The organism is Parachlamydiales bacterium (assembly GCA_041671045.1).
GTDB lineage: Bacteria > Chlamydiota > Chlamydiia > Chlamydiales > JABDDJ01 > JABDDJ01.
Genome location: JBAZCF010000003.1, coordinates 1 through 57,671, shown reverse-complemented (window position 1 = coordinate 57,671; position 57,671 = coordinate 1). Strand labels below are relative to the sequence as shown.

Below are 57,671 nucleotides of genomic sequence, written 5' to 3'. Positions count from 1 at the left end.
TGAAGTCCCTATCGTCAGAGGCAAGGTGTTAGATGGTTATATGCTTACAAACGAAACAGAAGAAAACCTCCGCCGCTACAACCTGCCTTATGTTAGCTACAAAAACTCCTTAGGGCTTCCCTCATTATGGGTGGAAAATAAAAATAAAGAGCTCTTAGACAAAGCCGGCATTAAATATTGGAATGCCCTTGAAGTAATGATCCTTCACCTCTCCTATTTCTTCCGCCATTATGCTAACGAATTCGTAGGTATCCAAGAAGTGAAGGCTATGTTGGAATTTATGGAGAAATCTTTCCCTGACTTGATCAAAGAAGTGACCCGTCTTATTCCGCTACAAAAGATGACAGATATTTTTAAACGATTGATCCAAGAGCAGATTTCCGTCAAAGACTTGCGCACAGTGATGGAATCGTTGGCAGAATGGGCGCAGACAGAAAAGGACACTGTATTACTAACAGAATATGTCCGTTCATCATTAAAACGTTATATTAGCTACAAGTACTCTCAAGGCCAGACAGTCCTATCCGTCTATATCCTTGATCCTGAAATTGAAGATATGGTCAGGGGCGCAATCAAACAAACATCCGCCGGTTCCTACCTAGCCCTAGATCCCGACTCTGTACAACTTATCCTGCAAGCCGTACGCAACACTGTAGCACCTCCTCCCCCAGGAGGCCAACCGCCCGTCATATTGACAGCAATTGACGTAAGGCGTTTTGTTCGTAAGCTTATTGAGATGGAGTTTACTGATATCTCTGTTGTTTCCTATCAAGAGATCATTCCGGAAATTCGCATACAGCCGCTAGGAAGGATACAAATCTCTTAGATAGTATACTAATTTTTGTTTAGGCAAGGAGGCTTTAACACTATGGGTATTACAGGTAATCTAACACAAGGTTTAAACCAAGGGATAATGGCGGATCAGAATATCTCCGCTACCCAGAAGATTCTAAAGCAAGATGCAAACGAAACGATAAAAGACGCGCAGATTGCTGATGTCAATGCAGATGACACTTTAAAAGATACTGAATTAGGGTCAGAAAGGAACGCATCGGTAGCGAAAGCTGCAACTAAAGGATCGGAAAAAGCAGCAAAAGATAAAGATATCAAAAAAGCCATGCAGTCGAGGGTAAACCAGGCTGCAGAAAAAGCTGAAAAAGGCGGAGACGTTAAGTCCAAACCGAGCGGACAACTTCAAGATAAAGCCAACGAATTTGCCGCCAAAACAGCCGGAGAACTTCCTTCCAGTACCTTACTTTCTCTTAACGATGGTATATCTGACAGAGAATCCCCCAAGCGCATTACGGATCTTGTAGAAAATAAAATTAGAAAAGACCGTAAAACGGATTTGCCCGAACACCATCTTGTAAGCGAAGCTCTTAAATTCCTTGTAGACAACGCTTCCGGAGAACGCAAGAAAAACCTACAGCAAGCATTTGATGACCACTATGCGGAACATAAGAAAGAAATTGATTACGGCCTTACCGTCGGTGTATATGCACGTGAGATCGCCATCGACAAAAACGGAAATGTCAGCTCTATTCGGCAGCAGATCAATAATATGATGAGGGAAGACGTTACGACCCACGAAATCTATGACGGATTCGATAAAGCATATGGCACAAGCACTAAAGTCTTTAGTAAAATGAAAGTTTATTTGAATTATCTTGGGGATGAGACTAAGAAAAAAGGAATAGAGCCTGCAAATTTATTGGCTGTGAATACTTGTGTACGTAAGCTGCAAGCTGTAAAAGGTGTATATGACCGCGAGATCACAAACTTTGACGGCGTCCTTAAACAGGCTGCAGCTTTAACCGCTTAATATTAGGAGAGAAGTTATGAAGCTCCCTCAGCAATTAACTCCGGAAAGTATGACAAAGGCTTTCATGGAACTGACTGGAGACCGCTATCCTACTGCGGATAAAGTGCTTAAGCTCGCAAAACAACTGGGTATAGAAAATAGCATTGAACTGCAGATCATCGTCTTTAGTAGATTCCGCGAAGACGTCAGGAAGGTTGCAAGGGACTATATTTTTCGCTCCGTACAGCATAGAGATGATGTATTCAATGCTATTATTGAAGCGTTAGAAGGTTTAGAAGATAGATTAGAGGCAATGGAAGACCAAGAAATGCGCGATGAGCTAGAAAGTGCAAAACGTAGTGATAATAGACCAGCCTCTGCACCTGAAGAAAAAAAAATAGTTAAATAGGAGTGTAGTATGTTAGGCGATGCATTCTCCCATCTTCTGAATGATCTTGGTAAATATATTAATATGAATAATTTACAGCCTAACGAGCGGAACACGTGCATGCTCTCCTTTCCTTCCAAAGATGTGAAGATTCTGCTTATGCCTGACAGCGCTTTACTTAACCTACGCATTATTTGCTACTTAGGTGAAATAGCTCAAGGCAGATATCAAGAAGAAGTCTTTCATGAAGCTCTGCGCGCAAACAGCATTCCCAATCCCCGCTACGGCAATCTAGGATATAATTCCGCAAATAACAATCTTGTCCTCTGGGAGGTCATCCCCTTTGCAGCTTGTAATGGCGCCGACTTAGCTGAATTCCTTCAGAAATATATTGATAAAGCGGCAGAAATCCACGATGCAATAAAAAATAATGCGATACCTAGCTTAGTAGCCCGCACTACCGTTCGCACTGGAGGTCTCTTCGGTCTGCGTTAATCTTCCATTGATTATAGATTTTTAGTGACATTCGTTATCCCTCGCTGCACAATGACAAAAAGTCAGAGCGAGAGGGAGGGATGGCTATGTCCACTTTAACATTGGCGCTTATTCCGGTAAATAATCCTATCCCTTCATCTTCTCCTCCGTCAAAAGACGTGAAGGTTAAAACCACTTCAGATTTTTCCTCCTCACCCCCTGTTGTAGTACCGCAATCTGCATTCTCAAACCTCCACTTTACTCCACGCGAAATCAGTGCTATCACCGCTTCATTTGAGCAATGTGCTGAGATTTCTACTTCACCTGTGGATGCAACAAGCCTTTCTCGTTCACGCAAAAGAGTTAAACGTATCTCGGACGCTAAAATTACCAATGCTACCCTAAGAGGAACACAATCTGAAACGTTCAGCTTTTACTTGTCTGATAAAATCTTATTTAAAACCGTTGCAGAACATCAAGCAGAAGCATTCGAAATGTCTGCTACAATTCATAGACAACCCTTGACGCCTACCTCAGCATACAATGTTGTTAAAAAAGAACAAAGTACGTCCAGCACATCCAGCAAATCCTATATTGTACCCCAAACAGCACGCACTTCCACACAACCCTGCCCGAAAGAGAGTGATAAAAATAGGCTATCGTTAGAAACCCCCTTCTTGAATGCTTGCCTTGTTCACAGTAAAGCCTTTGATAATCTCGACCCCCGCTTTAAGATCGCAGCAACACCCAGAAGAGTTGTGAAGCCAGCACAATATAATAGGCGTCTTCAAGCTTTAACAATGCTTCCATTCGAAATAAAAAAATTGCAGAATGAACTTTTGATACAAGAAGAAAATAAACCCCCCACAGACAACCCCTATCACTATGCATTAGTAAAACTTTATTATGGTCTTAAAGCTTCTGATCCGGTTTATCATTACACTTATACCGAGGAGGAGAAGAAAAAAGGTAATTTGCTCTTTCGGACTTTTAAAAACCTTCTCTCTTCAAAGAAAAAGAACACCGAAAATCTACAGTCTTTAGATCTAACTCACACAATAGCAAAAGAAGTTCCAAACAGTAAAAAATCAAAAATCCTCGTTCCTATAGATGGCAACATTATGACCTCGCAACCTTTGTCTTCAAAGAAAAAGAAGATAAAGAGAGCCACCAGAAATTCTAAGAAAGAACTATCCTCATCTGCTGAAAACAAGCCTGTCGAGAAAGCTTTTGATGTCCGTAGAAATCATGAACTAAGAAGAATTAGAGAGATAAAGGAAGTCAGTATGTTGAATCCTTTATTCAATCCAAAAGATGATATCATCGAGCTAGATGAAGCCCTAATCAAATTGTTTCATAACCAGCGTGCCGTTGTGGAAGACCATTTGAAAGTTGAATCACATCTCGTCATTAAATATCCCATTCCCACACAGTTTACCGCAGAAAAAGACCTCCAAACGATAGCCCAATTTCAAACCCTGCTCTTGCAAACCTACAAATCGCGAGAACATGTCCTTGCGGATTATTTTGAAAATTTTACTCCCGAAGAATCTCTCGAAGAAATAGTTAAGATTATCTGCGGCCAGTATCACACCTGCATTATAGATGTTAATCTGAAGCAATTTTCTGAATCTTCCTATTTTTCAAAAACATTAGAAAAACTCTTCTCCGTTAAAACAAGAAAACTTGTTTATGAAAAGCTTGAATCTATCAACCGCAATTCCCCACGTATAAAAATCACACTTCTCAACGAAACCTACGAAGTTTTTAAAATCGCCAGTGTTTATGCATGCGCATTACTTTTAAAAACCCTCATTTTCCAAAGTACTGAATCTATTTTAAATGCTGTTTCAGAAGGTGTGGAGTTAAATCATTCCAACATATCTATTACAGAGGGTGTGGAAACAGAAAAATTGATCGATTTTAGGGAAATATTAAATCTTTTTTTTGAAGTCCCCCTTCACTTTTATTGCCTTAAAATCAATCCTCAACGACTAAGTCAGTTTCGGTTGTTACACGTTGTTAAGCACTTCAAAAAACGAAAAGCTGAATTGAATAAACTTATCGACCCCGAACTAATCACTAAACTAACTAAAGGTAATCCTGCGGAAAATGAAAAAGCCGTCTTTTCTGTTTTTGGACAAGTGATTCAGTTACATCAGAAAAAATTGATCGAAGCGGCTTCGCCAGTATACTGTAAGCTTCGTCAACACAATGATTTAGAGAAAATCCACTTTCAAATACTTTCACTTTTTGCATTTGAAGAGCTGAAAGATCCAGAAAAGCTGCGAAGATATTCTACGAACTTTATCCAGGTCATTAGATCATTTTTTAATAAAGACGAAACAGCCGCACCACATCCCATTGCTCAAAAACTGATTACTTTCATAAAAGACGATAATAAAATCCTGCATAGGCTAAATGAAATCCGTAAACTCCATGAACAACTGCAAAAGTTTATCCCGCCCACCCCCGTTCCTATCTCTCCTACAGCAATGCATGACACTATGTCAATGGTACTTGCTAATCCGGAAGCATTATGCGTATTTGATGGTGAGGCCTATGTAGATGCTTTTAACCGCATCGCAAAATGTTACAATTTCTTTACTCTCTACAAAGATACGATTGCTCAGCTTGAAAACTGCCTTCAATGGGAAGGACTCATTAAAACCCTTCCTAAAGAAGAATACCGCCAAGCAAAGGTATTAATTAGAAATTTGGAATATGAAAAATTCTTTGCACTATTCATGAAAAACCTCGATAGCCATTATGACACTGAGCTTAAGGCTTTGATTGAATGTTACAAGGGTATTGCGATAAATATGTTGGATATCATTTCTACAAACGACGCGCTTAACGGCAAAGAATTGAATATAGATCTAGTCAAGATCCTCAAAACTAAGTTAAAAATAACCTTTAGTAAAACTGACCGCATCCTGTGGGATAAATATTTCGTAATATTGGAAACGATACAAATATACTTAAAGACATGACAGCAAGAAACCCTAATCCTCTAGAAAATCAGTTGATAGAAAATTCCCCTGCCGCAGCGCATTGGAATAGGATCGGCATACGCAACCATCACGGCATAGTCGTCCCATTATTCTCTTTGCATACAAGGCATAGCTGCGGTATTGGAGAGTATCTGGATTTAATACCTATCATAGAATGGTGCAGCAAAGTGGGTTTGGATGTTATTCAACTTCTGCCCCTAAATGATACCGGTACGGATACTAGTCCCTATAGCTCCGTTTCCGCAATGGCCTTAAACCCTATTCATATCAGTTTACAGGATCTTCCGAGAATTAATGATGATCCCCAGTTAAAAAAGATCCTACAAACACTCCAGCATCCTAAACGAGATGATAGAGTGGACTATCCGGTAGTGCAAAAACTTAAAGACGAATTCCTAAGATACTACGTGAGTCAAAATGAGAAATTTATCACCGCGGAACCGGGTTATAAAGATTTCATTGAAAGCAATTCCTGGCTCGATATCTATACTGTCTACAAGTTCTTCAAAGACAAGAATCATTTAAAATCCTGGGAAGAATGGCCCGCAGATCAACGCGAACCCGACTCGAAAAAATTGACTCGCTGGAAAAAGCAATTTGCCAAGGAAACTCTTTATTATTCCATTCTGCAGTATCTGTGCTTTGCACAGTTTGAAGAGGTGCGTGCACATGCCGAAAAAAATGATGTCTTTTTAAAAGGCGATATTCCCATTTTAATCAATCGCGACAGTGCCGATGTGTGGTTCCACCGTCATTTGTTCGACTTAAATTGGAGCGTAGGCGCTCCGCCTGACATGTACTCCACAGAAGGTCAAAATTGGGGCGTTCCCCTTTATTGTTGGGAAGCAGCTTCAACAGCACTTACCGAATGGTGGAAGCAGCGACTGGAAGTTGCTCAACGCCTCTACCACATATACCGCATCGACCACGTAGTAGGATTTTTTCGTGTGTGGGCGGTTTTACCCGGTCAGGCTGGGCGAGAAGGACATTTTGTACCTGCTGAATGGTACGCTTGGATTCCTGAGGGAGAAAAAAGGATGCGCATGATGCTAAAAGCTTCTCATATGCTGCCTATTGGAGAGGATTTAGGCGCCGTGCCCCCCAATATAAAAGCTTGTTTAGGCCGCTTAGGAATCTGTGGCACCAAGGTTATGCGCTGGGAAAGAGATTGGGATGGAGATAAGCATTATTTAAGCGGTAAAGAATACTCTCCTTTAAGCCTCAGTACTATTTCCACTCATGACTCCGAACCTCTGCGTCAATGGTGGAGAGATTTCCCTGAGGAAGCAAAAGCTTATTGCAAGATGAAAAGATGGGATTGGGGTATGAAAATCACACCTGAACAACAATGGCAATTACTTGCTGATAGCCATAAGTCCAATAGCTTATTCCATATAAATCTCTTGAGCGAATACCTGGAGGTATTTCCCGACATGGCATGGCAAGCGCCTGAACAAAGCAGGATTAATACACCGGGAATAGTATCGGAAAAAAATTGGTCTGTAAGGATCAAACCTTCCGTAGAGGAAATTGTGGAGCATCGGGGTTTGAAAGCGGCACTCAAAAAGCTATTGATAGAATAGTCATTAAAACACAACGTGCGCCCTAAGTCACTCCTGTACAGTACAGTGGGCGACTTTGCATATCTACTGTCTGATGAATCTGGAATAAAAATATAGGACTCTACGAAAGTACAGCCCTAAAAACCGTATTTGCTGCTAAGGTTCGACCAAAAGCGATGGAAGCCTTCCGTATGGCGGAGGCCTTCAAGCCACTCATCCGACAGAAGTTCTTCTGCTGAAGGGAGTGCCTGATTGTTTTCAGCACGTTCCAAATAAGCTAACGAAGCGTTAAAGTCACCCAATAATGAATAGACACACGAAAGATTATAATAAGCAGGTAAATGACCTAATGCAATTGCATGATGAAATTTACCTTCAGCATCTACAAGATATTGATGGGATTGTTTGGGCAAAGCAGGCTCATAAGTTAGTTGTGCCATGTTGATCAAGCTTATCCCCCACTCGCTCCACGCATTTTCGTCATCCTGGTCCGCAATCAAAAGCTGTTTGAAAAGCTCGCAAGATTTTAAAAGGGCTTCTAAATCTTCTGAAGCCTCGCCTAAGTGAGCGTAGGACATGGCCAAGTTATATTTTGCTTGTGCGTAGTCCGGGTCAATTTCAAGAACACGGGTCAACACTTGAATGGATTTCTCATAGTAGGTGGGGTCATCATTGGCATCGCCCAAATAGTCAAAAGCGCAGCCATAATTATATAACCATTCAGGATCGACATACTCGCTATTACTGATACTAAGATCCAAATCGATAGCTAATTCAAACTTCTCTATGGCAGCTTCTAGAAGATCTTTCTCGTTATTTAGGTCTGACATTTTCATCAAGGCAACACCCCAGTCATTCAAGAACTGCGGGGTGGGATGCTCGTTTGTTGCAGAGGCTTTCTTGAAGAATTCTAAAGCAGTTTTCAGGTGTTCTAAATCTCCTTCCAGCTCACCTATTGCAAGGTGGCAAGTCGCTAATCCATATAGAGCATTTAAGCTGGATGGAGAATATTCAAGTGCTTTGCGATAATTATCCATACCTAGATAGACTAGATGAAGATCATTGAAGTAATAGCCTAGTTCATAGCGGCAAAAGCCCAATGAGCACCAAGAATCGACATCTTCAGGATTGGCGTTGATCAGTTCTGTCAGTGTGGATTCTGCATGGCGCAGAAGAGTAAGGTCTTCTAGTATACCGCCGGCCCAGATAAAGGCTTCCGCCAAATGATGGGCAATCGTACTGTTGGAGTTTTGCAGCGTTGCAGCTGTTTCAAGGTGGTCGCAAGCCTGCACAAGGAGATCGGCCTCTCTTCTTAGTTTGCCTTGGTGAAGAAGAAGACGTCCCCATGCATATGTCAGAGTAGCATTGCGCGGTTCTAGAATTTTACAGTGGGAGTACTGCTCATGTGCTTGCCAAAATAATTGACTTTTCCAGGTTGCTTCATAGAGTCTGTGGTAACAGACCCCCAAATTAAATTGTGCGGGAAAAAAGCGTGGATCAAGCCGAATTGCTTTTTGGTACAGTTCTATGACATTGTCATAGACTTCCATTCTCTGGATAAGCTTACCGAATTCAAGTAAAGCGTTAGCGTAATCATTCCAAAAGAAAGGGGCTTTGATATCTTGAAGAGCAGCAGATTTGTATTGCTCGATAGCGCGCGCATAATCGTCTGCTTCACCGGAATGAAGAGCCAAGGCATGCCATATCTGTGCGCGCAGGCAGGCTAAAAGATGATCGCGATGCGTAGTGGCTTCTTTAGAAGAATCTGATGCGCGTGCAAGTAGCTGATCTGCTTCAAAAAGCATTTGAGAGTCATTTTCTAGACGTCCAAGATGGACCAAGGTGGTGCCCCAGATTGTCAATAGGTCGGGATCATTGGGCTGTTGAAGGTTTGCTTTAGAATACCAAGTAGCGGCAGCTCTTAAGGAGTCGGCATTTGTTGTTTTACTCGAGAGGATGTGGGCGGCTTGAGTCATGACTTTAATGCTGTCCGGAGCGATCAATAACGCGCGGTTAAGGAAATGAAGCCCTTGCATATCATCTTCTGCAGCGATTCTCTCGCCGTGACGCACCATTAAAAGTCCTAACAGCTCTTTCTCGTGAGAGGACAAAGAAGAGAGAACCTGCTCATTGTCATAGACTACGGAAGCTTCAAAGTCCTCGTTTTCAAGGAGCTGGGTAAATAACTGGTAATGTGTGTTATCTTTATGCATTTAATAATGCCAAGTGAATTAATTTTACTATTCTACGATATCTCAGTTAAAAAAGCCATAATATACAGAGGGAAAGCAAATTTTAGGCTCCTCCCTTCATTTTCAGATTATGTCAATGTTAAAATCACTTGCAACATTTCTGATAACTCCGTGATAGGTTTATCACATCTTCCCTCATAGCATATGTATAAGGTTGTCTTGTTTTGAATGGGTTTATACTGGGAGAATTCGGGCAATACGTGGTCAAACTGTTCATCTTTCGGATCCTTCCAATGAATTGCCTTGTGCGGCAAATAATGGCTGAATAGAACTTGTTTGATCTCATTAGTGAAATGACCGTCTGAGTTCAGAGCTATAATAAAAGTCGGAGCTTTTTTGTTATAGTAGCGGCAAAGGTTGATAAGATGGAAGCAGTAGCCGGGAGGATAGCCATCTAAATATTTTTTTACTGCTTTTAAGATATCTTCCGCTTGCTGCAGATAGGACGTTCTAAAAGTCATTTGATACAAACGCAGCAAGTTTTCGCAATGGACCGCATTACCCGATGGTTCTGCTCCGTCTGAAAAATGAGATTTACGCAAGATGAGATAAGGATCTTTGCCATCTGTCTGGAAGAAGGCTCCCCCTAAAGCTTTGAAATCGTTCTCCAAAACATCGCATAATTCCATAGCCCATGCCAACCATTGGGTGCCTTGCTCCCCTTCATAAAGGGAGAGAAGTCCACGTATGAGGAAGGCGTAGTCGTCCAAATTACCATAGAAATTCACATTTTCATCGCGATAACGCCGGAAGAGATGCCTCTCTTTCCATAGATTGTCTTTTATGAACTGCGCAGCAGCTACAGCAGCTCTCAGATAACGCTCGTCATGAAATGCAGCCCCGGCTAAAGCCATAGAGTGGATCATCAAACCGTTCCAACTGACAAGAATTTTGTCGTCTTTAAGGGGGCGAGGACGTTTTTGTCTTTCTTTCCATAGAATCTGTTTTTGTTCTTCTAGTAAAACGATAAATTCTTGAGGATCCAGATTTTTCGTGGCGGCAAACTCCTCAGGGCTTTGGTCGATATAGAGAATATTGCGCCGGTCGAAATTCCCTTCTTCCGACACATGGAAATATTCATTAAATAACTCAGGTTGCAGGTCTTTTAAGAAAACATCAATCTCTAGCTTGGTCCAAGTGTAGAACGCACCTTCATACCCTTCGCTGTCAGCATCTTCGGCAGAATAGTACCCGCCTTGAAAGTGTGTAAGAATATGCAGGACATACTGCATGATTTCTTCGGATATCGTACGGTAGAACTGCCTCTTAGTTGCTTTCCACATCACAGTATACGCTTCAATCAGCAATGCGTTATCATAGAGCATTTTCTCGAAGTGGGGTACCATCCATTTCTCATCCACACTATAGCGTGAGAAACCTCCGCCTAAATGGTCATAGAGGCCTCCCCTTTGCATCATTACTAGTGTACGCTCTGCTAAGAAAAGGGAGCGGCTATCCTTAAACTGGGAAGAATAATATAAAAAGAGGGAATTATGGTATCCGATGGGAAATTTGGGAGCGCCTTTTAATCCCCCATAAATCGGATCGGCAAGCTTATATAACATTTCCATAGAAGAAGAGATTATCTTTTTTTCGGGAATATCTACACCAATGACATGTACCGCCTCGCTAAAAATTTCGACGATTTTCTCTGCCTGGGCTTCTATTCTTTCTCTTTCATCGCTATTCCATACTTGTCTAATCCGCTCAATCAAATCTTTTAAGCCCATCATCCCGCGGGCATTGTCAGGAGGAAGATATGTCGCTGCAAAGAAAGGCTGCAAATCCGGAGTGAGTATGACATTAAGCGGCCAGCCTGCAGAGCCGGTAATCATGCTCTGGGCAAATTCCATGTAGAGGCTGTCCACCTCGGGCAATTCTTCCCGGTCCACCTTGATGTTGATGAAAACCTCGTTCATCAATGCGGCAACATCTTCATTTTCAAAAGATTCATTTTCCATGACATGGCACCAATGACAGGTGGCATAGCCTATGGAGAGGAAAATAGGTTTATCTTGCTGCCTTGCCTCTTCGAATGCTTCCTCGCCCCAGGGGTACCAATTTACAGGATTGTGAGCATGCTGCAGTAAATAAGGGGATTTCTCTCGAGCCAACCGGTTAGTGTGTGTGTGTCGTTCTGCCATAGTGTCCTGTTATTCTGCAGTACTTTGTTCAAAGAACATATACTGAATCGTCTCTGGATGCAAAAGTTTTTTTGTCAAATAACCTCTTGAGTTTTTAGATCGTTAGCATTATGACCAATATTATATTTCAGTTTCCTCATTTGAGGTATAGGACACTCATGTATAAGACTCCACCAAGAAAAAAAAAGACCGGTACAAAAACAATTTTTGCCCTTTCTACAATTACCGCCGGTCTTTTAGCACTGCTCACTTATGAAGTTTTTTCCTTCCACGATTCCCCAATAATCCAGGACATAAAGCGTACTCAAAGCAAGCCCCTTATCATTCTTGATGACGAGAGCGAGCAAGGCTATCTCATAGCGGACAATGGATATTCCATTGGTAAAACCCCTCATGTATCCGAAAGAATTGAGACGATCGAAGCTTTGAAATTGCAGCTGCATGACAGTTCCCGTCAGATGAGCGATCTTCGCTCTCAGCTTATGACAAAGGGCACTTTGACGGAGCACCCACGCACCTCAGATTTAAAAAAAGCCCTTGCGCATGCACAAGAAAAATACCGCATTCTTTTGGGAAAAAAGAAAATTATTAAAGATGAGCTAATTGCCGCCAAAGACCAGTTGGAGACTAGGGCGGAGATGTACCGCAATCTCGCTGCTAAGAAGAAAGAAATTAAAGAAAATTATTTTGAGCTTCAAAGAGTCGTTAAGGACAAAGACAGATCCAACCGGGAACTGGCACGTGAAGTTGAAGAATTACGCATTCTACTTGCGAATGCAGAGAATGGCAAACTTGTTTCCGATAGAACTAACACTCTTCTCATCACTCGAGTCCAGGATCTGAAAGACCAGCTTAACCTTGCTGTGCACTATAATAATGCACTTCAAACAGATTTTACACGTAAAAGTGTAGATTTTGATGAGCTAAGCCTGAGGCATGACCATACGGAACATACCTTTAAAAGTATTGTAAATCATCATCTGGTAAATGCCCAAGTACAGCAAGTACAATCAGACCCTCTTGCCAATTCTATCCACCAGTTTGAGCCGGCAGAACAAAGGCTGGCAGTCAATTTTCCCAAAAGCGCACGCCTTGCTGCCGCTCCTAAAGCAGAAGCGCATCTCGAATTGTTAGATCAGTTAGCTTATTTCGAGAAATACGGATATTCCGTCGCCGACAATGCGCCTGCAGCAAGCTCTGCATCACCAAAACAAGCGACTGAAGTTCACGTCAACAATGCGCAGAACCGCATTCAAAAAATCAAAGAAAACATTGTCCAGCATGACCAACAGACAGAAGCTTTAGAACTTTCTAACATAGCCCTAAGAAAAGAACTAGCCGAACAAAAAGCACAGCTGGAGATCTTTGAACAACAATTGATGGAGGCATTAGGTGCCCAAGCACTTAAATCTGAAGACAGATCTTCCGTCGAACTAGAAAAAAAACTATTTGAGCCCTCAAATCAAGAAGTTGCACAATTTCAAAAAGAACAAGAATTTACTGCATTGAAAGCAGCAAATAAGACTCTACAGCTAGAAATTGATACTCAGAAAAATCTAATTGAAAAGTATGAAACGGAAATTTCTGAACTCAGAAACAGCAAATCCGATGATGAAGTGGCTGATAATGATTCAAAAATGCTTCACGATGAAGATGACCTTGACCTCAATCCCCCAGAAGGCCAGCTTGGGCCCGAAAGTGATGAAGAACGCAAATGGACAGATGAAGATAAACTTCTCAATAAAGATATAGAACATCTTCAAAATGAACTGGATGCTTCAAGCACTACCAACGGCGCATTAGAGGACCGTTTAGCTATACTCAACAAACAAATCATCGAGCTTTCCGAACATATCGCACTCAACGACTGGGCAATAGACCATCATCGTTCATCGCATGAAAATGCTCTCTCAGAACTGGAAGAAGCACACGAGAAAATAGCAGACAAAGACAATGATCTTTGCGCTTCCAATTCCTGTAGCGAAACCCTTTCTACTCTAGTCCATAACCTAAATGGACAAATCTCCAGTCTTCAAGCTCAAATCAAAGAATTAGAAGATAAAACCGGAGCATACGAACTGCTCATTGCAGAAAAAGAAGAGCATCACGATGCCTACACGCAAAAACTCGATGAAAAATCACGCGAAATTGATGCGCAATCGCGTGTAGTCATAGCTGCACTACAAAGGAAAGTCTCAGAATTACAACAGAATCTGGCTGAAGCACATTCCTCAGCCGATGCATATCAAGATACCATCTATCAGCTCAATGAAAAGCTTAAAGATGAGAAAATGGCTAAGTATGCAGAATTAGGCAAATTTGAGAAAAAAGTACAAAACCTTAACCGTAAAGTCGCAGTTCTGGATAGCAGCAATAAACCTGCTCCAGGTATACGTCCTGCTGTAAACAGAGCCGTCGCAAAACCACGCAAGGAAAATGCTTCTCAGTTAGCCTATATGTGCTCGCAAGTAGCTAGTGTCGGTTCCTCTGCCATAAATCTATGCAATAAATCCCCGGAAGAACTTCTTAAAGAAGCTCTGAAAAGTCAGGCACAAACCAAAGTTCTTCAAGAAAAGCTAACTCGTGCAAATAATCGTTCCGCCGAACAAGAACACCGTATCAAACAACTGGAAGCACGCTTGCTGAAGGCTGCACGCCCATCAGAACAAGTAGCCGACAATGTGTACGATGAAGAACGCATGGATGAAGAATTCGGGGTTCCCTACAGCTATCCCTACGATTATTACTATCAGCCCCGCACAATCGAAGTGAAGCAGGAAGAAAACATCCATGATGGTGAAAGAGAGTCCAGCTATAGTCAAAAAGAAACCTTAAACGATGATGAAGATCTCGATAACGATCTTGATGATGATGAAGAGGATCTAGAGCAAAATCCAGAAGATCGCTACATGGATATAGAAAGCTATCTCGCTCTGAACGATGATAAAGATCAGGATGCAGATGCAGATCACCATAAAAACCATCAAGACGAAGAAGATCAAGAAGAGGATCATGATCCTTACAACGAAATAGATGAAGATGAGGATGAAGATCCCGATGAAGGCGAAAATTATCATCAATACAGTGAAGAACAAGATGAAGAATTAGATGATGATATTGATGATTTTGAAGACACCGACTCAGATCCCCTAGCCTTAAATGATAAAGAGGAAGAGGAAGATGAAGAGCTGGATGAGGACATTGACAACTTTGATGATACAGATTCCGATCCTTACGCTCTCAGCGAGGAAGATGAAGAAATAGAAGATGAATACGACGAATCTACAAAAGAAGTAGACGACGATCAACAAGCTGCCAATGATGAAAAATATTGGAACGAGATCGCGCAAAATGACGATGTAGATAGCGAAATTGATGATGAACAACCCGAAGATGATTATGACGATGAACTTGCTTGGGACGAGGAAGAAGATCAGAAATTAGATGATATCATCGAAGACTTCGGTAACGTCGATCCTGATCCAAGCCCCCCGCAATAGGTAGGGTCTGTAAAGCGGCATGCAAAAGCATGCCGCTTTCAAATACTTTTGTACTCCCTACGCCTAGGAATAATCCACTTTGAAATAAATCCCAATACCTGCATAACTTATTCCTTTATTGAAACAGCCGGAAATAATTATATGGACTCATTCGTAAACGATAACGTTTTAAGCCATCTAATGGATGAGAAACGGCGCATTCCCCCGCCTCACACATTTCAAATGAAGGCCCATATTCAAAGCCAATCAGTATACGATGATCTCTATCACCAAAGTTTAGATCATTCTGAAGAGTTCTGGCTTAATCAAGCCAAAACCCTAGATTGGTTTAAACATCCCACCATTGCCTGCAATTACAAATGGAATACCAGCCAAAGAGAAATCTACCACAAATGGTTTGAAGACGGACTAATCAATGTCAGCTACAACTGCATTGACCGCCACGTCCATTCCTCAAAACGCGAAAAAATTGCTTTCATCTGGCAGGGTGAAAAAGATAATGATGTACGTATACTCACCTATCAAAATCTCTATGATGAAGTCTGCCGCTGTGCTAATGCCCTGAAAGCCCGCGGAATAAAAAAAGGCGACCGCATCTGCCTCTACATGCCCATGGTCCCAGAATTAGCCATCGCCATGCTAGCCTGCGCCCGTATTGGCGCCATCCATACCGTAGTATTCGGCGGCTTTAGCGCTGACGCTTTATCTCACCGTATGCAAGATTGCGAGACTTCCCTTCTCATTACTTCCAATGTCTCAATCCGTGGAGGTAAAGAAATTTCCCTCAAAGCAATAGCTGACGAAGCTTTGGTGACATCTCCCTCAGTAAAAACGGTAATCGTCTTCCAACGTAACGAAACACCCTGTTCTATGGAAAAAGGGCGGGATGTCTGGTGGCATGATGAACTTGAACCCTGGCTGGGCATCCCCTGTCCACCGGAACAACTCCAAGCAGAAGACCCCCTCTTTATCCTGTATACTTCCGGTTCTACAGGAAAGCCTAAAGGTGTCGTTCACTCTCAAGCAGGATACTTGCTACACTCTGCACTGACACATAAATACTACTTTGATATTCGCGACAGCGACGTCTACTGGTGTACCGCCGATCTAGGCTGGGTCACCGGCCATTCCTACATTGTTTACGGCCCACTCTGCAATGGGGCAACCTCGGTCATCTTTGAAGGGACACCCACATATCCTGCCCCTGACCAATTTTGGAAAGTCATTGAAAAACATCGTGTTTCCGTCTTCTATACTGCACCCACAGCAATTCGCAGCCTGATCCGCTACGGTGAATCCCTCCCCCAAAAACATAACCTTAATTCACTGCGGCTACTAGGAACTGTAGGTGAGCCCATCAACCCCGAAGCGTGGATGTGGTACCACCAGGTTATCGGCAAAGGACGCTGCCCTATTGTAGATACATGGTGGCAAACTGAAACCGGCGGCATCATGCTATCTGCTATGCCAGGCTGCCATACACTCAAACCCGGCAGTGCATGCTTCCCCTTCTTTGGTGTTGCCTCCATCGTCCTTAATGAAGAAGGCATCCCCTGTCATACCGATGAAGGCGGCTACCTTTGTATTACTCGCCCATGGCCAGGTATGATGCGTACGACATGGGGAGATCATGATCGCTTCATCGACACCTACTTTACCCGTTTCAATAATATTTATTGTTCGGGAGATGGCTGCAGAAAAGATCCCGAGGGCTATCTTTGGCTCCTTGGGCGGATAGACGATGTCGTTAATGTCTCGGGCCATCGCTTAGGAACAGCCGAGATTGAAAGCGCGTTGGTAAGCCACGAAGCTGTTGCGGAAGCTGCTGTGGTTCCTATTCCTCATGAAATCAAAGGACAAGGCCTATATGCTTACGTAATCCTTGTCGAAGGGGACCATGATACTGCAACGTTAAAACACCAACTCGTAGAACACGTTCGGCGCGAAATAGGCCCCATTGCCATTCCTGATAAAATCTTATTCGTCAAAGCTCTGCCTAAAACGCGCTCAGGAAAAATCATGCGAAGGATTTTGCGTAAAATAGCTGAAAAAGATTTTCACAACTTAGGCGATACCAGCACTCTAGCTGACCCCCAAATGATGCAAGAGTTAATGAACCGCGAGGGATGAAAGAGCAAATGTGGATGAAAGAAGCCCTAGCCTTAGCGGAACAAGGGCGTTTACTCGCCCCACCCAACCCGTGGGTTGGGTGCGTAATAGTAAAAAACAATCTCATCGTGGGGCGCGGCCATACCCAGTCCCCAGGAAATAGCCATGCCGAAATCATGGCATTAACAGAAGCAGGCGTACAGTCGGAAGGGGCAGATATGTATGTCACCTTAGAACCCTGCTGCCATTGGGGAAGAACCCCCCCCTGTGTAGAGAAAATCATCCGTGCTGGTATAAAAAGAGTTTTTACATCACTCAGCGACCCTGATTCCCATGTACAAGGCAAGGGTATTGCAATATTGGAACAAGCAGGCGTGGAAGTACATGTAGGGTTGTCTGCGGAAAAGGTAGAAAAACAGCTCAAAAGTTATCTCCACCATCGCCGTACTGGCCTGCCTTATACCATCATAAAAAGCGCCGCAAGCATAGACGGCAGGGTTGCAGCAAAAGATCAGTCCTCCCAGTGGATAACAGATGCCAGCGCAAGAGAAGATGTTCATCTATTAAGGGCGCACTGTCAAGCAATCATGGTAGGCGCAGGTACAGCTAGAATAGATAAACCTCAACTGACTGTCCGCTCGGCTTCGCTAAAAATAGAGAAACAGCCGCTACGCGTTGTCTGTGATGCATGGGGTAAATTAGCGCCTGAAGGGCCACTTTTTGATGTTACTGCCGCACCTACAGTTATTTTCACAACCACAGAATGCCCCCAAGAGGTCCAAAAAGCATGGTTGGATCACGGCGTCGAAGTCGTTGTTGGAGAGCTTAGAAATAATGGAGTGGAGCTGAATGCCGTTCTTAAAAACCTGGGTTCCAGGGGAATATTACAGTTATTAGTCGAAGGCGGCGCTGCACTGCAATCAACATTTATTCAAGAAGGTGTCTTTCAGGAGCTTATAGTATATCATGGAAATTGTCTGTTGGGTAATGAAGGGCTTCCTATGTTCTCAAGCCTACCTGTCGACAACATCCAAAATGCGATCCGTCTTAAGCTTATTGAAAGTCAAAATCTGGGCGTCGTTGTCAAATCAACATACCTCCCTCTTTAATTTTGTTTTGTTTCAATTAAGCGAAACGTTCCCTAGCATAGGAGCGCTGCGATGTGTCCGGCTGTAAGGACAAGTCACCGCACTCCTATACTAGGACAAGGTTAATTCTGATGATAATCCTATAATATTCTTAGGAGATATCCTTTAAGATATGTACCCTCAGGATGGAATATACTTACGGGATGATCTAAGCCATGACGTTGTTTTTCAAGCACTTGCACGATGCGTCCGCTTTCTAATGCTGCATCGAAAAGAATTTTTAAGAACGCTTCATCGGAAATCGGCTGCGAGCAGGAACAAGTCAAAAGCAAAGTCCCGGGTTTAGCTTTGCACATCGCCATTTTATTCAAATCACGATAGCCCTTAGATGCGTTTTTGATATCTATTTGTTTTTTGGCAAAAGCTGGAGGATCCAAAATAATCAGGTCATAATCCAGCGAATCATCTTTCAAGAAAGTGAACACATCTACTGCATGATTATTCCAGAGAGCATCTGTCTTATTCGCCTTTAAGTTTACTTCTGTTTGCTGAATAGCTTTTTCCGAAACATCTACACTGTCTACTTTAAGGCAGCCGCCAGCTAATGCGTAAACGCTGAACCCTCCAGTATAACAAAAGCAATTAAGGATTTTGTGACCTTTCGAAAGTTCTCCAATACGCTGACGCATAGGACGCTGATCTAAAAAGAAACCTGTCTTCTGTCCCTCGATAATATCTACGAAGAAAGTATGGCCATTTTCTTTTATCTCGACCTGAGCAGGGACCTTACCATACAAACACCCTGATTTATCCTTTAATCCTTCATATCTGCGGGATGTACCTGAGGATTTTTCATAAATGCCTTTCGGATTAAAAGCTTTTACTAAGCTCTCTATAATGGTTTCTCTTTGGTGATCCATTCCTAAAGTATGGATTTGCACGACTAAATAATCTGCATACTTGTCGACTACAAGACCCGGCAAGCTATCGCCTTCCGCATTCACTACGCGATACGCGTTGGTGTCTTCAGAAATCCACTGCTTTCTTAAATCCATCGCTTTCCCTATTAACTCCCCAATCACTGTGGACGGGTTAGATTCTGGAGAAAAGGAAAGGATACGTCCGATAATATTTGTCTTACGGTTGAAATATCCCCAAGCTAGAATGTTTCCTTGAGCATCGGCAATGGGGAGAATAGCTCCATCAATAAATTCCGGGAGGCTATCAATAGCTCCTGAAAAAATCCACGGGTGTTTTCTAAGTAGAGGAACTTCTTTTCCGGGCTTTAAACGTACAACTGAATTTTTCATGTGATTTCTTTGAGAAAAAAAAGCCAGCATATCACAAGCTGCCTTAAAAGAAAAATCATCTCTGATAGATTCCGATCAGTTCACTTTTCGCGATGATATGCCCTTCCATTGCCTCTTCTACCGCCTGTTTTTTGGCGCCTTTACTTAAGTTTAAGGTAGCGTCTAAAGCATACAGTTTAAAGAAATAGCGATGCGGCTTTCCCGGTGGCGGAGAAGGACCATTCCACACTTGATAGCCATAACTATTGGTTCCCTGCGATTGGAGATTAAAACCCTCATGTAAATTTGTCGAGGTAGAGGGGATATTCCAAATAATCCAGTGGTCGAATGTACCGCGCGGTGCGTCGGGGTCATCTACGATTAGAACAAAGGATTTAGTGTCATGGGGAGCGTTTTCAATGCTTAATGGAGGGGATATATTTTCAGCGTCTGCTGTGTACCTTTTAGGGATAATATCTCCATTATGAAATGCTTCGGATTTTAGTTGCATGTTCTTACTACCTTTAACCCCTGGTAACGACTTAATCTCGGGATTAATATGAATCAAGCCGGTCGTTTTCGACTCCTTTAATACGAATGCGTTTAGGTTCAACAGTAGAACGTTCAAAATCATCCAACAACTTGATATGATTATTAATCGCCCGTAAGGAAACAATGAGTTCAGTTACACGTATTTGCATATTAGGAATCTGGTCTATCTTAGCTAATAATCGATTTATCTTTTTCAGTTCATTAAAAACTTTCTTGGGAATATTCCCTTCCATGGATGCGCGCATATCTTCTCTAAATACATTTGTACAGTCATCTTCAACTGCATTTAATGCGGTGATAATCGCTTGGATTTCTTCCTCGGGTATTTTTGAGGTTTTCACTTTGGTTTTAAACTGGTCTACTTCGGTCAATAGGGCATTAAAATCTCTTTCAAAATCATTACCAGCTTTTTTTATACTAGACATAAAGACTCCTTAACCTGTGTAATATACTATTATCAACTAGCAAAAATGATGCCACAATGATGATCCGACTCCTTTGCTTCTTTCTAATCTTATTTTCACAAGTTATTGGTTATCAAAGACCTGAAGGAATATCCCCTGAGCTTTGGGACGAACTTAGCCCTTATTTCCTCCCCCAGGATCACCCTAGTAAATCCACATTAGATACTATTTTCACTTCATCTAAACCTTTGTCCGATCCGGCTAGCTTAAAAAAAATAGGCCTAATCCTCTCCAAGCCTCGTAAAAGTGGAATGTATGTAGCTTCCCATAAGAAGCTTAAAGAACATAAATTAAAAATCTTCCTACATTCCCATCCTGCTCCGGAATGGTGGTCTTTCCGCCGACGCATCGAAGGTGCCAACCTTATTCGCGATGCGATAATTGCACATGAATATGGGGAAAGGTTCAAAGTTCCTCAAAAATGGTTATATCCTCTCCCCCCAACGGAAATTCAAACAGAAGGCGTGCAAAAACATTTTGTGTTAGTCGTTGAAGATATGCATATCTCTGCGAAGTTAAGTAATGGAAATTACTACAGAAACAGCATCCGAAGAGGTACTCTTTTTGCACTATACACTCTGGTCCAAGAAAACCTGCTCATAGACTCCATACACATCGATAATATTCCACGCTGCATGGACGGTAAAATAGCTTTTGTAGATACAGAACACTATATGGTTGAAGATACCCCAATAAAGTGGTTTAGGTTGCAGGAAAACTTAAGCACTTCCAACAAAAAATACCTCCAAAAAATCCTTGATGGTAAATAGATCATGACAAAAACAAGTTGGGAAAGCGTCGGCGTTTGGTATCAAAATCTCGTAGGTGAAGAAGGGCATTATTACCATCGTACCACAATCATGCCGGGTGTACTTCGACTTATGGATTTAAAACCGGGCGGAAAAGAGAAAGTCCTGGATCTGGCCTGCGGACAAGGGATCGCTGCACGCTGCCTTCCTCCTAAACTTGTCTATACCGGGGTCGATGCTGCAGCATCCCTTATCAAGTTCGCTCAGAAAAATGCACTTCCTTCCCATGAATTTATTCTTTCTGATGTCACAAAACCCCTTAAACTGCCCCAAAAAGACTATACACATGCCCTTATTGTATTAGCCCTCCAAAATATGGAACACCCTCAAGTGGCTATTCAAAATGCGGCAAAGCATTTGGCTCCAGGCGGAAAACTTATCCTGATATTAAACCACCCCTGCTTCCGCATTCCTAGGCAAAGCAGCTGGGGAATAGATGAAGCAAAGCATCTTCAATACCGAAGGACAGATTCTTATCTATCTCAGATGAAAATCCCTATTCAGATGTCCCCCGGTAAAGGTCAGGAATCATCGACAACATGGAGCTTCCATTATCCCCTTGCAGATCTAATCACCTGGATGGTACAAGCCGGTTTTAGAGTTGATGCAATGGAAGAATGGGCGTCAGACAAAAAAAGCACCGGCCGCATGGCCAAGATGGAAAATAGGGCGCGGGCCGAAATTCCTCTCTTTATGGCAATCCGGGGGCGCATACCAGACAACACCTAGCTTCTTTTACAAAGTCTAAAAGGTGGAAATATGGCTTCAGTTTCTGGACAAGGCTTTCCTCACAGTTCCACTACTCTACCTCCTCGTCTTGATATGTTCCCTGTAACAGAAGTTATCGCTGAAGAGTCCATACAAGAGGAAAAACCTGTGGAGGAAACACGTGCTGAAAAACAAGCGCGCCTCCAAAAAGAAGCCATACATACCGCTTGGAGTATTGTCTCACGTCTTTTGGATGATTTTGGTCCCAAGATTATCTTAGATCAGAGCCCTGCGGTTTCTTTCGTTCATTTGCAGCTAAAAAAATATTTGGAAAATAACAAAGAAGAACTTTTTGCTCCCTTAGTGATCAATAAACCGGGATCATTAAAAAGCCATGAAAAAGTGCTCTTGCAACATACAATCGAGCCCTTAGCGCTTTTTTTTGAAGACTACAGCAATGCTCGTGAGGCCTATGAGGCCCACCTCATTAACGTTGATACCTCTGAAAAAGAACCTTCCAAAGAGGCCATTTTAGACGATAATCCTTCAGGTGCCTCCCCGCTGGATAAAGGAAATATCCCCGTCAAAATTGACTTTGAGAACTTTTTTAGGGAGGCACGTACCTCATCCCAGCATACACTTCCGTTTGAAAGTGATAGTATCGCCAATCTTCAACTTTCTCAAGAGCTTGTCATATTTTTCCGGGGACTCTTCTCTATTGCATTACCTACTAAACCAGAATTAGGCGAGGCTCTAGCAAATATCCTATCGCCTGTTGCACTAGTGCTTTTAGATAATGCCCTACGCCCTGAAAACATCTACCTCTGCATAGAGCGCTTAGCTGAGAAAATTTCGGACTCGCGCAGTGGGACAGAAGATAAACCTGTTTATGTAGATTTGCAGCAATTGAATGACTTGTTAGCACCTGTAAAAAGTCTTCTTCAGTCAACCCTAAAGATCATGAATATCCCCCCTGCAATTAAAGGGCTCCTAGGCTATTCAATCGACACAATTTCGCACTACATAAGCACTTTGCTTCTCACAAAAATCGAAAAGTCCAAACAGTCCGAACTATCAATTCATCCCTTTCAACTGGTGGAAAAGCTTCTTTATACAGAAAAAAATGGCAAACTCGAAGTAGACGCCTTCTGGCAAACTACTGAAGAAACAAAAAAAGAGATAAATACTAATTTGGAAGGCTCTTTAGAGAATGCAATACGTTTATATTTCAACAGCTTGTTATCGAAAATGCCTCGTACAATTCCCACTGTCCTTGCCGACTCCTGCCTATCTCTTGAAATACACAAGCACCTATTGTACCTCGTCAAAAATCCGCTGCTATTAAAACTAGCCCTTTTGGATATTATCAACTCAAACTGCAAGGCCTTATCCCATATAAAAAACCATACCTTCAACCAAGTAAAACTACTGTCCAGCATATCAAAAGACAGTGATTTACAAGCTCTTTTACGCGAAGAATACAGGGCGCAAAATCGCACAAATCCCTGGGAAGATTTTGAGCTTGTCTATACTGAAAAGAAAAAACGGCCAACTATTATTGAGGAAGCTTTTAATAAGTTCTCACGCCTAATACTTGAGACTACCCATCCCTCATCTCCTCCAAAACGGGACACTATTATTCAAAACGTCACAAAACAAGAAAATTGGGTTGAATTGTGGAAGAATCCTTTAAATCCGCATCAGAACCGCATTTGTACTGGAAATCAAATTAAAGCCCTGGGATTTGCAAATGATCTTTTTGAACGTATTGTCTGCGATTATCTTTTAGCTCCTAGTAAAGCTACCACACCTGTCTTACGCTTTGCACGCTCGAAATTATTAGAGTTTGTATATTCACAAGGTTCGCAATATGTTGCCCCCTTGGCCCTTAATGATCCACGCGCCCTCAAATTAGATGAAAAAATCTACTTAATCCATCTCTTTAGGCAAGCCAGTCTATTCTTTGAGGATTATGCTCTAGCACTAAGAACACTCCGCGATGCAAAACAAAATGTTACTGAAGAGGCTCTTCTAAGCATTATACTACAAGCAAGAAGCAAAAAAGGGATAATGACTCCCGCTATTACTTTAAATCCACATGAAGCTATTTTCAAAAAATTGATGGGACTTCAACTGAAGTTCAGCATCCTCTTGAGCAAACAGTCTGAACAAGGGACTTATACGCGCTCTATACAGGATATCGGCAGGGACATACTTATCGCAGGATCCACATTGGCACTCATGGAATTCCTGCTCGATCCGAACTATATTTTATATCTGATACATCGCATATCGACGGAAGATATAGTGTGGGATATTGGTTTGGAAGAAAACTTTGATAAAATATCTAATGACGCAACCTTTGTGCGCTACTTGCAGGAACCCATCGAACGCATAATTAAATCAACGATCTCCATAGGTAACCCAGGCATTATTTTTGATAGTCTCATAGGAATTATCCTATCTCTAGTTTCAACATGGAGTATAGACGCTACAGAAGCAATGCTTCAACAAATCAATGAAATGCTGATGTCAGATAACCGCTCAAAGCCATTTATTATTTTGAATTTCATCTTTTACAAAATGGGCGGCATTAAACCTGAACCCGTATTTAAAACAAAATCAGAAAGCGCCCCCCTTTTCAATGCACAAGACATTCATGATAATTTGCTGAAAAGAATGGAGGAATTTCTTACAGAAGAGATTAGCAAGAAGAACTTCACCGATAAAGTGATGTTAAAGGCTGCAAAATCACTTATCAATGACTTCTCTCAGAATTTAATCAAAGAAATTATTTTATTAACCCAACAAACGAAAATTTTCAATTTGCTGGTTTGGGATTTATTGACGGGGGTAGACTACTCATTAGATAATCTTATTAAAAACTTAAGTCATAATATTTAGTAATAATTTTACAAACAACTAAATAACTATAAAATGCCAACTTGAACAGCAATTGCTTTTTACTCAAATTCGATCTTAAGTAAACTTAATAATAGTTAAATTCACAATGTTGAATCACGGCGCAATGGCGCAAGAACCCTTTTTATCTTCAACGCTTTGAAAATTAACATGAGTCTGAAAATTAATTATTAAGGCCTGTGTACCTTGTTATCGGTGCCAAAATCATATTTTTCATAATTAGATTTTAAATTATTGAAAAACTTATCCATACGTTTTCGTAAATAAAAGCCCATCTTTGAGTCCCTAGTATTCTCTAATAATTGTAAACGTTCTTTGGCTTGTGCATGTGTAAGGTTAGGCTCTTTTTGCTCATCAATAGATTTCATGTATGTGTTTACACTTAAGATCAAATATTTATAAATATCCTCTCTTAGTGACTTGCTATTCATTAGAAATTCGTTATGCGGATCATTAAATATTTCAAGTAAGACATTCCATGTCTGAGCATCAATGGGATCACCTTCCTGCACCTTTTCTTTGAGTTTCTTGATATAGTCTGAGAACCACAAATGTACTTGAGCAGCAATTAATATATGGGGTTCCACATGATATTTTTTTGTAAGCTCTAGGAGGGCAATTACATTATTTTCATCTATTGCAAGCTTTCCATCGTACATAAACTTAACAAGCTCTAAGAAGGCTTCGGACTCCTCTTCGTTAATTGTAATTTGTGGTAAATTTGTCTCTCTAAGTCCACTTGTAAAAAAAGATCGAAAATATGTCGATTGCCCTAAAACACTTTTATGGAGTCTTAGAGTTAACCCAGCTGAAGGACTAGATGTCCCCCCTGATGCTTCAGTTGAAGGATTGACCAATACGGTAATATCACTCGTTTTAGGGTCATTAAATTCATAATTACTTTTCACATGCTCTCTAGTCTCATTATCAATGGATAATATCTCTTTAGCTGAAAGCCAGCCTAATTCATGACTAGGGTAAGATAACAAAGTAAATAAGCTAGAACGTACTGAACCAATAAATTCATTCTTTTTTGTCTCATCAAGAGTTGCTAATTCTTCTTTTAGCTTTCTAGAGACTATTCCCAGTGAAAAAATGTTGTGAGCAAGATAGTTTTTCAGTCCTTCAATACCTATCTTATCAGCCACATTAAAAGATTTTTGATACAGAGCAATAACATTTAAAAGGTTCAAACTGTTTATTGAACTTCTAGAATAGACATCCTCTGTATTGAAGGTTCTTCCCCCTTTAGGATGAGAACTACCCACTTGATAAAAAATATATTTGAACAGTTCTTGACCTTCCTCAGGTGAAAATAAATTATTATTAAAAAGTGCAGCAATCATTTTAAATTGTTCATTTTTGGGATCTATTTCTGCCATTTTCACTGCATACTTTTTAACAACATCTAAATAATGCTGACGGCCATTACTCTTAAATATTCTATCTTCCAAATCAGGCAATGGAGATGTTGTGCACAATATACAAGTGTTTTTAAGTAGTTGTGAATAGGCTTCACCTGCAGATACACTTAAACCTAACTCTATTGCATCACCCAACATAAGATCGATATCTTTGGGTTTAACATTAAGAGCCCTCGCTTGATCATATACAAAGTCTGTTTCATTCCGGGTTAATTTTTGATCATCTGAAATCACCAAATCGGCTCTCACATTCATAAGAGAAACTATTTTCGCTTGAAAAACTGATTCGCAAATTTTCAACGTATTTATTAAATCAAGTTTTTTACTTTTTTCGATGAATTCCTTGAATTCTGAAGGAGTATTTATAAGATTCTTGAGATATTCCTTCGTGGATAAGGCATCTATTGATTCAGAAAATTTTTTAATTTCATCTTTTAGGTTTTGGTTATCTAGTTCGTTCAGCTTATGTAAAAACCGAACTTTATTTAAGTTCATTGTTCCATTGGTAACATGGCGAATGCAGCTTTCTTTAAGGGAAGGGATGTTATATTTTAAAGAAAGCTCGTAAAACTCTGAAAAATTATCATCATTTACACTGAAATAACCTGTTTGGAGACCTTCTTTAAACAACTTCTTAGTAGCTAAGGAAACTTCATCTCTAGAAAATTCATTATTTTCTCTTACTACTGCGTCGACCATATTAAAGTGATCCTCTTGATCATCTTCAGGATTTTGGACGCTGAAAGGTATAATTCCCCTTAAGAGATAGTTTTCCACTTCATAATTTTGAAAAAAATTACTACTAGAGTCTTTTAGAGTATTTACAAGTTCCGACCATTGCTTTTTGGCTTCAAAAGCTTTTGGTTGTGAAGTTGATATCTGGATGATAGCTGCCTTGATGGCATTCCATTGATCTCTATATGAGCTAGATAAGGAATTTATCTTTTCTTGAATGGACTGTTCTTTACCTTTAAACTGTTCCAACCATGAATTTGATCCAATAACCTTCTCCCTAGCAGCTAAATAGCTATCGAACTCTCTTAAAAAGGCGCTCTCACAGAAAGCGATAGCATTATTATAAGTATATTTTGCAAAAATCTGATAATACCGTCGCTCTGGTAAGCTAGGGACTGTGGGGTTATTAAGTATCTGATAGGCTGTAACTAGTTGCTGCATTTCCAATTCATTGAGTTTTTCTTTATTTTTTAAGCTGTCAATGACTTTTAAAAGGATATTGTATAGCTGAGGATGATTGAGAAATTTTGAATCTTTAAGTAGCTCCCTAAATGATTCTTTTTTCCCATCAATAAAAGTTTCTCCACTTGTCAATGCATTATACATATAAATTTCATCATATTCACCATTCAACAATGAATTTTCCACTGATTCTAAGTTTTTTGGATCGTTAGCATCAAAATGCAGAAGGTTTACAACTTTCTCAACGATGCCTCTCCAAGCAGCTTGAACTTCATCATCACTACTGCGCATCATACTTTGTGTAAGAACACGCAATCCTTTCTCACTCAGGGAATTTTCTCTATTTGGGCTGATTTGATCTAATTGATTGAGTCGCAGAATAATCTTTGAGCCTTCATTGGTTATTTTCTTTTCAATATCTGTTGTAGGTTTATTGATGAGCTTATTTCTGATTGAGATAAATTTTTTAAGGTTCTGTATGAATTTCTTCTCGCAATCCTTAAGTATATTTTCATAAGTATTTATGGAGTCTTCATTGCTTTTGCTCTCCACCAAACTTGTCATTTTTGGATTATTTAATAGAGTATAACCCCGAACCAGTTGTTCATATTTTTCAGAGTCTGTTCCGGAAAGATCTTTAGATAAACTAATGCATGTGAGCGCTACTTGATAGAGTTCAGGGTTTTTAATGAAGTTATCGTCGTTTATGAGTTCATAGAAGTATTTGGTGTGACCATTAACAACTATACTACCTTGATTAATTGCTTGCTGAAGTTCAGTTACATTATAAACATAATTTTCGCCTACTGTATTATCAGATACTGAAGTCATAATACCTCATAATTAATAGACATTTATTTTTCATCTTTATTTAATTGTAGCAATTATTAATTTTAGCGATATTAATTAAATAGTTTATTCATCATTTAATAAACCAGCGTCACCGAGGGTGTTTAAATGTAAATAATTGATAGTTAAATCTTTACACGTATCAATCCATCAAAATTGTTAACTTAATCCCTTAGAGTTGGGTTTTGACTTACGTGAAACTTTCCTCTTGTCGGTGCTCTTATTGTTTTATACTCCCATTAAAACGCTAGAGATTCTATACTTTTTTGCTAACGATAATAAATTTTTTCAATAGGAGATTGATTATGTTAGGTGGAGTATGGGGCTTTGCAAGGAGAGCAACCGGTCTTTATGACATTTATGATGGAGTAAAGAAACTCGCACATTGCGACATAGATAGAGGTGGTAAAAGCGTTGTTTGGGGTGCCTGTAAGCTAGGCTTAATATCTACAGTAGTATGTCAAATTATCTATCTTTCCCAAACTGAAGCTCTTCACGAGAGGCAATATCAAATAAATGTTTTAGATGAGGAAACAATCGAATGTTCATCCGATGAGTTTACCCAACAGCTAAATCAATGTTTCAATGTAGCATTGAGTTTTTTCAGATTTGAAGAAACAGTAGGCAAAAAACTATTTTTTGAGACGTTAAAAGAGGAATGTTTTCAATTGACTAAGCTTGTGAGCTCCTGCGCAGAGACAAATACTCGTATGCTAAATTTCCGCAACTTTGTTATGTCTTTGGCCGATAATGTTTAAGATAACAAACTCTATTGAGGTTATATTGAGCAATATAATCATAAGCTTAAATTACAATAATGATCAAAAAATTCCTTTTACTAATCACCCTTATTTTTGTTTCATTAAAGGGTGTTTGCACAGCTAGCTCTAATGAAAGCCTTCTTGCCCAAGCAGAAGCATTAAGAGAAGAAGGTAAACACTCGCGGCTCTAAATTTCTATAACGAAGCACTTGTTGATTTTCAGCAAAATCATAACTACAATGGGGTTTTGAAGGCTTTAGGTGGTCGATTAATCTCATGGCAACATCTCTACAATCAAGGATGAAGGCTAAAGTTGATGATAGACTTATCAACTAGAACAAAAGCTCGCTCTTCGGATCATTAAGTTATTCTCCTCTATTCCCAATACAGTCGAAGCTCAAGTACTAGGCAAACAGTTATTACGCTGTGGTACTTCTGTGGGCGCTCATTTTCGTGAAGTGTAAGAGCTAGAAGTAAAGCTGAATTCGTATCTAAGATTGATGGAGCCTTGCAAGAGCTTGAGGAATCAATCTATTGGATGGAAAAAATCCTAACAAAATAGGGAAGATTCCGTTGTTATTGAAGTTTACTCAGGGTCTCATGCAGAGAAAACAGGAAAGTTTCGCATTGGAGATGCCATTATAGGAATTTCTCCCAATAACACTGAAACTGAAATAGACGCGGTAAAAATGCCTATATCTCAATTCTTGGCTCTTATCTTAGGCGAGAAAGGAACAGCAGCCCGTATTAATGTCCAACATCTCGATAGAAGTTACGAAAATATTGTAGTTGAAAGAGGGTAATGTAAGGCCAACCCTATTCCCCTTCCTACCAGAAATATCAGATCCTTAATTTCCATTTTGTACGTGTATATGCAAGACGAAAACCCTTTTTCTCAGCATTTTTTTGAGACTGACTACCGGGACTTGCTGCCATCATAGCGATAGAACAACCATGATCTGCCGCGTAGCTTAAACGTGCATCGATTAATGCATTTTGCGCTCCACGGTTACGCCCTTCCATAATTGTGCTATCTCCAGCTAGGAGTGCAATATCATTATCAATGTAGAGCATTCCTGTTGAGATAGGCTTGTCATTTAGATTTGCAAAAAATGACAGGACGCCTCGGCTCTGGGTTGCTATTTGGGCAAACTTGTAGATGAATTCATATAGGCCAGGGGCTTCGGTGCTCCAACCTTTCGCACTTGTTGAGGCCCAAATTTCCTCTTCACCTTCTAGCATTTGTCGTGTGGCGATTTCAGGATTAAGTTGATACGCAGAATCTTTCTTTAAAAGAGGTTTATAAAGGATGCTTGTCAGCTCTACAGGTTGATAACCGCATTTACATAAGATATCCATATGAGAGGAATCAGCCATCGGGCTTACTTCATGAAAGATGGGGGCTGAGAATCGTTGGTAAAATTTCTCTAATTTTTCAATAGTCTTCAAAGATAATTTTTCAAATAATCCGAGCCCAAAGGTTTGTGTAAGAGGAGATTCTAATCCATCAAACATTGCATAGGTTCCCTCAACTTCAATCCATTCCGCCCCGCTATCAGGAAACATTCTTAAGCGGGAATGCACAAACTCTGCATTATAACGGGCTTCTGTTTTTTCAAGTTGTTGAGAAAGGGCCTTATCCGAGTAAATTTTCATATATTTCCTTTCTTTTTTCTTCGGATTTTTGGTTGCAAATTCATGCGGTAGTTTTTTCGGTTCTTGGCCTTAAAGTCTTTGTGAATTTTTGAAATAATTGTAGTGGGAATAGATAAATTTTCTCATTTGAAAGTTCTGAAATCGTCCAACCGCCTCCACTTTTCCTTCCATCTCCAATATTCATCATGCAAATATTAAATTTATTTTTTAATAATAAATCTTGCCGTTTAAAACCGATGCTACACTAAAGATTAGACTTTATAGACAGCCTCTTAGCCATGCAATAACTCTCTTACATAAAGTTTTATAACCTCATAGACAGTATCTTTGAAGGGTTTTCACCTGCTTTAAGCAATAGATTTATGATTCCAGGAAGCTTTTCTTTAGAGCTATAAATTTCTTTCATCCACGGTTCATCAAAAATAGGCTTATAAATTTTGAAAGACAGCCCTCTTCCTGAAACATAACCCCATTCAGGTGAAAAACCTACGTCTACGGCTAAGGATTTAATAAAGGTAAGTAATGGTTTACGACGTGATGATGTACCAGCTCCCATGCATTTGCTAAAAAGAGTTATATAAGGATTTGCTTTTCGAGCATCTAAATTGTTAAGGGTGTTTTTTCTATCCACTAGCGAATAACGTGCATGCCACTCATTTAGCAAATGATTATCTGTATTTTTTAAAGCCTCCATAAGGGATTTGTAACAGTTACTATTATCTAAAACTACTATAGGCTTAACCTTTTCAACTACATTTCCAGCATTTAATTTCGCTGGGTTATCGAGGGATACTAACACACAATTTTTCTTTAGATTCTCCAAAGCCTTAGCTGCTTTAAGGTTAATTCTATCTACAGCCTCCGAAAGCAGTCTTAGCCCTGCTCTTGCTTGTTCCTTTGTTCTAATGCCTTCTTGCTCCTCTCTCATGCGTTTAAGTTGCGTCACAACACCCTCATCTTCTTCATCTAATTCTGCTGAAGGGAGGGTCCTCTTTAAGGTGTTATTCCTGGGGCTATCTGGTGGAATAGGGCTAAGAATCTCGTTCCAACTACTTGTCAAAAGTTTGTGAAGAGTCTCCCCGGTAATAACTCGACCTTTAAAAGTAAATGTTTCTATACAGGAAAGTTCGATGACTGAACTACTAATTAACGTTTGTATGCAGGGAGCCCGTGGAGGAATTCTAAGAGAGGGTTGCATTAATATATTTTCTGCAATTCTCCTGTTTATTTTTTCTAATTTAACATCATTACAGTACTCTTTAGCATCTTCAAGGTCTTTTATGGCTGCATTAAACGTTTCCACTATTTCTTTCATGACTTCGAAGGCACTTTTACTTAGAGCCTGATATCTCCTAAAACCCATTTCTTGTTCTAAAAAAAGCCATGCAAAATCTGTTTGAATATGTTTTCCAAAATCGGGGGGAATCTGCTGCTTCAACTTAACAATATGCTGAAGTTTGTTAGGCAATACTATTTCAAAAAAACTTCTCGATCTAACTTCTAACTGGTCAGCTGTCAAAGCTTCCTCATCCATAAGCTCTGCCGTATGCAACAGGTACTTGTCCAACACCATTACCAGCCTAATAGGATCCACCTCATGATCTTTAAATCTATAGATTAGGAGGTCTTTCCTTGAAGAATCTAACAAATGATTCAGCTGAAGGGAACGCTCTTTTAACTCGCGCTGTTTTCTCGAGCTATCTTTATGGTGTCTTTTAAGAAATTCAATATCTAGTTTTGCCAGATGGCATTTAGTGAAAAATGAAGTGACTTTTTTAATTAATTTGCTTCTAATATCAAAATAATCCTGATACTGAGTCTGGACTACTGCATCGCTAAAGGCTTTATTAATCGCAGCGATGACATGATTTGCCGAGGTGAATTTTACATCGACCTGTTTTTGTAATGCCTGTGTCTGTATATTGCTGATAATAAATCCAATCTCTGCACTATTACTTAACATCGCAAAGGTTGCCCCGGCAGCCATACTTCAATCCTAGGTAATTTTTAAATTCTCTCAATAACTTTTCGAGATCATCCTTTTCCCAAAATTACTTGTCAATTGTAGGGGGCTTTGCTAGAGTAAAAGCATTGATCAATAGGATACAATGTCAACGAATCCAATTGCGGAACCGCCTAAGCCAAAACTAATTCATATCGCCAAGATATTTGGTGATAATGGGTGGCAGTTTGTCTTTTTAAAACAACTTTCACAGCATATGTTCCAATGGTTCTATACAGGAGAAAATTTTTTTGAAAGTCCTGCCGATGTTTCTGCCGACTCCGTCCAAGAAGCAATGCGTTTAGGATTCCGCCATTGGAAAGACCGTTTTTTCAAACCACTGGGCTGCGGGTTTAGATATAATCTCCCCGAAAGAGATGAACATGGAATCAACGCTCTTTTCCATCAGATGGTTGCTTCGCTTAGCTCTTTCAATGGTGTGTATTTTGATGAGGAATTAGGGCATCTTTGTTTTGTTCAAAACGCTTCAATAGAAGCCCGTCAACTGTGGCAGCAATTGTCTAAAAGCGGGAAGCTATAGCAATGAACGGCCCTGTGAAGATTTTTTGCACTGCTTGCAGATCTACTTTTGCATTGGCGGAGAACTCTCCTGCACCCATGTTTTGCGTGCGATGCGGGCACGAATTAAACCTGCCTTCGGAAACGGAGACTCAGGAAGCTTCTCCCTCCTCCATGAACGTTTCTATGTCCACCTCGAATATATCGCTTATCTCAGGCTTGACCCCTGCGCAAAAAGATATCAAATATACCGTCGGGCCGTATCAGATTATCACCAGTATAGGCAAAGGTGGGATGGGTGAGGTCTTCCTTGCATACGACACTTCCTGTGGACGCAGAATAGCATTAAAGAAAATCCGCGAAGACCTTCTGGAGCATAAACAACTTCAAAACCGCTTCCTGAAAGAAGCTCACATCACAAGCCAGCTTACTCACCCTGCAATCATCCCCATCTATACTATCCATAAAGATGAAAGCCAGATTTACTATACAATGCCCTTTGTGGAAGGTAAAACTCTTAAAGAAATCATCCGTAGTGCCCGTAAAAATGAAAAGAATGGATTTAAACCCGCGACATCCACCTCAATTCCTGCCTTAATGCGTATCTTTGTTACCATCTGTAACGCCGTGGCATACGCACATTCTAAAGGCGTACTGCACCGGGATTTAAAACCGGAAAATATTATCATCGGACAATACGGCGAAGTCATGCTGCTCGATTGGGGCCTAGCAAAGTTATTACGTTCGCCCAAGACCAACGAGGAAGAAGATTCCATAGAAGAATCTTTCTCTTTCCATGGATTGACAAATGTAGGCAAAGTTGTAGGCACAGTGGCTTACATGGCACCGGAACGAGCTTTCGGCCAGCCGGCAACACTGCAAACAGATATATATTCTTTAGGTGTCATCCTCTACCAATTCTTAACTCTTGCACCTCCCTTTAAAAGGGGAACTCTGCAGGAATTCCGAAAAAACTTTCCTAAAGAGACTTTAAAAGATCCTTCACGGGTCGCCCCCTATCGGGATATTCCGCGCGCACTTTCTGAAATTGCCAAGAAATGCTTGGATGTCAACCCTTTACATCGCTACCCCTCTATCGATAAGCTGATCAAAGACCTGGAAAACTTTATCGAGGGACGTTCTGAATGGTTCTTGATCAATGAATTGGACGTCCACCGTAAAGAAGGATGGGAATTCCAAGAACATATGCTGATCAGTGAACATGTAGCGATTACTTACGGACACGATACCTCCGACTGGGTCACTATGATGGTTTCGTCCATTTCATATAACGGCAATACCCGCTTAGAAACCTTTATCTGTATGGGAGAAAATGGTCAAGGAATTGGACTGATGCTTTGCGTACCCGAAATAGCCGAGCGGCAGCATGTTAACGACGGCTTCTGCCTATGGCTAGGGTCCGATCTAAACCCTTCAACTAAACTTCTCAGGTCCACACTAGAAGTCGTTTCAAGACCTGACATTATCCTTACACGCGGCGCATGGTATAAAGTTACCTTTGAAAAGGTCGATGACAGTATACACGTCTACCTTAACGACATCCTCCAGTTCACTTATATCAGCCACTTACCTATGGCTGGTACCCACATTGGGATGTTTTACCGCGATGCGGATTTCCAAATGCGCGAGCTTAACGTTTTCATTAGCAGCTTAAACATCACTATCAATTGTTTAGCAGTGCCGGATGCCTTCTTAGCCCACAAGCAATACAGTATAGCCTTAAGTGAATATCGACGTATCGCATACTCTTTCCCTGGACGTGCAGAAGGACGGGAAGCTCTCTTTAAAGCAGGGATCACACTGTTGGAAAAAGCAAGAAATTGCGACAATCCCCAAACAAGCCAAGCAATCTTCGAACTTGCTTTAGAGGAGTTTTCTAAGCAGCATAATACACCGGGCGCACCTTTGGAGTATCTTGGAAAAGGCTTAGTTTACCAATCCCTGAAAGATTATGAAGAAGAGATGAAGTGCTATGAACTAGCCTTTAGACGTTACCCCAACCACCCCTCTCTGCATGTACTGTACGAACAGGTCATTTGCAGGATGTATGAGGCCTCTAAGTTTAACAGGAAAACAAAATACCATTTCATTTTACTAGCCCTCCGTTTCCTCCCTAAAGCAGAATTAGGCCTCAGTGTCAGGAAATTATTTAATAGCGTGGAAAAGCATTGGGAACCTCTAGACTTTATCATTGAACTTTCCAACACTGCCGGACAGCTGCTGCTTGATTATAACTTCAGCTTGCAGGTGGCATTCTGGTTGGCCAAACCCTTTGTAATTGTCGAAATCATTGATGAACTTTTGACCCAGCCAGAGCCCTCAACGCTCGTATTAAGTAATGCCTTCTTTTGTTTGTTGGAGCTAGGCTGCATTGAACTGGCAAAATCATCCTTGCAAAAAACTTTTGAAACACTCGCTGAGACCGAGTTTTTAGAAAAAAACACCCTGGTTTTCAGAACAATCGCAGAAGCCTTGAACTGTCATCTAAAACCCATAGAAAACATTAATAGACCCGATATCCCTGCAGAATCATTAAATTTTAAACGCACAGTCCTGCATTATCTCAGGCAGTGTTTGCGGCAAAGAAAGGTCGAGAAAGTGCTCGAATTGACAAAAGACTTCCAGGCAGGTCCCAAGCAAAGTCATTTTCAGCTTCAAGTGGATATTTATAAGATTTGGTCAAAACTCTACTTAAAACAATGGGATGAAGCAGGCGCTCTCTTGCATACCTATCCCATCGAATTACTAAGCCAGGATAGTTCTTTACTTTACTTCCTCTATGGGTGCTGGCTGGCTGCAACAGAAAATAAGGAAATCGCTGAGATTCATTTCAGCGGACTTATGGATATGCCATTCCCCCGTTCTTGGGTTTTGAGCGCCTATGAACTTAACAGAAAGATCGGCGAAGGCTCCCCCTGGGTGGAAAAAGCCTTCTTGTGGGAAAAAAGGCAGTTATTCAAACAACTTTCACTCTATTATCATTGCATTGGCGATGAACAAAAAGCAAAACGTTACCACTCACTAGAATTAGGACAGTATGTCACAGCCCCCTTCTGAGAACAATTTCCCCATTCCCGTAGTAATACAAAGCGACGTAATATTTCATGATTTCGTAAAAGTACGCAAAGATATCTTAGAGCGCAGGGATGGGAAACACTACCGTTACTATACTCTAGAAGTCCTAGGCTCTGCGGCCTTAGTGCTGGCCAAAACAACGGATGGCCTCTTCGTCATCACCAAAGAGTACCGTCATCCGGCAGAGAAAACGCTTTTAAGCTTAGCAGGGGGATATATTGATAAGGGAGAAAACCCTTTGGAAGCTGCTAAAAGAGAGCTATTGGAAGAAACAGGTTATACTGCAGAGAATTTTGTCATATTAGGAGCTTCCTACCCTTATGCAGGTATTAGCAGTCAGAAAATCTATTATATTTATGCCGATAATGCGCGACACGTTCAGGCACCTCAACTCGAAATTAGCGAGCAAATTGAAGTCCACCCGATGACCTATCAGACCTTTAAATCCTTAGCGATCGAAGGCAGCCCTATCGACGGCAACTTGTTAACAGCTTTTAGTTGGTTGAATATCAACAATATGAATTGATGCCTTTCCCAGCCCTAGACTTGTCGAGGGCATCTTACACAATGTTTGACTTATCTGACTGTTGGAATGGGCGGCGGCTTGCCGCCCGATAATAATCTAGTTTTGGGAGAAAGTATTTTTGTTTTTGATGTCGTCCATAATGTTGCGGAAGCTTCTTCTTTCGACCCAGCCTTGGGCATCTTTAGCCACAGAGAATCCTGCTGCACCTAGGAGTAGATAAGGTACAGCAATTACAGCCGGGGCAAACAAGAAGGCTGTGTTGGCACCGAGCCAAGTAAACCCTGCACCCATTGCTAACAAATAGGAGGTGCGGGTTGCTGAAATTCTATTGCGAAGCTCATGGATGACTGTGTTTTTATCAATCTGAGAGTTTGCGCTAAGGATTCTTTCTGCAAGCCAAGCCTGATCTCTACCAAAGAACTTTTTAACTTTCTTATTACTTAAACTATTGACGTAGGTTTTGACCTTAGTAAAGCACTCTTCGATCTCTTTATTCTCATCTAAAATTGTGCTATAGGTGTGAAGAGCCTCATTCATCTGTTTTGCGTTAACTGTGACTTTAATAATACCCAGCGAACCTAAAGCCATACCGGCAGCGCTGAGGTAGGGAAGAACATGTAGAGCTTTTTGAGCCACATATTCAATTTTAACCAAGAAGGCCAACATACCTGAAGCCGAACCAAGCAGTTTCGCTGACTCATAAGCACCGCCTAGTGTATTATCCCAAAAGAACTCGACGTCACCCTCTTTCGCTGCTTCATATGCACCTTTCACTTTTGAAAGAACGTCTTTGATCGCTCCAGGCAGAGCAAGCAGAGTGAAAGCAAAACTCGCGTTTTCTACTCCAGCTAAAAAATCATCCGAAGTGAATATTTCATAGGCTTCTTCAAATAATTCATTGATTACATCCGGAATGTAAGGGAAGGGTCCTTCAGTTTGAGGAAGAAATCCATAAACTTTTTTTGCTACGCTATAAGTGCCATCCGCCACATCTGCTAATGATTCAAAATCTTTACCTAGATCTTCGGTACTGACCACCGCGGATATTAGGCTGGATATATCAGGCATTGTTTGAGTAATGTTAGCTGTATTACCTTTCTCTTCATTGAAGATAACTTGGGTAAAGTCCCCGGTTTGCTGAGGGTTTCTACTAACTACTGACATTTTACTTTGACTCCTTTTCCTTAAGAAGCTTTATTGTATCAGTAAAAACCCGTTTATTTAATAAAGGTTAAATTAATTTTTCTTAACAAACATTATGATTTTATTAAGATAAAAAATGTCTACCACTGAGCTTTCTGCACCACTACATGAAAAGAAATAAGAAAATAATCAAGTTACTTTGGAGCTAAGAAGGTCAACGAGACCTTCTTACTTACCCCTCGCTAAATTCAGTGCACCACCAGCTTTAAACCACGCAATTTGGCTTTCATTGAATGTATGGTTTAAATTGATTGTCTCGGATTTGCTATCAGAATGTAAAATTTCAAGTTGAAGTGGCTTGCCCGGAGCAAATGTTTTCAAACCTCTTATAGCAAAGACATCATCCTCGCGGATTTTCTCGTAATCTGCTGGATTTGCAAAGGTCAAAGCAAGCATCCCTTGTTTCTTAAGGTTTGTTTCGTGAATTCGCGCAAAAGATTTTACTATTATAGCGCGCGCACCTAGGAAACGTGGTTCCATAGCAGCATGTTCGCGGGAGGAGCCTTCGCCATAATTTTCATCTCCAACGGCAATCCATCCTAAATTTCCACTTTTATAGGAGCGTGCAATATCAGAAAAGCCTTCAATTTTCTGGGTAAGGTTATTCTTACCCTTCCCTATTTCCTCACGGAAAGCATTGACTGCACCGATAAATAAATTATTTGAAATGTTATCCAAATGTCCTCGAAATTTTAACCATTTTCCTGCAGGAGAAATATGATCGGTAGTGCATTTTCCAAAAGCCTTTACCAGAAGCTGAAGATTTTCTAAATCAGTCCCTTCCCAAGGTTTAAATGGTTCTAACAATTGCAGTCTATCGCTGTCAGGCTTAACGATTACTTGTACACCACTGCCATCTTCCGCCGGCGCAACATATCCAGATTCGCCCTGTTCAAAGCCATTTTTAGGGAGTTCATCACCGCTAGGAGGATCAAGTTTGACAGGCATCCCTTCATTATTCATCAAGGTGTCTGTCTCTGGATTGAAGGTCAACTTCCCGGCTAAAGACAAAGCAATCACTATTTCAGGGCTAGCAACAAAAGAGTGTGTCCCGGGGTTGGCATCGTTTCGGCCCGAGAAATTACGGTTGTATGAAGTCAGGATGGAGTTTTTTTCGCCATAGGTGACATCATGTCTTTTCCACTGTCCGATGCATGGACCGCAAGCATTTGCTAGGACCAAGCCCCCAATTTCCTCCAGCTCTTTTAAAAGGCCGTCGCGTGCTATCGTAGCATGAATCTGCTCTGATCCGGGTGTAATAGTGAGAGGAGATTTAGATTTTATCTGATGGCGGATTGCTTGGCGGGCAATACTTGCAGCGCGTTGTATGTCTTCATAACTTGAATTCGTACAAGAACCGATTAAAGCTACGGAAATCTTATCAGGATAATTGTTGTCTTTGACAGCTTGTGCAAACTCGGAAAGTTTCCATGCTTTATCAGGAGAGTAGGGACCGTTGATATGTGGTTCTAAAGTATTCAGATCGATATCAATGATCTGGTCATAGTAAGATGTGGGATTGCTTAGAACTTCGTCATCAGCTCTTAAATGTGCGCTGACCTTATCAGCTAATTGAGCTACTTCTGCGCGGCCCGTTGCCTTTAAATAGTCATTCATCCTTTGGTCATATGGAAAGACTGATGTTGTCGCGCCAATTTCAGCGCCCATATTGCAAATCGTCCCTTTGCCTGTACAGGAGATTTCTTCCGCGCCGGATCCAAAATATTCTATGATATATCCAGTTCCGCCTTTGACGGTTAAAATCCCTGCCAAATGCAGGATAACATCTTTGGCAGAGGTCCACGTGCACATTTTTCCACTTAAGCGTACACCGATAGTTTTCGGAAACTTCAGTTCCCAGGACATTCCCGCCATAACATCCACCGCGTCGGCACCGCCGACGCCGATAGCCAGCATGCCTAATCCGCCGGCATTGGGTGTGTGAGAATCGGTACCGATCATCAAACCGCCCGGGAAAGCGTAGTTTTCTAGAACAACCTGGTGAATAATTCCTGCACCTGGCTTCCAAAAGCCTATCCCATATTTGCTAGATACACTTTGCAGGAACTGGAATACTTCACTGCTTTCGTGCTCAGCCCTTTCCAAATCAGGAACAGCCCCCTCTTCAGCTTGGATTAAATGGTCGCAATGGACGGTTGAGGGTACCGCTACAGTTTTTCTGCCTGCGCTCATAAATTGGAGCAAAGCCATCTGCGCTGTTGCATCCTGCATCGCCACTCTATCCGGTCTGAAGTCTACGTAAGATTTGCCATTGACATAGGGAATCTCCGGCCATTGGTCTAAATGGGAATAAAGAATCTTTTCAGTGAGCGTAAGCGGTCGTTTAAGAAGTTCACGGGTTTTTCTAATTTTTTCAGGTAGCGTGCTATAGAAGTTTTGCATGAGTGGAAGGTCAAATAACATACTGTGAATCTCCTCATCTAAAAAGATTCACAGTAATATCCTTTGCAAAAAGAATCAAATTAAACCCGAAGTTTCAACTTAATCCTTTACTTCAGGATGCAAATTACTGACGGAATAGGCGCAAATTTGCAGGGAGACTCTCTTCGTTAGTGCGATAAGGATTGATGTCTAATCCACCACGGCGGGTATAGCGCAAATAAACAGTAAGTTTACTTGGCTTGCAATGGTTTAATATGTCTGTGAAAATGGACTCTGCACAATGTTCATGAAAGTCCTGATGCAAACGATATGAGATCAGGTAGCGCAATAGCGAAGCATGGTCGATCTGCGGACCGACGTAATGGACAAACATTGTGGCCCAATCGGGCTGATTGGTAATAGGACAATTCGTCTTCAGGAGATGAGAATAAAGACTTTCCTTAGTACTACCCGTTCCGACTTTCAATAAGTTGCTATCGAGTTTATAGGTATCGATATCCACATTAATATCGTCAATACACGTTCCTTCACAATGTGTCCAAGGAGTTCCTATCCACGCATGATGCTTTTTTAAGACTACGATGCACTTGCCACCCGCTGCTTGGGTAAGATCGCGTCGGATGATTTCCACAACTTCTTCTAGCGAGTTGAATCTGGTTTCATTCAAGGAATTCAAATACAACTTCAGTGATTTTGACTCGATAATATTTGTCGTTGTGCAAGGAAAAGTGAATTCCCCTACTGCCATTACAGGTTTACCTTTGGGATCTAGCCAAGAAATTTCATAGGCATTCCAAATATCCACACCGGTAAAGGGAAGTTTCGAACCTAAACTTAATCCTTCACGCTGCAGTTGACGCGCCACAGGAAAAAGCAAGCTGGGATCGTAGCTTGAGGGATAAGCTTCTGATTTGCTTAATGGAGAATCATGTAAAACATTTTTATATGACATTCTTCCTCCTTTTTTCTAAACCTAAAGTATAGTATTCTAGTTCTTTCAATTACAGAGAATTTCTGAGGTAAGCGTGAGTCTCCCCCCGCAAAAAATGCGTGAAGTCGTCTTTCAACTTCTTTTTAGCCTTGACATAGATGCCCAAAACCCCTCTGCCGTGGTAGCTTTCATCGGCAAAGAGTTGGCTGTCTCCAAAAAGTACGTTCTGCAAGCTTTAGATAAAGCAAATGCGATACTTCAGAATAAAGAGGACTTGGATAAGCGTATAGCTGCAATCTCAGTATCTTACGTTTTAGAACGTATCCAAAAAGTAGAAATCAATATCTTACGCCTTGGCGCATACGAAATACTTTTCGACAACGAAATACCCCCTAAGGTTGCTATTGCGGAAGGCATGCGCCTAGCAAAAAAATTCAGCACGCCTGAATCCGCTTCTTATATCAACGCCGTCTTAGACTCCATTTACAAGCAGAGTGAAGGTAAGTCTGTCGACGTAACAGAAATAACTAAAAGCGTAAAAGCAATGGAAGAAATTGAGGCAATTTCCGAAGAAGCCTCTCACCAAGCACTGCCGCCATCAAATGACGACGAAAATAAAGACGACGAAAACGTGGATTTCTAGTGAAAACAGCTGCTCCGGGGCTATTTCTTGAAAATATTCCTCTTGCTCCTTACACCACCTTTGGTGTGGGCGGGCCTGCAGCGTTATTTGCTTCGATAAATTCTTTAGCTGAAATGCAGCAAGCGCTCGCTTTTTGTTCTGAAAATGGCATTCCCTTTATCGTTCTAGGCAAAGGATCTAACTGCCTTTTTGACGATAGAGGCTTTCAGGGCGCTGTCCTGCTCAACAAGTTGAATACATTAGAAGATGACGGAAATGGATGCTTCACCGTCGGCAGCGGTTACAGTTTCGCACGTTTAGGCTCCGGCACTGCACGGAAAGGTTGGTCGGGACTAGAATTTGCTTCAGGTATTCCAGGTACCATGGGGGGAGCCGTTTATATGAATGCCGGGGCTAATGGAAGCGATACTGCATCTATCCTTACAGAAGTCCTTTACCTCCATGCCGATGGAGCTATTCAGAAGTATGAGAGAAACGACTTGCAGTTTGCCTACCGGCACTCCCCTTTTCAAAATATGCAAGGCGCTATCCTTCAAGCAAAAGTTCAGCTAACAGCCTGTGCAGAAGCAAAAAGTAAACAGCACACTATGCTTGCTTACCGCACTTCAACACAGCCCTACGGCGAAAAGTCAGCCGGCTGCGTCTTCCGTAATCCTGAAGGAACCTCAGCAGGAGCCTTGATAGACCATTGCGGGCTAAAAGGAATAACGCAAGGGGGCGCAGTAATATCACCTCAGCATGCTAACTTTATCGTCAATCAAGGTGGAGCCACAGCTCAGGACATCCTTGGACTGATGCAAATTATCAGGACTACGATCCGAGATAAGGTTGGCATAGATCTAGTCAGCGAGATTTGTTATATCCCCTACCAGAGGGAAGAATAAATGACAGAATCCCTTTGGCGCGCTGATCTCCACAGCCATTCTACCTGCTCTGACGGAGTATTAAGCGTACCGGAATTAATCGACCTTGCAAAAAAGAATGGACTTAATGGACTAGCCATTACTGATCATGACACCATACAAGCCCATTTGAGCTTTCCCACGCCCCAAGATTTCTACCTTTTGGCCGGTATTGAATTCTCCACCACTTTCGAAGGTCACAGCATCCATATGCTGGGCTATTCCTATAACCTGAATTCACCTGAAATGGCTGAGCTTTGCCAAAGGCATCAACTGAGACGCGAAGAGCGTAATGAGAAAATCCTTGAGAAACTGAAAACCAAAGGCATTTTCATCACAACGGACGACCTGCTGGAATTTGCCTCCCAAGATTTCCAAAGAACAATCGGGCGCCCCCATATTGCTACGGCAATGGTGAAAAAAGGGTATGTCGCCACATTGAACGACGCTTTTAAGCTTTACTTGAGCGATAATAGCTCTTGCTTTGTCAAGGGAGAAACAATCACAACCGAAGAAACACTGGAAGTCCTCCGCAAAGCCGGAGCTTACGCAGTATTGGCCCACCCGCATCTAGTCCCTAACAGCAACCTGGTAGAAAAAATCCTAAGGCTTAAGTTAGACGGCATAGAAGCTTATTACGCATACTTCGCGGCTGCGCAGCACACCCGCTGGCTCAAAATGGCCGAGAAATATAACCTTTTCGTCACCGGTGGATCTGATTTTCATGGCGGCGAAAAAGTAGCTAACGTTCTAGGATGTTCTTGGACAAAGAAAGAAACATTTGAAATGCTATGGAATCGCTACAAAGAGAACAATCCCCAACTTTCCCTTCCTGCATTGCCATGAACACCTATAGCCAGCTCCTTGCACGCCTTTTTTCGCTCCAAACACAAGTCAAAGGAAAGCTTCACTTGGAAACCATGCAGAAGCTATGCGAGAAGTTAGGCAATCCGCAAAACTCCTTTGAATCAGTACATGTGGCAGGCACAAATGGAAAAGGCTCCGTCTGTTCCATGATTGCTAAGGGACTCGTCCTTTCAGGCTATAAAGTGGGATTGAATACCTCCCCTCATATTGCATGCTTTCGTGAGCGTATCCGTGTCAATGGAATCATGATTTCCGAAGCAGAAGTTTGTGAATATCTTCCACGTATCTTTCAAGCAATAGAAGACCTGCAGCTTACCACAGCATCCTTCTTTGAGATCACTACCGCACTTGCGTTTCTCTATTTTGCCGAACAAAAAGTTGACTGTGCCATCATTGAAACAGGTTTGGGCGGACGTCTGGATGCAACAAATGTCATCACCCCGTGCCTTTCTATTATCACCTCCATTAGTCTGGAGCATACAGAGATATTAGGAAGTACATTAGATGAAATAACCCACGAGAAAGCCGGTATTATCAAAAAACATGTTGCTGTAATTATTGGTCCTACAGTCGATAGCAATATCATAGCCTCCTATACTGATCTATACTTTCCCATCAGTGGAGACTTTAAGGACTATAAAGAAGAAAATAGAGCCATAGCCCTCGAGGCGATGCATTTTTTACCCGTGAGGCCGGAGCATTGGCCGCAAGCATTGGATGCACTTCCATCCTGCCGCTTTGAAGAAACCATGCTAGGCCATAGAAAAATCATTTTTGATGTTGCGCATAACCCTGCCGGAATAGAAAAACTATGTCAGTTATTGGAGGGCCGGTATGAAATTATTATTGCTATTTCCTCTACAAAAGACCTTGAGCGTTGTTTAGAACCGCTCATCCCCTTTGCAAAAAATTGGTTCCCCGTCAGCGCTCAAAATGGCAGGTCATACAATGCAGATGTGTTGGAAAAACAGTTGTTGAAAATGAATGTCCCTTCCGAAAAGATCCATTTGGAAGCATCCGTCACAGAAGCAATGCAAAATGCATTAACTATCAGTGACTTGCCTGTTTTGGTCTGCGGATCATTCTTTATCATGGCAGAGGCACGCCTTGCATGCGCTATCCAAGAACCACGCGATAACGTAGACCTAAACGAAAAAACCATGCCAACAACCTAGCCTGGACTTAATGCCCAGGGCTGAATATTTTCTCAGGGCTTTCAGCCACTACAAAATCCGGTCTTTCAGAGAATTTCTTTAGCATGCGTACATGAGAGCATACCGCATGCCATAAGTTCTTCTGTTCATTGTAAGGAAGCCCGTATTCTAAAGCAGTCTGACGTACAATAGGTGAAATTTTATGGTAATGCACATGTGAAACATGCGGAAATAGGTGGTGCTCAATTTGAAAGTTCAAACCGCCAAATAAATGCGATGTCAGAGGGCTGTCAGAAGCAAAATTCGACGTTGTCTTCATCTCGTGCATAACCCAGATATTTTCCATATGGCCTCTTTCATCCGGTAAGGGATATTCAACCCCTTCCACCACGTGGGCAAGTTGAAAGACGATAGCAGCTAGAAACCCGCCAAACATCTGCATTAAGACGTAGCCCATGAAAGTCTGCCACCAGGGTAAATTCACGACTATAATCGGAATGACAATGTAGAGAGCTATGTATAAAGCCTTAAAAAATAAGAATATGCCGGCGTCTATGTTAGAAGCCCTGCCTTTTTTCCAGTAGTCCCACATCAACACGTAATCGCTATAGTGTGCCCAGTTCAAAGTCGTTAGCGTATAAAGAGGAAGAGCATACCAATGTTGGAAGCGGTGAAAGGGGTAGTAGCCGTCCGTCGGTGCTAGACGCAAGAAGATCATCTTGTCAATGTCCTTATCTATACCTGCAATATTCGTAAAAGTATGATGATCATTGTTATGCGTCAGAGTCCAATTGAATGAACTAAACCCTTGCAGGTCGAATAAGTACCCTAGACACTTGTTCCAAGTCTTATTTTTAAAGAGAGAACCATGCAATACATCATGGATAATATTTATGCAGATAAAGGATGTTGTATAACCGAACAAAATAAACAGGACCATCACCCCCATAAAACCGAACTCGTTAGATAAAATAGCTCCATATAAGGCGAAGTTAGCAACGATGAGAAAAATTGTTTTAAGCCACATACTGGCATCTGCGTTTCTTTGAAGCTTACTGCGTGCAAAAAATGCCTCTACCCTTCTTCTAACCTCAGAGAGAAATCCCTCTGGAGCTGCCCTCTTGAATTTGATCTCACTGGCTTCACGAATGATCCTTTTTCCCATTTGATTCCTTCTGCAAAAAAATATTTTAGTGATTTGACTATGTCCGAATTCTTCAGCGAATGCAATAGAGAAAAAAGACAAAGGAAGAGATAGAAAAATAGAAAACTTTCATTTTTTTAAAAAATAATTCATTACATTAGGAGTCTAGTGCAATTTAAGACTTGCAGTGTTCTAAAATAATACTTATGAAATGACATAATGAAGCTGAATATGTGGAGGTTTATATGACAAAAAAGAAAAGAGATCCCGATGATCCTAAGCCACTTAATTTTGACCATGATGAGAAAAAAGGGCCAAGTGATCATTTAAAAGAACCCTTCATGACACCGGAAGAAGAAAGAGGCGATAACGAAGACGACCAATATTACGACGAAGAAGAGAGACTCAGTCCAGAGGAAGAAAAAATCCGAAAAGAAGAGGATGATCTCTAAATCTTCGCATGTTATAGGGTTTGGAAGAACGCCTCCATAAAGTTAGCGGTGTTATTCTTGTGAGTTCTAAAAAAACTATTCTAAACCGTCCGGATAAAGCTACCCAATCCAGACGTAAAATAGTGCATTGATATTGCACCCGGTTTTTGAGTTAGAAGGTAAACTCTTTTAAGCCACATAAGGCTTCTTTAAAAAATTCATTCTCCAACTTGCGTGCTCAAACAAGGCGAAGATGTTTTCTTTAACGACGTTAGAAGAGAAATTGGGGTCAGGAATGGGATGGAAATTTCGGTATAAAGTTTTTCCTAAATACTATCGAGAATTGATAAAAAGCAGCACCTGTAATTTCAGTTCAATTTCTCTTATAGGCTGCCTTAAACTGCTCACATCTCTTTTAGCTAATTCTTTTAAGTCAAACCACCGAAGTTATGCTGCAACAAATGCAACATTCGATTAATTACCTAAAAGAAAAACCTCACTATAAAAATTTATTATCGAAAAGAAGAAATTATCTCTTGAATTTTTGCCAAAAAAAAATACATATTATAGAAAACTCCATGACAAACTCAGAACGTGTCTACATCTAAAATCAATATAAATTCCTGGCTTCAATCTAGTTATGTTCTCCTGGTAATACAGCAGGCAATTGTTGCTTCTTCAAGTATTTGGCTTACATGGTTAATTCTAGGCGTTTCGGAAGGTCAGCCTTCATTGACATGGCTTTGGCTATATCTAGTATCTTTAATTTTGCCTTATCTTCCCGGTGCTTTTGCTCTGATCCAGGTAAGCAAAACTCAAATAAAAAGTTGTGTCAATTACATTCAAGAGTTTTCCCAACTATATCCAGGTAAAATTCTAAAGTGGTCGGATCGTGAACAACGCAGTACTATATCCTCAATTTTGTCCGGAGAAGCTTGTCCCACTATAAATGGATATATCGAGTATTTATATCACTTAGTTTCTTCAGGACTTAATGTATTTTTTAACCTTTTTGTTTTAGCGGCGTTAATCAACTCATCGTTACTAATAACTTATGCTATAGGAGTTACACTATCTTTGATTATTTTATATTCCCAAAAAAGTTTTAAAACGAAGTTAGCCCTAAAAGCCCAAGAAAGCAGAATTCAATGGACTTCACTTCTTATTAAATCATGGGATAATATTTTAATAAATAATTTGTATAATCTGAATATATGGAATAGAAAGGCCTCTATTCAAGGAAAAAATTTAACTGAAAATACAATTACATTGGAGAAATTTAATCAGTTAATCGGAATTATAATGGCATTTGCCTTGATATTACCTTCAATGATGCTAATCACTTATTTAGCTATGATGAATTTAGAAAATCTAGCGTTTTTGGCAACTTTGATTGTTCTCTTCCCTCGCCTTTTTCAAGTTTTGACATATTCTTACGAACTGCTCTTTTTCATTTCTGACTTTCCTGTGCAAAAAGCAAAATTGAATACCGTACTTTCTGTCATTAAATCTCCTGAATTAGATGAAAACAATGATGCTTTATGGAAGAGAGTTCACTGGAACAAAATTTATTTCAAGCAACCGTTGGAAGGGATAATTTCAGCCAAAGATTTATTATTTAAACTTCCGAATAACGGAAGAATCACGTTACATGGAGAAAATGGTAGTGGAAAAACGTCATTTTTACTCCTGTTAAAAATGCAGCATAATACTAGCGCTTTTTACTTGCCCTCTAAACATGATTTGCTTTTTGAGGAACTAGAGAATAATAAACTGTCTACCGGACAACAAGCATTTAAAGCTTTAAAAGAAATAAAGGAAAAAGTTGACACCCCTATTATTCTGTTAGACGAATGGGATGCAAATCTAGATAAAAAAAATAGGCATGAGTTGTCAATGTTGATTGATGAACTATCTTTAAATCATTGTATTGTAGAAGTGCTACATGTCAAACAAGAAGATAGTCCTCCATAACTCATTTAACCGAAAAAGTTGAAAATTTTTATTACATTTTGGTATTGAGTTTTATGGCGGACCACCGCCCTCATAACTCGCTGGTCCTTGGTTCAAGTCCAAGTTGCCCCACTTTTTCACACATACTTGTAAACGCGATTCAACTTGATTCAATCACAACGATCAAGGTAAGATTTCTTATCGCGGTGCAATGGAGGTGCAACGAAAAAGAATCTTAACACACACCATCCAGCCGCTCGAACCAAAAAAACAAAGGTTTGAGTGAATGGCATCTATACAAAAACGCAAAAATAAAAACGGAACCAGTCACTGGCGAGCAGTCGTTCGCATCAAAGGCTATCCCACAGTCTGCAACCATTTTGATAGAAAGCAAGAAGCTGAGGACTGGGCAGCTGATATCGAAAGGCAAATTAAACATGGCCAATATCAGTTTAACCGCCATATAGAGCAGCATACTTTCCAGCAGCTGATCGAACGCTACGTCAATGATGGCGCTTTGCAGCACATCCGTTCTGCCGAAGATGTCATGCATCATCTCAACTATTGGAAGAGTCGCATTGGGGACTATGCACTGATCCACCTTACAACTGATCTTATAGGAAAAGAAAGACAACAACTAGCCGACACCCCCACAAGTAAAGGACTCAAGCGTAGCGCAGCAACAACCAATAGATATATTTCAAGTCTATCTGCTATTTTTAGCTATGCCCAGCGTTTAAAATGGGTCGACGAGAACCCTTGCTTTAATTTAACCAAACTAAAAGAAAACAAAGGAAGAGACCGTGTTCTTTCTGAAGATGAAATCTCTTCTCGACTTCTACCTGCCTGCCGTCAAAGCAAATCGCCTTACCTCTACTGTATTGTACTGATGAGCCTAACTACAGGTGCAAGGCAAGGGAAGATTTTAGGATTAGAGTGGCGCCATGTCGATTTTGAAAACAGGCTCGCTTATCTCAAAGAAACAAAAAAACGGAAACCCAAGAAGTATTTCCTTAGCAGAACCTGTCATTGAAGAGTTGAGAAATCTATTTCAAGTACGTAACTCAGCAAAATCTTTAGTCTTTTCAAGTCTAACAGCCTTTGGTCAAATCGATATTAAAAAAGCTTGGAAGGAGGCTCTCAAAAGAGCTGAAATTGCAGACTGTCGAGCTCATGATATGCGACATACTTTTTGTACCTTAGCTGCAAGGCAAGGCGCATCTAACTTGGAGTTGGCCACTGCAATGGGTCATCGTACTTTACATATGTTACAACGCTACACACATCTTGATGTCCAGGTCACTAAAAAATTTAGCAAACACATCTCTGAACAAATCCTTAAAGAAATGCCTAACTCTTGAACAGATACCACACCTGAATCTCAAGGATGGAAGTAACTATATTATATGCATGGCAAGTAGTGATTACTTATCAAGTTACACTTTATGTCATTCGTACTAAGTGATTTAACAAATAGTCGCAATATAGTACCAAATTATGGTACTATATAGACAAAGAGAGAGAGATTGAGTGAATAAAAAACACGAAAAAACCCTTGAAGCGATTTTTAAGATTCCTATCCTCTCCAATGTAGTTTGGAAAGATTGTGAAAAGTTACTCACGGCGTTAGGCGCTGAAATTACAGAAGGAGAAGGCTCCCGCGTTAGAATTATTCTCAATAGAGTGAAAGCAGTATTCCATCGCCCTCACCCTAAAAAAGAGATAGATAAGGGAGCTTTAGACTCCTTAAAAAAATTTTTAGAAAATGCGGGTATACAACCCAAGGAGAAAGATAAGCCATGATGAAATATAAGGGATATATCGGACATGTAGAGTATGACGATGAAGCCAAAATTTTCCATGGTGAAGTGATTGGCTTACGAGATATTATCACTTTTCAAGGGACAAGCGTAGAAGAGCTTGAGCTTGCTTTTAAGGACTCCATTGACGACTATCTTGCTTGGTGTAAGGAGAGGGGAGAGAAACCAGAAAAAACATTTTCTGGAACTTTCAATCTCAGAATCTCGCCAGAATTACACGCCAAACTTGCTTTTCAGGCCAGAACAAAAGGTTTAAGCTTAAATTCATATGTAATAGAAAAACTACATGAACTTGATTAAAATTAAGACACCAACTCCGAACTTAGAACCCGCAAAAAACATTTTACGCCTATTTTTCAGAGAAATCAAAGAACTACAGAAATGTATTTCAGAGCCAGTTTCTCCACCTTTTTCGATCAAGGATCGAGAGCCTTATCTGACTAATGTAGAATTTACATCTCATCCAGACCTAGCTTGTGAAAATGAGAACGCTTATCGTTGGCTTTACGCTGAAGCCAAACACTATCATGCTAGGGGTCAGGCGTGACTTATTGACTTGTTATCTTGAGTTTTAGTGGCTTTTATGGAAACACTGTTGATTTGCATGATACTTCAAAATTTTGTTTAGTTAATTCATTTTCTTATGTTGTAATCTCTTGATTTAATGAGAGTGAATTGTTGTTTTTTTATCCAGTTTTTTAGCTAACCGACTAAGACCTCCAGCATCTCTCCTTAGTTTCTTAGCCACATCAATTATAGATAACCCCTTCAGATCTCGCGCTAAAAGGGTAATAATAGCTCTCAAATGGGCTAAGTTCCTTGCGCTACTGTCAGAAACAATTTCCTCTTCGATAATTCCATATTTTGAACAGACATCATAAGGTCTGAAATCGTAACTTTTGAATCTTTATTCTGATGCTCATAAGTTTCATTTGTACAGTCTAGAATCGTTTGGATGAACGTATCATCTCCTATTATTCCAGACTGAAGACCCATTTTAAAGTCGATTTCAGGTTCACAGTCAATTCCAGCATGAATATATTCATTCTATCGTTTAATAGCTTCATCGCAGTTTTCTGAATATTTTTTTAGCAGATAATCGCTTTCAACCCAGACTATAGGATCTGTTCCTAGATACGAGTTATGTCCACTCCACTTGTAATCTTCGGTTTTTTTTACGATTCCTGCTCTAACTGGATTTAAATGAATATAACGAATCAGTTGAGGTAAGTAGTTGTCCTTACTAACGAGAATCGATTTAAACCTTCCTTGAAAACATGGCCCACCTCTTTACGAAAACGATTAATTCGTTGAGCATATCGAAATGCAAAGTTTTGAATAGCTGATGAAAGTCCCTCTTGACCTTGCTGCCATGCAAGATGGATATGATTGGTCATCAAACAAAAACCGTGTATTCGATGTCCGTATCGTTCGATAACTTCTTGTATAAGTAGGCAGCATTGTACTCTATCGTAATCCGAATAAAAAATAGGTCGTCATTGATTACCACGAAGCATTAACATGATGGAATGCTCCTATCGCATTATACCTGGGTGCTCTTGGCATCAAAAAATCTATTGTTGTTTTTAGTTAAAAAAATTGCTTGAGGATGCCATTTCTGCATAAACAAGTCAACAAGTCACGTCTGAACCCGATCATAAGAAGCCTCAAACACAGAACCGAAAGAACACCTCTTAGAGTAGCTTTTGGAAAAATCGTAAGAGAAAAACGGTTAGCGCTGGGTCTATCTCAAGAAAAGTTGGCAGAGAAAGCAGATCTCCATATAAATTATGTGGGATCAGTGGAGAGAGGCGAAAGAAATATTGCTTTAGAAAACATTTATGCACTAGCTTATGCACTAAACTGTTCAGCAAAAGAGTTAATTTCTGAAAGCTAGCACTATTAGAAATAGTCTAAAAATTAATTTGGCATTGGTGAGTTGACGTCATGCCATACTTTTTCTAAATTCGATTTGTATCTTTTTTCCATTTTGGAAGATATATCATTAATACCTGAGATATCTATTTTAACAAATTCCAAAAGATACTTATCCTTAGGTAAAACACCTGTTGTAATATGGGGGAAATTTCCAGTTCCCCGACTAAGTTTTCTCCCTTTAACCCCAATTAAAGAGATTGCAAAGTTCCATGATTTACAATCTGTTATTAAGGATAGTTCAGTTAATACCTTACTTACCAAGAGAAATGAAGTTTTAACCCACTCGGCAAACGCTATGACATTACCATTTTGATATTCTATGTCCGATAAAACTAATTCCAACGCGCCTTTCGGAGAAACTACTAAGTATCGATTTATGTCACTGTAATATATTAATCCTTCAGATCTTAATTGGCATTGAGAATTAATTAAGTTAGCATTTCCTTGTATTAAGGAATCCAATGCATATTCAAGTTTTTGTTGTAAATTCCATTCGCTTATGTTTATTGAAATGTTCTCATTTTCGGGATACGCATGTATGACAAATGCAGGCGATTCAATTCTAAAGTCATTAACATTGTTTAACCAAAAATCTAAACTTTCGTTTCTCGATGAAATTAATTTTGAAAAATTTGCCCCCTCGTTATGGATAATCTTATATGCATTAGCTATTTCTGAAGCAGTCATAGCTACAACATCGCAACCAACTCTTTTAGGATATATAGAGGGCTGTCCATTTTCTTTCAACTGATGTAGTTGCTTAGATTTTGGACAAAAAATTATGACAATAAATTTTCCTGAATATAACTTGATTTTTTTAAAAAAAACATTTTCTATTAATGGTTCATAATGTGATCTTAATTTATCTTGAATGTGCTTTTGAATGCGTTCCCAGTTTTCAATTTCAACTCCACATATGCCTGAGAATATACCCCCTGTTTCTTCCACACCTATTAATATAGTTCCTCCTAAATTATTGACAAAAGCGCCAACTAGTTTGCAAATTCCAAACCAATCATCCTTTTTAGTATTGTCATTTTTAGGAAAGTAACTATTAAAATCTATACTTTGACCCTCTTCAGATTTATGTAATAACTTAATCAGCTCATTTTCATCTTCAACATTTTTCAATTTTTCAATCAAATCCATCTTTAATTCCAAATATTTTTATTGCACAGTTCGAGTTAAATCAGATCTGCGAATTAGTAATTAAAATTTAAATTATTTCTTAATTAATCCATTTAAAACCAATTACTGTTTCAGGAAGATTTAATGCTTTGGCAATCTTAAATAGAGTTGTACGACGAGGCATAGTCTTCGATGAAAAAAATCTGCTAAGAGAAGATTGTGGAATACCTGTTTTTCGCGCAAGTTCACTAATACCACCTTGTCTATCAATTTCCACTCTCAAACGTTCTTTAAATGCTGTAACATCAGTTTTAATTTCATCCAAATCATCAAAACGAAGATAGGGTCGCTCCTCAGATTTTTGGGGCGCATTTTCAATATCATCAAGAGATTCTTGTAAGTCCGCAATAATTTTATCACGATCTTTAATATCTGTTTCATCAAACCACATTTCCATTAAGTCGCGAAGACCTTCAAAACTTTGACAATTCTCCATTAATGACCAAATAAAGTTGTTTTCAAGACCTTGATCTCTCATTTCTTTGAGAATATCCAAAACGTGCAAATTTCTACCTGGATTATCTTCATGTATCTGTGGATTGTTCATAATAATTCCCCTCGGGATATAAGCCTTCCTTCATTAATGAGCTGTATTTTTGTTTTTAATTTAGCCATCTCTCGAAAGTCTGTTTTTTCATCGTTTTTTACATAAGCATTGCAAAGGTATGCTGTATTTTGGATGATTACCACAAGTAAGCGTAGTTGAACGCGGCCATGTCCAATATTATGCCATTTCATTTTATTCCCCAAATGAATACTCTTGCCGCTTTTTTCTTTGCATGGTCCCCAAAATTTGTCATTACCAAACTTTGAATTATTAGGATAATCCTTAAGAAGCTCAGCGTCAGGTCGTATCATAGTCTGATACTCTTCCCGTGTAAAAACACCCTTCAAATCCAAATAAGACTGTAAAGCCCACTCAGTAATCACTATATTCATTATCTTTTCTCATAACAAATTATAACATATCATTACATTTTACCACAAAATACCTCTAAAGCGAAGAAGAAAATAAAAAATCACAGGGTAATTAATTAAAAAAGAAGCTAGTCACGTTGCGGTTCAATCGCGGTGCAACGCTCCCCGTAAATATCCATTCATACTCAACAAAAACCAGTGGCACTAAACACACAAACCTCTTAGTATATTGCTGATAACGGCTGGATATTATCGGGTAATATGAAAGGCGACCGCCCTCATAACCCGCTGGTCTTTTTCTTCGGGCAGATGGTCAAATTGCTAATGTAGGGGTGTATGGGTCCTATCAATATGAATTTTACGAAATACACCCGCTTTTACTTTTATTCTGCAAAATTGGAAGCCTAAAATACGTTAAACCAAACCTTACAATGAATGGGGTCAGGACCAGCCCCATTCACTAATTAACTAGGAAGCAATAAGTTAATCGGAAATTAAATTTCTGAGGGCAAATATTCTGCATTTTTCATAAACTTTAAAGCAATCCACATGGAAAAAATCGATAAACTTAATGTAATATAAAAATTTGTAGAAATCGTCAGATTTAAAAATAGTTCTCTTAAGGCGATGACTTGATAAGACAGTGGATTAAAATGACTAATTACTTTTAGATATTCAGGAACATTATCTAATGAGTAAAATATAGGGGCAGATAATGATATTGGAAGAAATAAAAACTGAATAAATAAATCTCTTTGAGAGTATTTTTTAAAATAATACGTACAAACTATCGCAAGAGAAACCCAAAAGAAGGTTGCTAAAATACCAACAATAAGAAGAGCAAAAAATCCAGAAATTGAAAGTTGAACTCCCAATAATAATGCTAATGGATAGGAAATGCTTGTTTGAACAATGAACAAGCAAATGGGAACCACTGACATTCCTAAAAAGTAAGCTAAATTTGTAGTTCCAGCAATCATTTTAATTGCCTGAAGACCCCATCTTCTATCAATCGTTAATCTATAAATTGAATGTAAAAATAGTCTCAGAAGTTGTAATCCTACAATTCCAGGATAAACAAAAGAGATATAATCAACTTGGTAAATGCCAACAATACTTTGTAATCCTGCAGCAAGAAGAAATAAATAGGCAAAGGGTTCCATAAAAATTCTTAATAAGCCAGGCTTATCGTTGATTATGGCTCGAAACTCAAATTCAGATACAAGAAAAAAATTACGTAACATTAGATGTTTTACTCATTGTGTTTGTATAGTATTCATGAAGATTATTTGCGGATCTTTTGATGCTTTCAATTTCTAAATTTGCAATTAGAGAGCCTTCATTTAAAAAAAGTATTCGATCGACGTCATTTTCGATAAGGTGTAAATCATGCGATGAAAGAATTATTAAACAATTTTGTTTTGATAATTGCTTTAAACTTTGCATAAGAATTTTGCTAGCAATAGGATCTAGGCCTGTGGTGGGTTCGTCCAGAATAAGTATTTTTGCATTTTGAGCCAACGCACGAGCTATTTGCATTCTTCTTTGTTCACCACCTGAAAGAGCATCTGGTTTACAGTAACTTTTATGTTGTAATTCTAATGTCGTTAGCCATTTTTTTGATACCTCTTCCGCCTCACTTAAACCATAACCTCCTAATCTAGCTCCAAGTCTAACATTATCGATTACTGGCAAATACCAATCTATACATGAAAATTGACTTACCCATGCAATTTCTTTTGAATCTGGAATATGACAATCAATTGTTCCCTTATCATGTTTTATTACCCCAGCAATAATATGAATCAAGGTTGATTTTCCAGCACCATTGGGTCCAATCAATCCAACAAGGCTTCCATATTCAAGGTCAATGTTTATTCCATGAAGAGCAATTTTGCCATTTGGATACGTTTTAAAGACATTTTTAACTGAAATTGCAGTTTTCAATGATATTTCCTTTTTAAATTATTTAAATCATCGAGTAGTTCTATAAGGTCGAGATAGTGTCCATTGGCCTTGTTGCGCAATAGCCTTCACAGACAAATTAATTTGATAAAACTCTTATTATCCCTTTCCCAAACCACCCTAATTTGCTTTGGTTGTCCATTTTTCTCTTGGTAGACCAATTTTATTCATCTTATTGATTACTAAACATTTACAAATAACCTCAGATTGTTGAGCTCCTATAGATCGAGCTTTAAGCTTTTCTCCAAACATCTTTTTTACTCTAAACATGGCCGTTTCTACTAAAGATCTTTCGTGGTATCGCGAGCAGATTTTCCAAAGCTTTCTTCCCATCTCTCCACTACCAAATCCTTCAATTGCTGCTAGGCTGGCATCCCTCTCTCGCTCCCACCCCTCTCTCGCTCCCATCCTTCCAAAGCTCCCTTATAGGTGGCATCTCTTGGCGGAGGAACAATGCAAATTCCTCCTTTTTCATGGACTTTCTTACGAAAACGTTGTGCATCATAAGCTCCATCGCCCCGCGCTGATTTAATGGCTTTTGGCAGGCTATCCAACATCCTCTCAGCTACTTCTGCATCTCCTTCGTTATTCCCTATTAACTCGCAACACAGAATGTCTTGGGTTTCGGCATCTAATCCTATGTGAAACTTCCTCCAGGTTCTACGCTTGGTTTTCCCATGAACCTTTATTTTCCATTCTCCTTCTCCATTTACTTTCAGCCCTGTTGAATCAAAAATAATATGACACTTTTTCTTCCCTTTAAGTAAACGTCTAATGTGTTTATGCAGAGTTTGAGCCCTTCTAGAGATTTGGGTATCGCTGGGAACTGAAAGATCGAGACTCATTAATTTGAATAAAGATTTGGCAAAACCTTGTAAGCTTCTTAGGGTCAACTTGAATACTTCTCGAAGCATGAGAAGCATAAGCATTGCTTCGTCAGAATAAGTTTTTGGCCTTCCTGCCACGCATGTGTGTGACGAGGAATGCCATTTTTTTAATGATTCTTCCTCTATCCAAATAGTTATGCTTCCTCTTTGAATGAGAGCTCTGTTATAATCTGGCCAATTACGAATGTTATAAGTCGCTTCAGTTTGCATGAGGTAGA

46 protein-coding genes (1 of these 46 running past the window's edge) are annotated in these 57,671 nt (G+C 40.2%); 28 read left to right on the top strand and 18 right to left on the bottom strand.

Going from position 1 to position 57,671, the window contains the following annotated elements:
• The 6 genes from sctV to WC222_04805 form a co-directional block, all read left to right on the top strand.
• A protein-coding gene (gene sctV, locus WC222_04830) for a type III secretion system export apparatus subunit SctV (protein ID MFA6915700.1) crosses the window boundary here: on the top strand, positions 1–826 show its 3' portion. It extends 1,352 nt beyond the left edge of the window; 826 of the gene's 2,178 nt are visible here — the last part of the coding sequence; its start codon lies off the left edge, out of view; its stop codon occupies positions 824–826.
• Between the two features lie 42 nt (positions 827–868).
• Complete coding sequence (locus WC222_04825) at positions 869–1,822, top strand: hypothetical protein (protein ID MFA6915699.1); 954 nt, start codon at positions 869–871, stop codon at positions 1,820–1,822.
• Positions 1,823–1,838: 16 nt separating this feature from the next.
• Positions 1,839–2,210 carry a TyeA family type III secretion system gatekeeper subunit gene (locus WC222_04820; GenBank protein MFA6915698.1) on the top strand — a complete coding sequence of 124 codons (372 nt, stop codon included), beginning with the start codon at positions 1,839–1,841 and terminating at the stop codon, positions 2,208–2,210.
• Between the two features lie 9 nt (positions 2,211–2,219).
• Entirely contained in the window at positions 2,220–2,684 is a 465-nt protein-coding gene (locus WC222_04815; GenBank protein ID MFA6915697.1) for a CesT family type III secretion system chaperone, read from the top strand.
• An 86-nt stretch (positions 2,685–2,770) separates the two neighbouring features.
• The gene (locus tag WC222_04810) at positions 2,771–5,656 is read left to right on the top strand and encodes a hypothetical protein (protein ID MFA6915696.1); all 2,886 of its coding nucleotides are present in this window, start codon (positions 2,771–2,773) and stop codon (positions 5,654–5,656) included.
• The gene (locus tag WC222_04805) at positions 5,653–7,260 is read left to right on the top strand and encodes a 4-alpha-glucanotransferase (GenBank protein MFA6915695.1); all 1,608 of its coding nucleotides are present in this window, start codon (positions 5,653–5,655) and stop codon (positions 7,258–7,260) included. Before WC222_04810 ends, WC222_04805 begins: the two co-directional genes overlap by 4 nt.
• A gap of 116 nt (positions 7,261–7,376) precedes the next feature.
• Here the strand turns inward: WC222_04805 and WC222_04800 are convergent, their stop codons facing one another.
• Positions 7,377–9,452 carry a tetratricopeptide repeat protein gene (locus WC222_04800; protein MFA6915694.1) on the bottom strand — a complete coding sequence of 692 codons (2,076 nt, stop codon included), beginning with the start codon at positions 9,450–9,452 and terminating at the stop codon, positions 7,377–7,379.
• A 107-nt stretch (positions 9,453–9,559) separates the two neighbouring features.
• Positions 9,560–11,635, bottom strand: a complete 2,076-nt coding sequence (locus WC222_04795; GenBank protein MFA6915693.1) for a thioredoxin domain-containing protein — start codon at positions 11,633–11,635, stop codon at positions 9,560–9,562.
• Positions 11,636–11,793: 158 nt separating this feature from the next.
• Between WC222_04795 and WC222_04790 the strand changes: the two genes are divergently transcribed.
• The 3 genes from WC222_04790 (at position 11,794) to ribD (ending at position 18,353) form a co-directional block, all read left to right on the top strand.
• The gene (locus WC222_04790; GenBank protein ID MFA6915692.1) at positions 11,794–15,135 is read left to right on the top strand and encodes a hypothetical protein; all 3,342 of its coding nucleotides are present in this window, start codon (positions 11,794–11,796) and stop codon (positions 15,133–15,135) included.
• A 141-nt stretch (positions 15,136–15,276) separates the two neighbouring features.
• Positions 15,277–17,265, top strand: a complete 1,989-nt coding sequence (acs, locus tag WC222_04785) for an acetate--CoA ligase (protein ID MFA6915691.1) — start codon at positions 15,277–15,279, stop codon at positions 17,263–17,265.
• On the top strand, positions 17,262–18,353 hold the full coding sequence (gene ribD / locus WC222_04780; protein ID MFA6915690.1) for a bifunctional diaminohydroxyphosphoribosylaminopyrimidine deaminase/5-amino-6-(5-phosphoribosylamino)uracil reductase RibD: 1,092 nt from the start codon (positions 17,262–17,264) through the stop codon (positions 18,351–18,353). Before acs ends, ribD begins: the two co-directional genes overlap by 4 nt.
• A gap of 119 nt (positions 18,354–18,472) precedes the next feature.
• Here ribD and WC222_04775 read toward each other — a convergent pair whose 3' ends face one another.
• From WC222_04775 to WC222_04765, 3 genes are read right to left on the bottom strand one after another with little or no spacing between them, the layout of a single operon-like run.
• The gene (locus tag WC222_04775; protein ID MFA6915689.1) at positions 18,473–19,642 is read right to left on the bottom strand and encodes a class I SAM-dependent rRNA methyltransferase; all 1,170 of its coding nucleotides are present in this window, start codon (positions 19,640–19,642) and stop codon (positions 18,473–18,475) included.
• 55 nt (positions 19,643–19,697) lie between these two features.
• Positions 19,698–20,132, bottom strand: a complete 435-nt coding sequence (locus WC222_04770) for a YbhB/YbcL family Raf kinase inhibitor-like protein (GenBank protein MFA6915688.1) — start codon at positions 20,130–20,132, stop codon at positions 19,698–19,700.
• 43 nt (positions 20,133–20,175) lie between these two features.
• Complete coding sequence (locus tag WC222_04765; GenBank protein ID MFA6915687.1) at positions 20,176–20,598, bottom strand: hypothetical protein; 423 nt, start codon at positions 20,596–20,598, stop codon at positions 20,176–20,178.
• A gap of 56 nt (positions 20,599–20,654) precedes the next feature.
• Between WC222_04765 and WC222_04760 the strand changes: the two genes are divergently transcribed.
• Genes WC222_04760 through WC222_04750 form a run of 3 tightly spaced genes read left to right on the top strand, consistent with a single transcriptional unit; the run spans position 20,655 to position 25,058 of the window.
• A complete protein-coding gene (locus tag WC222_04760) occupies positions 20,655–21,407 on the top strand; it encodes a hypothetical protein (GenBank protein MFA6915686.1) in 753 nt (250 codons plus the stop codon).
• A 3-nt stretch (positions 21,408–21,410) separates the two neighbouring features.
• Complete coding sequence (locus WC222_04755) at positions 21,411–22,175, top strand: class I SAM-dependent methyltransferase (GenBank protein MFA6915685.1); 765 nt, start codon at positions 21,411–21,413, stop codon at positions 22,173–22,175.
• Positions 22,176–22,205: 30 nt separating this feature from the next.
• Complete coding sequence (locus WC222_04750; protein ID MFA6915684.1) at positions 22,206–25,058, top strand: hypothetical protein; 2,853 nt, start codon at positions 22,206–22,208, stop codon at positions 25,056–25,058.
• A 188-nt stretch (positions 25,059–25,246) separates the two neighbouring features.
• Here WC222_04750 and WC222_04745 read toward each other — a convergent pair whose 3' ends face one another.
• A complete protein-coding gene (locus tag WC222_04745; GenBank protein ID MFA6915683.1) occupies positions 25,247–28,528 on the bottom strand; it encodes a BTB/POZ domain-containing protein in 3,282 nt (1,093 codons plus the stop codon).
• Positions 28,529–28,851: 323 nt separating this feature from the next.
• Here WC222_04745 and WC222_04740 point away from each other — a divergent pair, with 323 nt between their 5' ends.
• Positions 28,852–29,304 (top strand): hypothetical protein, encoded by a 453-nt coding sequence (locus WC222_04740; protein MFA6915682.1) that lies wholly within the window; start codon positions 28,852–28,854, stop codon positions 29,302–29,304.
• 843 nt (positions 29,305–30,147) lie between these two features.
• Here the strand turns inward: WC222_04740 and WC222_04735 are convergent.
• Both WC222_04735 and WC222_04730 read right to left on the bottom strand, forming a co-directional pair.
• Positions 30,148–30,963 carry a hypothetical protein gene (locus tag WC222_04735; protein ID MFA6915681.1) on the bottom strand — a complete coding sequence of 272 codons (816 nt, stop codon included), beginning with the start codon at positions 30,961–30,963 and terminating at the stop codon, positions 30,148–30,150.
• A 304-nt stretch (positions 30,964–31,267) separates the two neighbouring features.
• The gene (locus WC222_04730) at positions 31,268–32,950 is read right to left on the bottom strand and encodes a hypothetical protein (GenBank protein ID MFA6915680.1); all 1,683 of its coding nucleotides are present in this window, start codon (positions 32,948–32,950) and stop codon (positions 31,268–31,270) included.
• A 121-nt stretch (positions 32,951–33,071) separates the two neighbouring features.
• Between WC222_04730 and WC222_04725 the strand changes: the two genes are divergently transcribed.
• Genes WC222_04725 through WC222_04715 form a run of 3 tightly spaced genes read left to right on the top strand, consistent with a single transcriptional unit; the run spans position 33,072 to position 37,106 of the window.
• Positions 33,072–33,506: a hypothetical protein gene (locus tag WC222_04725; GenBank protein MFA6915679.1), complete on the top strand. Its 435-nt coding sequence runs from the start codon at positions 33,072–33,074 to the stop codon at positions 33,504–33,506.
• A 2-nt stretch (positions 33,507–33,508) separates the two neighbouring features.
• Positions 33,509–36,562, top strand: a complete 3,054-nt coding sequence (pknD, locus tag WC222_04720) for a serine/threonine-protein kinase PknD (protein MFA6915678.1) — start codon at positions 33,509–33,511, stop codon at positions 36,560–36,562.
• A complete protein-coding gene (locus tag WC222_04715; protein MFA6915677.1) occupies positions 36,543–37,106 on the top strand; it encodes an NUDIX hydrolase in 564 nt (187 codons plus the stop codon). Before pknD ends, WC222_04715 begins: the two co-directional genes overlap by 20 nt.
• Before the next feature lie 96 nt (positions 37,107–37,202).
• Here WC222_04715 and WC222_04710 read toward each other — a convergent pair whose 3' ends face one another.
• The 3 genes from WC222_04710 to queF form a co-directional block, all read right to left on the bottom strand.
• Positions 37,203–38,270: a hypothetical protein gene (locus WC222_04710; GenBank protein MFA6915676.1), complete on the bottom strand. Its 1,068-nt coding sequence runs from the start codon at positions 38,268–38,270 to the stop codon at positions 37,203–37,205.
• Between the two features lie 207 nt (positions 38,271–38,477).
• Positions 38,478–40,733: an aconitate hydratase gene (locus tag WC222_04705; protein ID MFA6915675.1), complete on the bottom strand. Its 2,256-nt coding sequence runs from the start codon at positions 40,731–40,733 to the stop codon at positions 38,478–38,480.
• A gap of 103 nt (positions 40,734–40,836) precedes the next feature.
• Positions 40,837–41,664 (bottom strand): NADPH-dependent 7-cyano-7-deazaguanine reductase QueF, encoded by an 828-nt coding sequence (queF, locus tag WC222_04700; GenBank protein MFA6915674.1) that lies wholly within the window; start codon positions 41,662–41,664, stop codon positions 40,837–40,839.
• 73 nt (positions 41,665–41,737) lie between these two features.
• On the opposite strand from queF, the gene nusB reads away from it, so the two are divergent.
• From nusB to WC222_04680, 4 genes are read left to right on the top strand one after another with little or no spacing between them, the layout of a single operon-like run.
• Positions 41,738–42,286: a transcription antitermination factor NusB gene (gene nusB, locus WC222_04695; protein MFA6915673.1), complete on the top strand. Its 549-nt coding sequence runs from the start codon at positions 41,738–41,740 to the stop codon at positions 42,284–42,286.
• Entirely contained in the window at positions 42,286–43,170 is an 885-nt protein-coding gene (gene murB / locus WC222_04690) for a UDP-N-acetylmuramate dehydrogenase (GenBank protein ID MFA6915672.1), read from the top strand. Before nusB ends, murB begins: the two co-directional genes overlap by 1 nt.
• Positions 43,171–44,034 (top strand): PHP domain-containing protein, encoded by an 864-nt coding sequence (locus WC222_04685; protein MFA6915671.1) that lies wholly within the window; start codon positions 43,171–43,173, stop codon positions 44,032–44,034.
• On the top strand, positions 43,980–45,230 hold the full coding sequence (locus tag WC222_04680) for a folylpolyglutamate synthase/dihydrofolate synthase family protein (protein MFA6915670.1): 1,251 nt from the start codon (positions 43,980–43,982) through the stop codon (positions 45,228–45,230). Before WC222_04685 ends, WC222_04680 begins: the two co-directional genes overlap by 55 nt.
• Before the next feature lie 7 nt (positions 45,231–45,237).
• Here WC222_04680 and WC222_04675 read toward each other — a convergent pair whose 3' ends face one another.
• On the bottom strand, positions 45,238–46,374 hold the full coding sequence (locus WC222_04675; protein ID MFA6915669.1) for an acyl-CoA desaturase: 1,137 nt from the start codon (positions 46,372–46,374) through the stop codon (positions 45,238–45,240).
• 224 nt (positions 46,375–46,598) lie between these two features.
• On the opposite strand from WC222_04675, the gene WC222_04670 reads away from it, so the two are divergent.
• The 8 genes from WC222_04670 (at position 46,599) to WC222_04635 (ending at position 52,454) form a co-directional block, all read left to right on the top strand.
• On the top strand, positions 46,599–46,805 hold the full coding sequence (locus WC222_04670) for a hypothetical protein (GenBank protein ID MFA6915668.1): 207 nt from the start codon (positions 46,599–46,601) through the stop codon (positions 46,803–46,805).
• A gap of 573 nt (positions 46,806–47,378) precedes the next feature.
• Complete coding sequence (locus WC222_04665) at positions 47,379–48,758, top strand: hypothetical protein (protein MFA6915667.1); 1,380 nt, start codon at positions 47,379–47,381, stop codon at positions 48,756–48,758.
• A gap of 265 nt (positions 48,759–49,023) precedes the next feature.
• Positions 49,024–49,770: a tyrosine-type recombinase/integrase gene (locus WC222_04660; protein MFA6915666.1), complete on the top strand. Its 747-nt coding sequence runs from the start codon at positions 49,024–49,026 to the stop codon at positions 49,768–49,770.
• A gap of 4 nt (positions 49,771–49,774) precedes the next feature.
• Positions 49,775–50,098: a tyrosine-type recombinase/integrase gene (locus WC222_04655; protein ID MFA6915665.1), complete on the top strand. Its 324-nt coding sequence runs from the start codon at positions 49,775–49,777 to the stop codon at positions 50,096–50,098.
• A 169-nt stretch (positions 50,099–50,267) separates the two neighbouring features.
• The gene (locus WC222_04650; GenBank protein ID MFA6915664.1) at positions 50,268–50,540 is read left to right on the top strand and encodes a type II toxin-antitoxin system HicA family toxin; all 273 of its coding nucleotides are present in this window, start codon (positions 50,268–50,270) and stop codon (positions 50,538–50,540) included.
• Positions 50,537–50,857 (top strand): type II toxin-antitoxin system HicB family antitoxin, encoded by a 321-nt coding sequence (locus WC222_04645; GenBank protein MFA6915663.1) that lies wholly within the window; start codon positions 50,537–50,539, stop codon positions 50,855–50,857. Before WC222_04650 ends, WC222_04645 begins: the two co-directional genes overlap by 4 nt.
• Positions 50,844–51,104 carry a hypothetical protein gene (locus tag WC222_04640; GenBank protein MFA6915662.1) on the top strand — a complete coding sequence of 87 codons (261 nt, stop codon included), beginning with the start codon at positions 50,844–50,846 and terminating at the stop codon, positions 51,102–51,104. Before WC222_04645 ends, WC222_04640 begins: the two co-directional genes overlap by 14 nt.
• 1,062 nt (positions 51,105–52,166) lie before the next feature.
• A complete protein-coding gene (locus WC222_04635; GenBank protein MFA6915661.1) occupies positions 52,167–52,454 on the top strand; it encodes a helix-turn-helix transcriptional regulator in 288 nt (95 codons plus the stop codon).
• A gap of 23 nt (positions 52,455–52,477) precedes the next feature.
• On the opposite strand, the gene WC222_04630 is transcribed toward WC222_04635, so the two are convergent.
• The 6 genes from WC222_04630 to WC222_04605 all read right to left on the bottom strand — a co-directional run.
• Complete coding sequence (locus WC222_04630; GenBank protein MFA6915660.1) at positions 52,478–53,644, bottom strand: ATP-binding protein; 1,167 nt, start codon at positions 53,642–53,644, stop codon at positions 52,478–52,480.
• Positions 53,645–53,723: 79 nt separating this feature from the next.
• The gene (locus WC222_04625) at positions 53,724–54,230 is read right to left on the bottom strand and encodes a helix-turn-helix transcriptional regulator (protein ID MFA6915659.1); all 507 of its coding nucleotides are present in this window, start codon (positions 54,228–54,230) and stop codon (positions 53,724–53,726) included.
• A complete protein-coding gene (locus WC222_04620) occupies positions 54,227–54,622 on the bottom strand; it encodes a hypothetical protein (GenBank protein MFA6915658.1) in 396 nt (131 codons plus the stop codon). Before WC222_04620 ends, WC222_04625 begins: the two co-directional genes overlap by 4 nt.
• Before the next feature lie 473 nt (positions 54,623–55,095).
• Positions 55,096–55,845, bottom strand: a complete 750-nt coding sequence (locus tag WC222_04615; protein MFA6915657.1) for an ABC transporter permease — start codon at positions 55,843–55,845, stop codon at positions 55,096–55,098.
• Positions 55,835–56,548, bottom strand: a complete 714-nt coding sequence (locus WC222_04610; protein MFA6915656.1) for an ABC transporter ATP-binding protein — start codon at positions 56,546–56,548, stop codon at positions 55,835–55,837. Before WC222_04610 ends, WC222_04615 begins: the two co-directional genes overlap by 11 nt.
• Before the next feature lie 380 nt (positions 56,549–56,928).
• Positions 56,929–57,671, bottom strand: a 743-nt coding sequence (locus WC222_04605) for an IS5 family transposase (protein MFA6915655.1), incomplete at its 5' end; no start/stop codon positions are given.

Bases quoted from the DNA above. Each gene is read 5' to 3' on its own strand.
- WC222_04790 (MFA6915692.1), top strand. From the start codon at position 11,794: ATGTATAAGACTCCACCAAGAAAAAAAAAGACCGGTACAAAAACAATT.
- WC222_04765 (MFA6915687.1), bottom strand. From the start codon at position 20,598: ATGTCTAGTATAAAAAAAGCTGGTAATGATTTTGAAAGAGATTTTAAT.
- WC222_04635 (MFA6915661.1), top strand. From the start codon at position 52,167: ATGCCATTTCTGCATAAACAAGTCAACAAGTCACGTCTGAACCCGATC.
- WC222_04620 (MFA6915658.1), bottom strand. From the start codon at position 54,622: ATGAATATAGTGATTACTGAGTGGGCTTTACAGTCTTATTTGGATTTG.
- WC222_04625 (MFA6915659.1), bottom strand. From the start codon at position 54,230: ATGAACAATCCACAGATACATGAAGATAATCCAGGTAGAAATTTGCAC.
- WC222_04810 (MFA6915696.1), top strand. From the start codon at position 2,771: ATGTCCACTTTAACATTGGCGCTTATTCCGGTAAATAATCCTATCCCT.
- WC222_04735 (MFA6915681.1), bottom strand. From the start codon at position 30,963: ATGAAAATTTACTCGGATAAGGCCCTTTCTCAACAACTTGAAAAAACA.
- WC222_04715 (MFA6915677.1), top strand. From the start codon at position 36,543: ATGTCACAGCCCCCTTCTGAGAACAATTTCCCCATTCCCGTAGTAATA.
- pknD (MFA6915678.1), top strand. From the start codon at position 33,509: ATGAACGGCCCTGTGAAGATTTTTTGCACTGCTTGCAGATCTACTTTT.
- acs (MFA6915691.1), top strand. From the start codon at position 15,277: ATGGACTCATTCGTAAACGATAACGTTTTAAGCCATCTAATGGATGAG.
- WC222_04760 (MFA6915686.1), top strand. From the start codon at position 20,655: ATGATGATCCGACTCCTTTGCTTCTTTCTAATCTTATTTTCACAAGTT.
- WC222_04630 (MFA6915660.1), bottom strand. From the start codon at position 53,644: ATGGATTTGATTGAAAAATTGAAAAATGTTGAAGATGAAAATGAGCTG.
- WC222_04825 (MFA6915699.1), top strand. From the start codon at position 869: ATGGGTATTACAGGTAATCTAACACAAGGTTTAAACCAAGGGATAATG.
- WC222_04615 (MFA6915657.1), bottom strand. From the start codon at position 55,845: ATGTTACGTAATTTTTTTCTTGTATCTGAATTTGAGTTTCGAGCCATA.
- WC222_04805 (MFA6915695.1), top strand. From the start codon at position 5,653: ATGACAGCAAGAAACCCTAATCCTCTAGAAAATCAGTTGATAGAAAAT.
- WC222_04645 (MFA6915663.1), top strand. From the start codon at position 50,537: ATGATGAAATATAAGGGATATATCGGACATGTAGAGTATGACGATGAA.
- WC222_04755 (MFA6915685.1), top strand. From the start codon at position 21,411: ATGACAAAAACAAGTTGGGAAAGCGTCGGCGTTTGGTATCAAAATCTC.
- WC222_04725 (MFA6915679.1), top strand. From the start codon at position 33,072: ATGTCAACGAATCCAATTGCGGAACCGCCTAAGCCAAAACTAATTCAT.
- WC222_04800 (MFA6915694.1), bottom strand. From the start codon at position 9,452: ATGCATAAAGATAACACACATTACCAGTTATTTACCCAGCTCCTTGAA.
- ribD (MFA6915690.1), top strand. From the start codon at position 17,262: ATGAAAGAGCAAATGTGGATGAAAGAAGCCCTAGCCTTAGCGGAACAA.
- WC222_04795 (MFA6915693.1), bottom strand. From the start codon at position 11,635: ATGGCAGAACGACACACACACACTAACCGGTTGGCTCGAGAGAAATCC.
- WC222_04670 (MFA6915668.1), top strand. From the start codon at position 46,599: ATGACAAAAAAGAAAAGAGATCCCGATGATCCTAAGCCACTTAATTTT.
- queF (MFA6915674.1), bottom strand. From the start codon at position 41,664: ATGTCATATAAAAATGTTTTACATGATTCTCCATTAAGCAAATCAGAA.
- WC222_04745 (MFA6915683.1), bottom strand. From the start codon at position 28,528: ATGACTTCAGTATCTGATAATACAGTAGGCGAAAATTATGTTTATAAT.
- WC222_04660 (MFA6915666.1), top strand. From the start codon at position 49,024: ATGGCATCTATACAAAAACGCAAAAATAAAAACGGAACCAGTCACTGG.
- WC222_04775 (MFA6915689.1), bottom strand. From the start codon at position 19,642: ATGAAAAATTCAGTTGTACGTTTAAAGCCCGGAAAAGAAGTTCCTCTA.
- WC222_04675 (MFA6915669.1), bottom strand. From the start codon at position 46,374: ATGGGAAAAAGGATCATTCGTGAAGCCAGTGAGATCAAATTCAAGAGG.
- WC222_04750 (MFA6915684.1), top strand. From the start codon at position 22,206: ATGGCTTCAGTTTCTGGACAAGGCTTTCCTCACAGTTCCACTACTCTA.
- WC222_04770 (MFA6915688.1), bottom strand. From the start codon at position 20,132: ATGCAACTAAAATCCGAAGCATTTCATAATGGAGATATTATCCCTAAA.
- WC222_04815 (MFA6915697.1), top strand. From the start codon at position 2,220: ATGTTAGGCGATGCATTCTCCCATCTTCTGAATGATCTTGGTAAATAT.
- WC222_04705 (MFA6915675.1), bottom strand. From the start codon at position 40,733: ATGTTATTTGACCTTCCACTCATGCAAAACTTCTATAGCACGCTACCT.
- WC222_04730 (MFA6915680.1), bottom strand. From the start codon at position 32,950: ATGGCTGCCGGGGCAACCTTTGCGATGTTAAGTAATAGTGCAGAGATT.
- WC222_04820 (MFA6915698.1), top strand. From the start codon at position 1,839: ATGAAGCTCCCTCAGCAATTAACTCCGGAAAGTATGACAAAGGCTTTC.
- WC222_04710 (MFA6915676.1), bottom strand. From the start codon at position 38,270: ATGTCAGTAGTTAGTAGAAACCCTCAGCAAACCGGGGACTTTACCCAA.
- WC222_04640 (MFA6915662.1), top strand. From the start codon at position 50,844: ATGAACTTGATTAAAATTAAGACACCAACTCCGAACTTAGAACCCGCA.
- WC222_04680 (MFA6915670.1), top strand. From the start codon at position 43,980: ATGGAATCGCTACAAAGAGAACAATCCCCAACTTTCCCTTCCTGCATT.
- WC222_04685 (MFA6915671.1), top strand. From the start codon at position 43,171: ATGACAGAATCCCTTTGGCGCGCTGATCTCCACAGCCATTCTACCTGC.
- WC222_04740 (MFA6915682.1), top strand. From the start codon at position 28,852: ATGTTAGGTGGAGTATGGGGCTTTGCAAGGAGAGCAACCGGTCTTTAT.